The following is a 54951-nucleotide window of genomic DNA, read 5'->3' on the forward strand; positions in this document are numbered from 1 at the left end:
GCACGTGCGACACAAGGTCGCACGCTACAAAAATTATGATTGTAGCGGTCGAGCTTGCTCGACGTTCGTAGGAGCGACTCTTGCGGTCGCCCAAACAGGGCAGGCGCAAGACCTGCCCCTACATAAAACTTATTTTAGGTAGATTGCCTTGACGCGCACCGCCAAACTTAAATTGGGGGAATTAACAATGCACATCAAATTTTGTCCCGTCAGGTATTTAATCCTCACCGCAATAATGGCCGTTATCCTAACGTGCCCCCTCACAGCCCGCGCAGACAGCGCTGTAGAATGGCTGAACAAGGGCGGAAAATTAGGCAGTGCAGGTAGGTATCAGGAGGCTATTGAATGCCTTGATAGGGCGATAGATATTAACCCCAAATATGCCCTAGCATGGTACAACAAGGGTGTTGTCCTGACGCGGCTGGGCAGGTATCAGGAGGCCATTAACTGCTACGACAGGGCGCTGGAGCTTGACCCAGAGTACGTCGATGCATGGTACAACAAGGGTGTTGCCCTGGGCAAGCTGGGCAGGTATCAGGAGGCCATAAACTGCTACGACAGGGCGCTGGAGCTTGATCCAAAGTTCAGCTATGCATGGAGCGGCAAGGGTGTTGCCCTGCGCAACATGGGCAGGTATCAGGAGGCGATTGACTGCTACGACAGGGTGCTGGAGATTGACCCAAAGGACGCACATGCATGGTACAACAAGGGTGCTGCCCTGGACGACCTGGCCAGGTATCAGGAGGCCATTAACTGCTACGACAGGGCGCTGGAGCTTAACCCAAAGCTGGCCTATGCATGGAGCGGCAAGGGTGAGGCCCTGGACGGCTTGGGCAGGTATCAGGAGGCCATAAACTGTTACGACAGGGCGCTGGAGCTTGACCCAAAGTTCAGCTATGCATGGAGCGGCAAGGGGTTGACTCTAAGTAAACTTGGAAGAAACCAGGAGGCTATTTCCCACATTAATAAGTCGCTGGAACTTGATTCAAAAAACAAATATGCCTATGCAAACAAGGGCTGGATTCTAAATAAGATGGGCATGACGCCCATTGAGGTGCTGGAATGCTACGAGAAGGCCCTCGCGATAGACCCGAAGCACGTGCCAGACTGGAGTAAGGACAAGACACCGCTGGCAGAGACACCCGAATATAAACAGGCGAAGGGTGCGGTAGACGGCAGGTAGGAATAGGGCGTCCGTCGGATTGTAGCGTCCGAGTTTATCTCGCACGTGCGACACAAGGTCGCACGCTACAAAAATTATGATTGTAGCGGTCGAGCTTGCTCGACGTTCGTAGGAGCGATTCTTGCGGTCGCCCAAACAGGGCAGGCGCAAGACCTGCCCCCACTACACAAACGGGTTGTTTTCCTTCTCTTCTTCTATGGTGGTGGTATCACCGTGGCCGGGGTATACGGCCGTGTCGCCGTCAAGGACGAGAAGCTTGTCCTGTATGGACCTGATAAGGGCTGCGTGGTCGCCTCCGGGAAAGTCTGTTCTGCCTATGCCACCCTGGAACAGGGTGTCACCTGAGAAAAGGACGTCGGGTTTCTTGCCAGAGCCTGAGCCGGAGCCTGAGCCTGAGTCTGAGGACGACCTGCCGAGGAGGCAGATACCTCCCGGGGTGTGGCCCGGCGTGTGGATTACCTCAAGCTCTATGCCGTCTATCCCCACCTTGTCCCCTTCTTTGAGCACTATATCTGCGGGCGGTGATTTCAGCAAAAAGCCTCCGAGGAAAGAGAGGTTCTTTTTGGGTTGAGTCAGACATTCCACATCGTCCTTGTGGATAGCAATTTTTATCTCGGGGAAGGTCTCTTTGACCTCTTTATTCGCCCCCATATGGTCGCCGTGGCCGTGTGTGTTTATTATAAGCCTTGGGGCAAGGCCGTTTTTCTCAATAAGGTCTATGATGTCCTGGTGGCTTCCGCCGGGGTCTATGATTATCGCCTGTTTTGTATCTTCATTTATGACGATGTAGCAGCAGGCTCCAAGCGGTCCGACGTTTAATTTCTCTATCTTCACCTAAAAGGGCCTTCCCGCCAGATACGCCTCAATCAAATCCTTTTCTTCGCACTGACTGTCTTCGCCCCAGAAGCCTACAATCTTTCGTTCTCTTTCGGCGTTTTCTGACGAGTCGGAGGCGTGCGCGGCGTTTCTCATCAGGTTGTAGCCGTATATGCTCCTGACCGTCGCGTCAGCGGCCTTTAGCGGGTCGGTAACACCCAGTATCGCGCGTATCTTCTCTATCGCATTTATTCCGCGATACAGGAGTGCAAGGCATTTAGCTTTTCCCGGTTTCTTTTTGTCCTCCGGGTCCTTTATGGTTGAAGGGTTTATCGCGGTCATGTATTCAACAATGCAGTCGAACTCATGCTGGGCGTTCAATTCCTTCAGATTATCCGCAAACTTCTCCAGCATCTTATCTTCTACGGTAAATGCTAATGCGGGTGAAAGTGCTTCACCAATTCTTTTTGCCAGGCTCGGTTTGAGTTTCTCCCGCAACATCTCCTTAACGGGCAAATAGAACGTCTCGGCACGCGCCACGTCCATGCGCAGGAGTTTTGCCCCCACTATAAACAGCCCCGCGCGGGAGAAAAGGTCTATTATGTTGCCCGGACGGGCGCTGTGTTTCAGGAAATTTTCCGGTTTTATGATTACCAGCGTGGTCTCCGGCTTCTCGCCTTTCGGGAATTTAACAATGTGTTCCAGTACCCCGCCGTCAGACGTTGCATACTCTGCCAGCAGGGCAAGCTGCTTCTTACTGGTCTCTTTATCCGCGGTGGTAAGCACAGCCGGTTCAAAGTATTCTACCTCTTTGTCTACCCCCTCAAGATAATCTCCGTAGGTGCCTCTTACCGTATCGCCCCTCATATGGTCGACGGACCCCACAACGTCTTCCTTCAAGGTCCTCACGGCATCAGGGCCCTTAAAGAGCATCAGCATTGTACGGTTGAGGATGCCAAAGCGGTTATCCCTGCGAAAGTAGTCATTTAAATATTTCAGAAAGGCCTTTTTAAGGTGTGGCTCTATATCCTGGGCCTCGATGATGGCACAGTAGCGGTCAACAAACTCATCGCTGGGCGCATACATCCTGGCCCCTACAATCTCCAGCTTCCCCATGGACAGGAGCCGTCCGATTATACCGCCTGTCCTGCTCTTGATAAGGCTGTAAGGCGTTATCAGCACATAGGCCAACTCATCTTTCATTGCCGTCCTTTGTAAGTGTAAATGTAAACAGTTTCGCTCACTCGCAACGTCTCAGGTTTAAATGAATCTTAACACACTTAAGAGTGGGCATCAACAGCTTATAGGAATGTCGAAGAGATTAGACGGAAGCTTTTTTACGGGCGTGGGGGTTCGGGGTCCTGGTTGATGAATGCAGATAACGTATCCGGCCGGGGCCCAGGAGGTCTTCCATGGCCAGTTTGAACTCGTTTGTAAGGGATACGAAGAATCTCTTGTTAACCTTTACCTTTGTCTTTTCCCCCTTCTGGTCCAAAACCTCAAGAACGACGGGGCAGTTACCACGGTAGCTCGAAATAACGTCCCTCAGACGGGAGAGCATCGAGTCGCTTATGGAAGAATAATCCAAACTTATAGCCGCGCCCGCTCTTTGTGTGCCGGGTTTCTTCTTCTCCGTGTTTGACGCCTTCTTGTCCGCCGTCCCCGCCTTAACGCCTTCCCCTCCGTCTTCTAACGAAATCAATGACGAGACCTTTATGGAGGGCCTGCCATTGCGTACAATAACCCTTCCTTCCACCAACACCACTTCGTCCTTTTTCAGTATGCCTTCAGCTTTCTCCAATTGCTTCTGGAAGAGAAGGGCGTCTGTCTGGCCTTCCAAGTCTTCCAGGACGATGTAGGCCATGGGGTCGCCTTTTCGCGTCGTGGCGAGCTTTAACTCCGCAATTACACCGGCAACCTTGACCACGTTACCTTCAGCCGATTCAAGAAGGCTTGAAGTGGTGACCGTGGAATGCTCGCCAAGTATTCCCTTCAGCTTGAGCAGAGGGTGGGAACTGACATAAAAACCAAGAACGCTTTTTTCCTGCTGAAGAGACTCCTTTTCCGTCCACTCCGGCGCGTCGCGCGAGGTAGACCCGCAGGCGGGACACACGACGGTGAGCCTTGCCGCAGGAGAAGTCTTCAAATCGGCCGTGTCACTGTTTTGTTCGGCGGAGGGTCGTCCTTTCGGCCCCGTTCCAGCGCTGTTGCCGAAAAGACCGAGCTGGCCGCTGAGGCGCTGTCGCCTCTGGTCCTCCGCGAACAGCAACTCGTGGTCCAGGATGCCTGAGTCAAGGTGCCCGGCACGGTGTCCGGGAAGACAGTCAAAACAGCCAGCCTTTATCAGGCTCTCTATAACCTGTCTGTTAACCAGTCTGGAGTCAATCCTCTGGTAGAAATCGTGCCGGCAGGAAAACCGCCCATCATCGTTCCTCGAACTCAAAATGGACTCTATGGCCTTGCTCCCCACGTTCTTGATGGCCCCCAGGCCAAAACGTATCTTCCCCTCCGCAATCATGGTAAAATTTTCCTGGCTTTCGTTTACACAGGGCGGCAACACCTCGATGCCCATCCGCCGGCAGTCTTCTATGTAGCTTACGATCTTTTCAGTATTCTGCATCTCACAGCTCATCAGAGCCGTCATGTACTGGGTCGGGTAGTTGGCCTTCAGATAGGCGGTCTGGCAGGTAATGACGGCATAGGCGGCAGAGTGGGACTTATTGAACCCGTAGCCTGCAAAATGCTCCATCAGGTCGAAGACCGCAACGGCGGTCTTTTCGGGTATCCCGTTTTTCATGGCCCCCTTGACGAACTGGGTGCGGTACCCCTTCATTACCTCAGGCTTCTTCTTTCCCATGGCCTTTCTGAGGTTGTCGGCCTCGTTCAGGCTGAAGTTACCTAGTTTATTGGCTATCCGCATTACCTGCTCCTGATAGAGAATTATCCCGTACGTCTCCTTCAAAAGCGGTTCAAGACTGGGATGGAGGTAGTTGGGGCGTTCTCTTCCGCGACGGCAGCTTATGAAGGAATCGACCATGCCACTCTGCAAGGGGCCGGGCCTGTAAAGTGCCATCATCGACATTATGTCGGTAAATTTGTCGGGCTTCAGTTTATTCAACAACTCCTTGAAACCACGGCTGGTCTCTACCTGAAACACCCCTTTAACGTCGCCTCGCGCGAGCAGCTTAAAGGTCTTTTTGTCGTGCATCGGCGCCTTTGCCAGGTCAACGTCCTCGCCGGTAATCTCCTTTATCAGCTTTACGGCCCTATCAATAACCGTAAATTTCCTCACACCCAGGAAATCGGCCTTAAGCAGGCCGATCTGCTCCACCAGCGTCACATCATCAAACTGGGTTGTTACCACGGTACCATTCTTTGCAAGGGGCACGTAGTTGGTAAGCGGTTCTTCCGATATGACCACGCCCGCGGCATGGACGGAGGCATGCCTGGCCAGTCCCTCCAGTTTGAACGAAATGTCGAACAGATGCCGTATCTTTTTGTCTGAGTTATATAGTTTCTCCAATTCGGGTTCCTGCTCCAGGGCCTGGACGAGCTTTATCCCCGGGGCGGGAGGTATAAGCTTCGCAACCCGGTCTACCTCGGCAAACGGTATGTTCATCACCCTTCCCACGTCCCTTATCGCCGCCTTGGCCTTCATCGTCCCGAAGGTTATAATCTGTGCCACATGGTGGTCGCCCCCGTACTTCTTCCGGGCGTAGTCAATTACCTTCTCCCTGCCCTCCGCGCAGAAGTCTATGTCAAGGTCGGGCATTGAAACCCTCTCTGCGTTCAGGAACCTCTCAAACAGCAGGTCGTGTTCAAGAGGGTCTACGTTCGTGATCTCTAAGACATACGCAACCAGGCTCCCCGCGCCCGAGCCCCGTCCGCTGGTCATAATTCCGTCTTTGTGGGCGAAGTAGACGAAATCCCACACTATCAGAAAATAGTCTACAAACCCCGTCTCCTCAATAACCTTCAGCTCATGGTCAAGCCTCTTGAGGACGTTATCGCTGATGGCCCCGTATCTTTTGACGGCGCCTTTCTCACACAGGGACCGGAGGTACTGCGGGTTCGCTATGCCTTCAGGCGAATGGAATCTGGGCAGGTGTAACCGGCCTAATTCCAGCGATAGGTCGCACGCCTCCGCAACGGCGAGTGTATTTTCCACCGCCTCCGGAACGTCGCCAAAGCGTTCAAGCATCTCTTCATACGACTTGAAATAGAACTCTCTTGTGGCAAACCTCATGCGTTCAGTATCTTCCACCAACTTCCCGGTGTTTATACACAGCAGTACGTCGTGGGCCTCGTGGTCGTCCTGCGACATGTAGTGTATGTCGTTGGTGGCTACCAGGGGTATGTCCAGCCGGTTTCCTATGTTTATCGCCCCCTCGAGAAGTTTCTTTTGCTCCGGCATGCCATTGTTTTGGGCCTCTATGAAAAAATTTCCCCTGCCGAAGAGCTCCCTGTACGCCGACGCGACACGTTCGGCGTCCCCGGGACGATTCTGCAACAGGTGGGAGTTTAACTCAGACTTCATGCAACCGCTAAGGGCTATCAGCCCCTCGGCGTGGTCTTTGAGTAAGTCTTTGTCTATCCTGGGCTTATAGTAAAAGCCCTCGAGGTATGCGCTTGTCGCCAGCTTGAGGAGATTCTGGTAGCCTGCACGGTTCTTCGCCAGCAGGGTCAGGTGGAAGATGTTATCTTTGGACTGCGGGTTCCTCTCAAAACGCCCGTCACGGGCAATATAGGCCTCATAGCCGATTATAGGCCTTATACCCGCCTGCCTGGCCTTGTTGTAGAATTCTATGGCGCCGTACATATTGCCATGGTCTGTAAGGGCAACCGCGCCCATTCCCTGGTCTTTTGCCCTGCTGATGAGGTCGTCTAGCCGGCAGGCCCCGTCCAGGAGGCTGTATTCACTATGGACATGGAGGTGGACAAAACCAGTGCTCATTTGCTTTATATACCTTAACGTTTATATATATGGGGTTGGTCACTAAAAGTCAATCTACATTTTGTATGTTTGAAATATCATAAGGAAAGCCCATGACTTAGGAAGTTGAGATTGTTTTTGGCCGTTAATGTATCTTTAACCACTGCCGACGCACGGAATTGGCCGGTGCAGGCAGGCAATGTCTTTCACGAAGTTTTCTACTTGAAATTCAGCGTCTGAGTTGATATTATTTCGATTCTAATAACCTTCCGAACAGATAATCAAGTTATTGGCGGAAGGGCGGTTGTCATGACATTCGTGTTAGAGGAGAGGTATGTGAGATGCGATATTCTGAAAGGAGAAGACCATGCTTGTAGGCCCTAAGGGACTCACCATCATTTCAATATTAATGGGGCTGGTGGCCATATTCAGCCTTGGCCTTGGAGTTACCGCTACCTCCAAATATCGCACTCAAAAGCATCGAGTTACGGAGCTGGAAGAAAAGATACTCCTTGGAAAAGAGGCTATGCTAAAGGTTCCCCAGTCGCAGCTAAAGGCCCAGGAGGAGGCGACGGCAAGGCAGGATGTCGAGAATCAACTGACAGAGGCAACGGATGAATTTGAGGCCCTGAAAGAGGAATTCGAAGTACTGAGACACGAAAGTGAGCTGCTCGCCGTAGGCAACGCCGCGGGAGGCAGGTTACTGCAACAGAGCGAAGAGGCCGTCAAGATAGCAAAGACCGAACTGGTCGCAGCAGAAGAAACGGCTGCCACACTGGCGGAAGAAAATAAGCGCCTGAAGAAACAGGTCGCCGCGCTAGACCTGGACGTGCGCGCCGCGGAGACCAAGATTCGGAACCTTACCAAAGAGCTCGGAGGCGAAACATCTTCCCTTTATGAAGGCACACAGGAAGGTGGGGAAGTCTCTCATCTAGGGTTTGGGCTGGCGGTAACCGGACACGAAATTGGCTCTCCTTCGGAACTTCCCGAACTCAAGCAAAAGGTTTCGGACCTCACCAGTGAATTAATCACACTGACCAAGGCTAAGGTTTCTGCTGAAAAGGAAGTTGCAGCACTTCAGCAAAGGCTGGCCGCGAGATAACCCCCACAAAAAAAGAGCCCCCATCGTCTAGTGGCCCAGGATGCCAGATTCTCAGTCTGGAGACAGGGGTTCGACTCCCCTTGGGGGTACCAATTAGAATTCTTGCCACGTCTTTTTTGCCGTTGGAGTACAGGTATCCCGCTTTAATACCAACGTTTCCGCCGCTTTCGTTTCTTCTTCTTCTTTCTTTCCTCTGACGTCGCCCGGTAATAAACGTACCACCTGTACACTATAACGCCGACTATAACCGACCCCGCAATCTTTGCTACTGCCTTAGCTTCGCTCATGCTTATCATTTTGCCACCTTCTGTTGTGTAGCTTTACACCGCCATGAACCGGCGTATTATAACCCATTTCAGGGACAGTCAATCTATAATCGGCACGGGGTTTGTTTCAGGGTGACCGTCTCTCTCCCCATCCACTTGAGATCTTCCTTGTAAAGTGAATGTCAACCTCCAGCGGCCGGCCATGCATTATTTGACAATCTGGCGTCTTATGGTACACTTTCCGGCATGGACTGGCGTGAAACTCTAAAATCCCTGGGCCTCAGTGATGCACTTTCCGGCATGGATTGGCGTAAAATCCCAAAATCCCTGGGCCTCAGTGATGCATTTTCCGGTATGGATTGGCGTAAAATCCCAAAATCCCTGGGCCTCAATGATGCACTTTCCGGTATGGATTGGCGTAAAATCCCAAAATCCCTGGGCCTCAATGATGCACTTTCCGGCATTAACCAGCGTTTTATCCTCATACTCCTTGCTGTCTTATGGATTATATTTTCTGTTGCCCTTGTAATCTATTCAACTAAGTAATAAGTAACAATTGTCCCTCGCGCGAGAGGAGGTAGAATGAAAATGGCTGAAGACAAGCACGGCTTTTCTTGTAGTTCTAAAAAAATAGGAATGGTTCTGGTTGGAGGCAGCATGTTATGCAGCTATGCCGCTCTGTTGGCGTTAGGGGGCTCAGCCGGGATAACAATATGGTTTCTTAGCTGGATACCGTTCTCTATCGGCGTTTATCTGAGCGGGAAAACTGTTTGTCCACGATTGCAGACTTGCTGAACGGTCATTTGTCTTCATACAGGACGCTGTAGACCTATCTACTGATAGGCATTTCCCCAATCCGGCTCGCTTCCCTTCTTCAACTCCTCTAGAATCTTCTTTGCCTTTGCGATGGTACGTCTGTTTTCCAGGACTTTTGAAGGGAGAATATCGTCCGACTGTCTGGAAATGTGTTCCAAGGTTTTCCTGGCCTCTTCTTTATCATTCTTATTCCAAAGGATTTTGGCCAGTGCTAACTGGTTCTTCAGCAGCTCAGGCCCTGCCACGACGGCCTTCGCCACATTGCTTTCTGCCTCACCCAGTTTTCCCTTGGATAGCTCAAGATCCGCCAGTAGCATATTGGGCAGTCCATACTCGCAGTCCGGGTCGAGCTCCGCCGCCTTCTTAAACAGCTTCTTTATCCCTCCGCCGGTTAGTCCACCCCTAAAAGAGAGCTTATTCACCGTCCTCCACAGTCCCAGATTGGCACCCAGCCAATAATATGCCTCGGCGCTTTCCGGGTCTGCATCTTTGGCTTTCTTGGCCCAACGCTGCCCCTCGTCAGTTAAGTCCGACAACTCATCTTTACCATTTGAAAAGTATGCCCCAAGCGTAAAATAGGCCTGAGCGAGCTTAACGTATACCCCGGAGAGGCTTTTTTCATCCCCCTTCGGGATTCCCTTCAACGCCTCCTCATATTTCTTTATCGCCGCATCGATGTCTTCCTTACCATTAGCCCCGGCCCGTTTCCCATATAATTCATCTCCTTGCTTCACGGTCTCCTGCCAGTCTGCAGCAACGCTAATAAACGGGTGGGCCGTGCACGCGACAACAAACAATATCAGGCAAAGAGCCTTGCTAATCGAAATAATTTTGTCGTGTATCGGGTTCATGTCGGGATTCATTAGCGGATTCCTCACAATTCAAGGTGTAGAATAAATGATTAACCCTTTTCACTCTTCTCAGGGGATTAATAGAAATTCTCGCGTCAAAACGCAGCTAATTGGCAGCTATTCCAACTCTTCAAGTTCTGACCTGGGGGAGCGCATCATTAAATCGCTTACCGCGGCACGGGGGTCTTTGTCTTCGTACAGGACGTTGTAGACCTCTCTACTGATAGGCATCTCTACTTTATGTTTATCCGCCAGCAACTTGACCGAACGCGTCGTGAAGAAACCTTCGGCCACCTGCTCCATGCCCTCAAGCACCTCTTTTATCTTTTTCCCTCTTCCAATCTCAAGGCCGACGTGCCTGTTCCGTCCATAGGGACTGGCGCAGGTGGTAATCAGGTCGCCCAGTCCCGTGATTCCGCTGAACGTCGCCCTCTGCCCGCCCATCCTGACGCCCAGCCGGGTCATCTCCACCAGGCCCCTTGTGATGAGGGCCGCCTTGGTGTTATCTCCGAACCCCAGCCCCTCACATATCCCGGCGGCGATGGCTATAACGTTTTTCCCGGCCGCGCCTACCTCAACACCCACCATGTCGGGATTGGTATAGACCCGGAACCGGTCCGTAAAGAACGCCTCTTGTATCTCCTCACACATCTCTCCGCCGGAGACAACCACGGTGGTAGGTAGAGACCGCGCCACCTCTTCGGCGTGGCTGGGCCCCATCATAAGCGCAATCGGGACGTCGCCCAGGACGTCCCGTATAACCCCGCTTGCCAGTAAAAGCGTATCGTTCTCAATACCCTTGACCACACTCAACAACTTACCGCCGTTTACATAGTGGGGCTTAAATCTCTCCATGACAGACCTGAGGTAAGGCGAAGGAACCGCCACGACGATAAGTTCCCGGCCATCGGCTGCCCGGGCCAGGTCACTGGTAAGCGGGAGGTCGGGGGGGATGGGGATGCCGGGGAGATATTTCACGTTCTCCCTCTTTTCCCTTATGAATTCGACGTACTCCTCTGTGTTTCCCCACAGCAGGACGTCGTGGCCCTTCTTGTGAAGCAGGAGCGATAAGGCGGTACCCCAACCGCCGTTGCCCAGAACGCAAATCCTTCTAAAGGGCTTCATTTGCTATGACTCTTCGGTAGGCACACTTTCTAAAAGGGGCGCGGAGACTGCCTCGTTTTCGTAAATCGGGAAAGAGGCACAAAAATCTCTTACCTCTTTATTAACACATTTCTTGACCTCGTCATCCCTGGGGGCCGAAACCACACGGTCTATCCACGCCGCAATTGTCTGCATCTCTTGCTCCTTCATCCCCCGTGTGGTAGCGGCGGCGGCGCCTATTCTGATACCGCTGGTCTCAAAGGCTCCCCTCTCATCGAAGGGGATGAGGTTCTTGTTTACGTAGATACCCACGTCTGAGAGACAATCCTGCGCGTCCCTGCCGGATATATCCTTATTGGTCAAGTCAACCAGGAATAGGTGGTTATCCGTGCCCCCGGTCGGCACGTCAAATCCCCTGTTTATAAGTTCCTGTGCCAGGGCCCGGGCGTTTGCAACGGTCTGTTTCTGACGCTCACGGAACTCGTCGGTCATGGCCTCCTTAAAAGACACCGCCTTGGCCGCAATAATGTGCATAAGGGGCCCGCCCTGCATGCCGGGAAAGACCATCTGGTCAATCTTCGCCGCGTATTTCGACTTACAGAGCACGAAACCTCCACGCGGTCCGCCCAGCGTCTTGTGCGTGGTGGAGGTAACAAAGTCCGCATGCGGTACGGGGTCTGGATGCTGTTTGCCGGCTATGAGCCCGGCTATATGGGCCATGTCCACCATGAGAAGCGCGCCCACATCATCGGCAATCTCTCTGAACTTCGTGAAATCTATCACGCGGGAGTACGCGCTGGCCCCTGCAATGATAAGGTCCGGCTGGAAGCTCCGGGCCTTATCCATAATTACGTCGTAATCGAGAAGCTTCGTCTCCCTGTCAACACCATAGGTCGCGGCCTCGTATATCTGTCCCGAAAAGTTCTTCCTGAAACCATGCGTAAGGTGCCCGCCGTGATTTATATTCATCCCAAGTATCTTGTGTTCGGGCGTAAGGGCCGCAAAATAGACGGCCATATTGGCCTGCGAACCCGAGTGAGGCTGAACGTTGACATGCTCGGCGCCAAAGAGCTTCTTGGCCCTCTCTATCGCCAGCCTCTCCACCACGTCTACGTTGTCGCAACCACTGTAATACCTCTTATCCGGATAACCCTCGGCGTATTTATTGGTGAGGACAGAACCCTGGGCCTCAAGAACGGCAGGGGTGCAATAGTTCTCTGACGCTATAAGCTCAAGGTGAAACAGCTGCCGCTCTATCTCTCCCCTGATTGCCTGCCAGACCTCCTCGTCAACCCGTCTTAGCGCGTCCATTTACCCTCCTCTTTTCTCTTATTTGCGCCCCGTTTTACTCAAGAAACCCTGGCGGTCTAAGACCCCTGTTTCTCCAGTTTATGCCTGAGGTATGCGTCTATAAATTCGTCAATCTCACCGTCCAGCACAGCCTGCGTGTTACCGGTCTCTTTACCGGTGCGTAAATCCTTTACCAGATTATACGGATGGAGCACGTACGACCGTATCTGGCGGCCCCACGCAATCTCGCCCTTCTCATCGTACAGGGCCTCCCGCTCCTTCTCCCTTTCTTTCTCCTTCAACTGGTAAAGCCTTGCCATGAGCATACTCATGGCCGATTTCCTGTTCTTGTGCTGAGAGCGTTCGCTCTGACACTGTACGACTACGCCCGTAGGGAGGTGGGTAATCCTAACGGCGGAGGAGGTCTTGTTTACGTGCTGACCGCCCGCGCCGCTTGCCCGGAAGGTGTTTACCTTGACATCTTCCGGCCGTATCTCCACCTCTTCTTCCTTCGCCATTTCAGGAACAACGTCTACAGCCGCAAAGGACGTGTGGCGTCTCCGGTTTGTGTCGAAAGGCGATATCCTCACAAGCCTGTGCACACCGACCTCCGCACGGAGGTACCCGTTGGCCCATTCACCCTTCACGTGAACGACGGCCCTCTTGACACCCGCCTCTTCGCCCGGCTGTACGTCAACTACCTCATACGCGTAGTCGTTCCTCTCCATCCACCGGCAGTACATCCTGAGGAGCATCGCAGCCCAATCACATGACTCGGTGCCCCCTGCTCCGGCGTGTACGCTCAGATATGCGTTACTACGGTCGTGTGGATGACCAAGCAAGGCCCTTAGCTCAACCCTCTCCAGCTTCTTTTCGAAGGCGCGTACATCCCGCTCCAGCTCCGGCGCGATAGTTTTGTCCTCATCGGCCAATTGGGTAAGCACAACAAGGTCTTCCCAGGAACTCTCCATCTCTTTGAATGGTGCGGTTATCTCTTTGAGGTTTTTGAGCTTCTTCAGGGTTTCCTGCGCTTTTTGCTTATCTTTCCAGATGTCCCCGGAAGCTATCCTTTTCTCCAGCAGCCTTTGCTCCTTCTCTTTGGCTGCCAGGTCAAAGAGAGTCTCTCAGACTTAGGAGGCGTTCACGGAGGGGGGTTACATCTTTTTTCATACTGCTAAACCTTCAGAATTGTTAAGTTCTTTTATTCTCAAGACCAAATATTCTCAAGACCGGATTATATTTTGGGGCAGTATAAAAGTCAAACTGTTTTTAATGCATTCTCCCATACCATACTTGCACTAATAAATATTATGTAATAGAATCTAAAATACGCCTATGCGTGTGATAGCCGGCACAGCCAAAGGAAGACGTTTGTACTGCCCGAAAGGTCTGGGGATAAGGCCCGCACGGGACAGGGTCAAGGAGTCCCTTTTCAACATTCTGGGAGACCTTGTAACCGGACGTCCCGCGCTCGACCTCTTCGCCGGCACGGGGGCCGTGGGCATAGAGGCACTCAGCAGGGGCGCTCAGTCCTGCCTGTTCGTAGAGAACAACGCCCCGGCGATAACCTGCATGCAGAGGAACCTTCGCACGGCAGGGCTTGAGTCCAGTGGCAAAATACTGAAGGTGGACGTGTTCAGGGTCTTGCCGCACCTCGTAAAAAAAGGCATGTACTTTGAACTGGCCTTTGTGGACCCCCCTTACAAGATTATAGAAGATGACAGGGACAGAAAAAGGCTCCTCAAACTCCTCGAGGACCTCGCAGAGCAAGACATACTTAGAGACCCCGGCATCGTCGTTGTGGAATACAGGGCCAAGAAGACGGAGCTTCCCGATAAAATAGGCAGACTTGTACGTTTTGACGACAGGGGTTATGATATCACCCATCTCGGCTTCTGGCACCTTTCAGAAAAAGGCACGTAACCCGTGAACTCAAAGACCGTTACCTTAACCGCCCCGGCTAAGATAAACCTGTTCCTGGAGGTACTGGGCAAGAGGCCCGACGGCTACCATGAGCTGGAGACCGTCATGCAGCAGATAGACCTGGCAGACACCCTGACACTGGAGGAAACGGACGAGGGCATAGAACTGACCTGTACGGAACCAGACATCCCGTGCGATGAGACCAACCTTGTGTGGAAGGCCGCCCGCATCTTCCAGAGACAAGTCGCCGTAGATACAGGAGTTAGGGTGCATCTGACAAAGAGGATACCCGTTGCGGCGGGACTGGGCGGTGGAAGCTCCGACGCCGCCGCCATGCTGAAAGGCATGAACGCCTTGTGGGAGGCGGGCTTAAGCGAACCAAGCCTGATGGACATGGCCGCGGAGCTTGGTTCAGACGTCCCTTTTTTCATAAAAGGCGGCACCGCATTGTGCAGAGGAAGAGGTGAAATCGTGACACCTCTGGCGGTCAGGCACAGGTTCTTTTATGTCCTCCTCTATCCCGACATTAAGGTCTCCACCGCCGAAGTTTATGGCAAGCTGAAAATTGATTTGACAAGAGAAAAAAAAGATGTTAATTTCGTACTATCTGCGCTTCTGTCTGAGGATATTGACACCTTAAACAATTCGCTCTTTAATAGACTAGAAACAGTAGCTTTAGAGTTATATCCGGAACTCAAAGGGTTTAAAAAACTTCTTGAGGGCTTTCTCCAGGGCGGGGTATTGCTATCGGGAAGCGGCTCTGCAATCTACGGCTGCTGCAAGAACCAAAAGGAGGCCAAGAACGTTAAAGAAGAGCTAAATAAACGGGGGGTAGAGAAGGCTTTTGTGGTATCAAGTTTGTCGCCTGCTTCGCTTATGTAAGCTAATGATAAGGGGGTGCTAAAGTGGAGATTACAGAGATCAGAGTAAAACTAACCGAGGCCAAGAAGAATCGTTTGCAAGCCTTCTGCAGCATTACCATTGACAATGATTTTGTTGTAAGAGACCTTAAGGTCATTGAGGGCCAAAAAGGGGCATTCGTGGCGATGCCCAGCAGGAAATTAACGGACAGGTGTCAAAAATGCGGCGGGAAGAACCATGTTCGAGCGAGTTACTGTAATGAGTGCGGTACAAAACTGGACGAGAGGCACGAGCTGAAGGGTGAAAGCGACTCCGCGGGAAAAGTAAAACTTTACGCAGACACCGCACACCCGATAAATTCAAAATGCCGAGAATATATACAGGAACGCGTCCTGTCAATGTACAAGGAAGAATTGGAGAGGTCTACTCAACCGGGATATAAACCCCTGGACATGCCGGTTAATGTTGACTATGAAAACACGCACATTAAGAAGGACCAGGAGCAACGTTTTGGAGAGGGAATTTTACCCTAAAAATATTGTAAAGCCCACCGTACGCCGATGTCTGGTGGTAATTTTGTTAGCAGGTCTGGCCACCTAAGTCGCCTGCCCACAAGATAAGGCCTTCTATGCCCCCTTATTTTGCAGTTGTGACGGCGACCCCCCTTTTTCTTTCTCGTTAACGTATTTTTGGAACGAAGGATGTTTTGAAACATGACAAAGACTGGCGCACAAACGTTAATAGATACGCTGCTCGATAAAGGGATTGAATACGTCTTCGGCATCCCCGGTGGTGTCGTCCTACCGCTTTTCGATACCCTTTACGATTCACCCATAAAGTTCATACTGATGAGGCATGAGCAGGCCGCGGGACATGCCGCAGACGGCTTCGCCAGGGCGACCGGCAAGGTCGGGGTCTGCATGGTGACGTCCGGTCCCGGCGCGACCAATCTTACCACCGCCATCGCCACGGCTTTTATGGACTCGGTGCCCGTTGTCGCCATCACGGGACAGGTCAAGACCAACCTGATAGGCAGCGACGCCTTTCAGGAAGCCGACGTGATGGGCATAATGCGCCCCATTACAAAACACAGCTATCTTGTAAAGAACCTGAACGATCTACCGAGGGTGTTAAACGAGGCCTTCTACATCGCCAGTACGGGAAGGTGCGGCCCGGTCGTTATTGACCTTCCCGTTGACGTCACCATGCAGAGCATGAATAGCCCGGTGCCGGAAGACATCGACCTGCCCGGCTATAAGCCCAGATACGACGGCAATCCGAGGCAGATTAAGCTGGCGGCCGAGGCCATAAACGACTCCCAGCGGCCCGTGCTATATACCGGAGGCGGTATCATCCTCTCCGGATGCGCCAAAGAGCTTTTAGCTCTCGCGGAAAAGGCCAATATACCCGTCACCACTACTCTCATGGGTCTTGGAGGGTTCCCGGAGACAAACCCCCTTTCACTAGGGATGCTGGGAATGCACGGTACGTGCTACGCCAACCATGCCGTCCAGGAATCGGACCTGCTAATAGCAGTCGGCTCACGTTTTGACGACCGGGTTACCGGGAAGCTCGATGAGTTTGCGCCACACGCAAAGATCATCCACGTTGACATAGATCCCGCGTCTATCAGTAAGAACCTCAGGGTAGACATTCCCGTGGTGGGTGACGCCGGGAACATTCTTACCAAGCTTATAGAACTTGTGCGCTTCGTGGACAGGAAGCAATGGTTTGACAAAATCGGCGAGTGGAAGAAAAAGTTTCCTCTCACCTATGACAACAGCGGGGATGACGTCAAGCCACAGTACGTCGTCGAGCAGATATACGAGGCCACAAAGGGTGATGCCATAATAACTACTGAGGTGGGCCAAAACCAGATGTGGGCGGCACATTATTATACATTTACCAGGCCGCGGAGTTTCATCTCCTCGGGCGGGCTGGGGACCATGGGCTACGGATTCCCCGCCGCAATCGGCGCACAGTTAGGCTGCCCCGACAAGACAGTGATAGACATAGCCGGTGACGGAAGCATCCAGATGAACATCCAGGAGCTGGCCACCGTCGTGCATAACAAACTGCCCGTGAAGATAGCGATACTAAACAACGGCTATCTGGGTATGGTCCGTCAGTGGCAGGAACTTTTTTACAACAAGAGATACTCCCACACGACCCTGAACGGCAACCCGGACTTCGTCAAGGTGGCGGAAGCCTATGGCGCAAAGGGGTTCCGCGTGGACAAGAAGGAGGACGTAAGGCCCGTCATAGATAAGGCCCTCTCCATAAAAGGGCCCGTTGTGATGGACTTCAGAGTGACACAGGAAGAAAACGTCTTTCCCATGGTCCCTGCGGGCCAGGCTATTAACCGCATGATAGGCGGTATGGCGTAGAAAAAGAGATTCTTGTAACTAAACATGAAACACACGATAACGGCAATAGTTGAAAACAAGGTGGGTGTGCTGGTCAGGATAGTCGGCCTCTTCAGCAGCAGGGGTTTCAACATAGACAGCCTTAACGTTGGCGAGACCGATGACCCCAGGTTCTCCAGGCTTACTATCGTGGTCAAGGGGGACAACGCCGTGCTGGAACAGGTACGGAAACAGCTCGGCAAGGTCATAGACGTCATCAGGGTGTCAGACCTCACAAACAAGCCTTACGTGGAGAGAGACCTGATGCTGGTCAAGATTAACGTTCCGCCGGGGAAGAGAGGCGAGATACTGGAGGTCGTAAACATCTTTAGAGGGAAGATTGTTGACCTGGGGGGGAAAGACATGATCGTGGAACTCTCCGGTACGGAGGATAAGGTAGAGGCCATGCTGAAACTTCTTCGACCCTTCGGTATAAAAGAAACAGCCAGAACGGGCCAAATCGCTATGATAAGGGGAACAAAATAACATGGCAACGATGTACTACGATAAGGACGCGGACCTGAACCACCTGAAGGATAAGACCTTAGCCGTCATAGGCTACGGCAGTCAGGGTCACGCACAGACCCAGAACCTTAGGGACAGCGGCCTCAAAGTCATCGTAGGTCTTCGGCCCGGCGGAAGCAGCTATGAATCGGCCATGGCTCATGGCTTCAATACCGTAACCATCGAGGAGGCAGCGAAGGCAGGAGATGTTGTACACATACTGCTGCCCGATGAGGTCCAGGCAGACGTCTACGAATCACAGATAAAACCCCACATGAAGGAGGGAAAGACCCTTAACTTTTCCCACGGGTTCAACGTACATTTCCGCCAGATAGTGCCGCCCGCCGACGTTGACGTAATAATGGTGGCCCCGAAGGGGCCGGGACATCTCGTAAGGTCGGAGTATGAAAAGGGTGGCGGCGTCCCGTGTCTCATGGCAGTACACCAGGACCCGTCCGGCACGGCACAGGACACCGCCCTGGCCTTCGCCAAGGGTATAGGCGGTACCCGGGCCGGCGTCATTGTGACCACCTTCGCAGAGGAGACCGAGACCGACCTCTTCGGAGAACAAGCGGTACTCTGCGGCGGCGTGTCCGCCCTGATAAAGGCGGGCTTTGACACGCTCGTTGAGGCAGGCTACCAGCCGGAACTCGCATACTTTGAGTGCATGCACGAAATGAAACTTATCGTGGACCTGTTCTACGAAGGCGGTCTTGCGCACATGAGAGACTCCATAAGCAACACCGCAGAGTACGGGGACCTTACCAGGGGACCCATGATAATCGACAAAAGGACCCGCAAAGAGATGAAGAAGATACTCAAAGACATCCAGAGCGGGAAGTTCGCAAATGAATGGGTCGCGGAAAACAAAACCGGCGGAGAAAACTTCCATGCCCTTCGCCGGGAGGAAAAGCACCTGCTGATTGAAAAGGTGGGCAAAGAACTCCGGCAGAAGATGAGCTGGATAAAGGCAAAATAGTTGTACTCGTCCCAACCTTGACGTAAAATAATGTTTGAGGTAACACCCTCCCTTAAGGCAGCGACATAATGAGCCGAATCATCATACATGATACCACGCTGAGAGACGGCGAGCAGTCTCCGGGCGTCAGTCTCAACCTCCACGAGAAACTGCAGATAGCCCATCAGCTGGCGCGTCTGGGGGTGGACGTCATCGAGGCTGGTTTTCCCATCGCCTCCCCCGGTGACTTCGAGGCCGTTAAGGCCGTGGCAGGGGAGGTAGGAAACACCCGTATATCCGCGCTCGCCCGCACCCTGGAGAAGGATATTGACCGCGCCGCCGATGCCCTGAAACCAGCAAAAAGACCCATGATACACGTGTTTCTCGCCACCTCCGAAATACACAGGCAGCACAAGCTCAAGAAGGCAAAGGCAGAAATACTCAAGCTGGCCACACACGCCGTGCGTCACGCTAAGGGATTTACTGACGACGTAGAGTTCTCACCGGAGGACGCCTCAAGGACAGAGCCTGAATTCCTGCGCGAGGTAGTTGAGGCCGTAGTAGATGCAGGGGCCACGGTGGTCAACATCCCCGACACGGTGGGATACGCTACACCTGAGGAATTCGCCCGGCTAATCGAATATCTCCTGACGGAGACCGGCAACATAGAGAAGGCCATACTGAGCGTACACTGTCATAACGACCTGGGCCTGGCGGTAGCCAACACGCTTGCGGCCATAAAGGCCGGGGCCACTCAGGCAGAATGCACCGTCAACGGTATCGGCGAGAGGGCGGGCAATGCCGCGCTTGAGGAGATAGCAATGGCCCTCAACACACGCAAAGACTTCTATGACTACACCACGGGCATCGTCACCCAGGAGATAATGACCTCCAGCCGGCTGGTAAGCAGCCTGACCGGGCTCCGTGTACAAAAGAACAAGGCCGTCGTGGGTGAAAACGCCTTTGCGCACTCCTCGGGGGTGCACCAGGACGGCATAATAAAAGAACGCACCACCTATGAGATAATGCGCCCCGAAGACGTCGGTCGCGGAAAAACACGGCTTCCACTCGGAAAGCTCTCCGGACGAAATGCGTTCCTTCAGAGGATAAAAGAACTGGGTTACGGGCATCTGGACAAAAAAGAACTCGAAGAGGCGTTCAAGGAGTTTAAGATACTGGCCGACAGGAAAAAGACCATCCACGACGAAGACATAGAGGCTATTGTCATAAACATACTTGACGAGAGCCCTCCCGTCTACCGCCTTGAGCGCGTGAAAATAGACTGCGGCCCCGGCACCACGCCGCTGGCCGAGGTGCGCCTCAAGCTGCAAGACGACACTATCGTGGACAACGCCACCATGGGTGACGGCCCCATCGACGCGCTATTTAAGGCCATAGACCTGATAACGGACGTTCCCGGCAAGCTACTCGACTATCAGGTGCGCGCCCTCACCAGCGGCAAGGACGCCATGGGAGAGGTAAGCGTCGAGGTGGATTTCGGGGGACAGGTCCAGAGGGGACGGGTCGTAAGCTGCGACATCATCGAGGCCAGCGCCAAGGCATATCTGAACGCCGCCAATAAGGTCGCGCAAAAGACCACCCACAAGACGCCCAAAAAAAAGAAAGAGACGAGACAAAAACAAAGGGTCTGAAATAGATTCGAAGACCTGCAGCCGCGCTAACTGAACTTAAACTCAAACCCCTTCTCCCTGAAAAGCCTCACGCAGGCGTCTACGACGTCGGGGTCATAGAAGATGCCCCTCTTCTTAGATATTTCCTCAAGGGCGGCATCAATACCGAGGGCGGGACGGTAGGGACGGTGCGAGGACATGGCCTCCACGACATCGGCTACGCCCAGGATTCGCGCCTCCATAAAAATTCCTCCGACTTCCAGCGCGTCAGGGTACCCGGAGCCGTCCATCCTTTCGTGGTGTTGAAGCACTATCTTGGCAATTGGCCGTGGGAACTCTATACTCTTCAATATGTTGTAGCCCACCTCGGAGTGTCTTTTAATCATCTCAAATTCGGTCTTGGTTATCTTACCGGTCTTACTAAGTATCTCAGCAGGTACGGCTATCTTCCCGATATCGTGGACAGTCGCGGCCATGCGGATTCCGTCAATCTGTTCCGCTGGAAGCCCCATCTCCTCTGCCATGGCACAGGCGAGACTGGCCACACGCTGCTGATGGCCCGCAGTGTAAGGGTCCCTCGTCTCCACCGTTGCAGCCAGGGCCTCGATGGTCCCCCCTAGGGCCTTTCGCAACCTCTCCAGGCTCTGTTTACATTCCTCCTCCGTCCGTCTGCGCTCGGTGATGTCGCGAAAATAGACTGACAGACCATCTTTCGAGGGATAGGCGTGTACCTCAAACCACGTATTAAGCGGTGGATAAAACTCCTCAAAAGCAACGGTTACTTGTTCCGATATCGCCTTGTGATATTCATTGTAAAACGTTGAACCAACCGCCTCCGGAAACTCCTCCCACACGTTGTTGCCAATGAGCTCTTCCCGCTTTCTAAGCAAAAGCCTCTCCGCTTCCGAGTTAAGGTAGGCAAATCGCCACTTATGGTCTAATGTAAAAAAAGCATCGGTAATGCTTTCGAGAATCTGTATGGTACGCGTGCTGGACTCCTGCAGCTCTTCCTCCGCCCGCTTGCGCTGAATCGCCTCGGCAAGCACATTTGCCAAGGTCTGGAAGAAATTTATGTCGTGCTTGGTGAATGTTCGCTGCCTGGATGTGTGCGTGCCTAAGACTCCGAACGGACGGTCCTTACCGTGGATGACGACGCTCATGCCGCTGACTACGCCGTGCTCAAGAAGTAGTGGCGGGCCGCTAAATCGTGTCTCCTTGCGCAGGTCTTCAACGATTACAGGCTTACTTGAAAGCAGGGTGTAACCGGCCTGTGAATCTTTCTCTGTCCCTACTGTGGCGCGTCCCACGTATCCCTTCTTCCAGCCCACTCCTGCCTTCAGCAGCAGGGCCTTGCCATCCGGAAGGAGTTCCAGCACCTTGCAATACTCCACGTCAAGCGTCTTCGCAACCATAGAAACGGCTTCGTTCATGAGTTCTTGAAGGTCTATTTCTTTCAGTGCATACAGACCGAGTTTGGAGACAACTTCCTGCTGGCGAGCATGGGTCTTGAGTTCCTCTTCCGACTCCACAAGCGCCTTATGCTCCCTCTCTAATTCTCGCATTTTCTTGTCAAGCTCCCTTATCAGGGCGTCTTTATGCATCCGTTCTAGCTCTTCCTTATCCACAGTGGGTTGGCTTGGGACCTTGATGTGTCCTTCTTTATATTTTTTAAGTATCTCCTCAACTGTTTCAAGAAGTTCCACTATGTCCCCAGTCTTTACAAGGAACCGCTCCGCTCCCAACGCCACCGCCAGCTTTTCGTCTTCGCGAGTTATGTAGGATGCCGTAAGGAACACAAAGGGGATCGTTCTCAGCTTCTCATCGTCCTTGACCGCCTGGCAGAGTGCAAAGCCGTCCATCTCGGGCATCAAGATGTCCGAGATAATCAGGTCCGGCCGTGAACGCCTGGCCATTTCCAGGGCCTCCTTCCCCTTAGCGGCGCTCTCTACCGTGTATCCTTGGGCCGCCAGGACCCTCTCTTGCAGCGCCCGCGCGTCTTTGTCGTCGTCAACAATCAATATTTTCATTACTTCTCTCCGAGAATCTCCCTTATCTGGTCCACAAACTTATCCGGGTCGATAGGCTTTTCGATGTAGCTGTTGCAGCCCGCGGCCATCATCCTTTCCGAATCGCCTGACATGGCATAGGAAGTCACCGCAATAACTGGTATGCCGCCGTCAATCTCCGAGCTGCGTATCTTCTGTAGCACCTCCAGCCCGTCCATATCGGGGAGCTGGATGTCCAGAAGAATAAAGTCCGGCCGTGCCTCTAGCGCAACGTCTAATCCCTGCTGCCCCGTCTCTGCCTTCAGTATCTTGTAGCCGTCTTCCTCCAGAATCCGCCTCATAACCTCCATGTTGTCTACATTATCTTCAATGACCAATACTGTCTTTATCTTTCACCCCCTACTATCCATTACTCGTCAAGCCTGTTTCTGTTTTAGTTCTTTCGGCACTCTCAGTGTGAACGTGCTTCCCCTTCCTGGCTCACTCCACGCTGCGACCGTGCCTCCAAGCACTTCTCTTGCAAGCTTCCCTGTCAGATAAAGCCCCAGGCCCGTTCCCAGTATCTTGGTGCGCACTGCCGAGTCAAGACGCACGAAGGCGTTAAAGAGCTTAGGCAGGTCTTCCTTGGCGATGCCTATCCCGGTATCAGTGACTGTGATTTCCACCTCTCCATTGATTTCTTGCGCAGCAATGCTGATAGTCCCGGCCTCGGTGAATTTAACCGCGTTGCTCAGATAATTAAGGATGCACTGCAGCAGCCTCTTCCTGTCCGTCTTCAATCGTATCCCCGGCGAAACACTTTGCTCCAGAGCCAGCCCCTTTTCCTTTATCTGGGGCTGTACAGACTCGATTGCCTCGCTGATGACCTCATCGAGAGTAAACTCCTCCACAAAGGCCTCGGCCTTTCCCGCCTCGACCTTTGATATGTCTATTACGTCGTTAATCAGTGAGAGTAGATGCTTTGCCGACCTTTTGACCCTGCTCAGGTCGTCTTTCTGCTGTTCGTTGATTTCTCCTCCAATGCCCCGCAGGAGGATCCCGGTAAAGCCGATTATGGAATTCAGAGGCGTCCTGAGCTCATGGCTCATCGAGGCAACAAACATGCTCTTAAGCCGGTCGAGTTCCCTGAGGCGGACGTTTGCCTCGGCCAGCTCTGCGCTTCGTTTCACTATTTCCTCTTCCGTCTTCTTGTGCTTGATGCCCAGGGCTATCTCATCAGTCGCCGCTGCCAGCGCACCAAGGACGTGCCCCGGCATCGGTTTACGGGCAAACGTCGCTATCACCCCCACCGCACGCCCCTCAACCACAAGAGGATATCCGGCGAAAGCAACTATCCTCTCCCGCTCCACCCAGTCCCTGTCGCTTACCCAGGGCTCGTTGGCCAGGTCGTTCGTCAGGAACGGCCTCTTTTCCTGGGCGATTACGCCTATCTTGAGTCCACCACCGACTGCCACGCGGCTGTGGCGACCGTCGATGCGGGTGTACATCCCAGAGCTGGCCTGAAGCTCCAGCACATTCTCGTCTTTATTTAGCGTCCAGACACGGGTGAAGACGACATTGAGATGTAATACAATCGCTTCGGTACACTCCTGCAGCATATTCCGCAACGTTTCTTCCCTTGTCAGAGCAACACCCACAGCCTCACCCAACTTCGCAAGCTGCACCTGTTCTGCCAACCTGCCCTCGGCCTCTTTGCGCTCGGTGATTTCCCTGTCAAACCCTTCGGCCATCACATTGAAGCTGCTTGCCAGCTCGCCTATCTCGTCCCTGCGTCTAATTTTTACCCTGCTTCCGAGGTCTCCACCTGCAAATCTCCTGGTGGCATACGTTAGTTTCCTGATGGGCCTTGATGTTGAGAGGGCAAATATGAATCCAAGACACGTGACCACTGCAGCGCCTATGACCCCGACTGCCAGCGCAATAATGCCCTGCAGCCTTATGGGCGCAAAGGCCTCAGACTTGTCTACCTTGGCCACAAGGCCCCAGTCCATAGAAGGGATGCCCTGATACGCGGCTACAACGTCAACGCCTCTGTAATCCGGCGCTACCAGTGCCCCACTCTTTCCCTCCAACGCCAATCTCATCGGCTCAGCCCCTACAGACCCTACAGGGACAGACAGGCTGAGGGGCGCATCGTGTACGTATCGCAGGGAGCTAAGAAATACAATCCTGCTTCCCTGCGTCCGTCCCAGATACACCTCTCCCGTCCCACCCATCCCGGCCCGGCTGGACGTAATATCACTCAGGGAGGAGAGGCTATTGGCGTTCACAATGACACCTATCGTGTCTCCGTTGGTCGTGATGGCAATCGGTGCGGAGAAAAAGAGAACGTTTTTGCCCAGATAGGATAAGTATCGGGGCTGCCCTATATAGGCCTGACCGGAATTCAGGCCCCGGGCTTCTGTGAACACATTCAAGTCGCGGATGTCCTGTCCAAGCAACTTGGAATCCGAGGAAGCAAGAATCTCACCGTCCATGTCTGCAACCATTATTGCCAGGAGCTCGGGAGCTGATATCTTTTCCTCACTTGAGAGATAGCGGTTAAGGCTCTCCATGGCGTTCTCTCTATCAGGCCCCCCCCTCTCAATCATGGCGAGACTCTCCCTTATAAACCTATCCCGACTGAAGTGTACGGCGTGTTTCTTCTCTTTCTCTAAGTAAGATACAATGTGAAGCCTTCTCGATTCGGCAACTGCCGTCAGCCATTCAAGCGCCTGTTTCTTCAGCGCATGCCTGGCATTGAGGTAGTAAATCGTGGTCAGTAGAATAACAGGTATGAGAGAGATACAGAGGACGAACGTAAGTAATCTGGCCTTAATCGAGCGGAAGGGCCGTATTCCGCCGGTAGCCTCGCCGGTGGGCGCACCCGGCGCTTCAGCCGGTGTCTCGGTAAACATTAATCTTGAATAAGCGAAGATAACAACCGTACTGATGACCGCTGCGGCACTGAGCAGACCCACTATCAGCGCAACGATGCCTAACGTCCTTAACGGCGCAAGGGCCTCCGCCTCGTCTATCTTTGCCACAAGTCCCCAATCTAAAGAAGGAATATATTGATAAGCGGCCACAACCTTGACACCCCTGTAATCCGGGGCTATGAGCGCACCGCTCTTCCCCTCCAATGCCAGCCTCATAGGTTCTGCCTCTTTGGAAGTTAGTGGGATGGACAGGGTGAGGGGCGCATTGTCTGCATACCGCAGGAAGTTTAAGAACACAATATTATTATCTTCCTCCATTTGCCCCAGTACTATCTCACCAGTCTTACCCATACCAGCACGGTTGGCCGTAATCTCACTCAGGATAGCCAGGTCGTAGTGGTTGATAATGAGGCCAAGTGTCTCAACGCCGTCCCTGGAGGTAACGGGTGCAGAAAAATCCACTGCCGCCGTATTGATGTAATGACCGTTGTGGGGCGGGACAACGCCGGCTTCATTGTAGTTTTTGTCTCTGGCCTGCGTAAATATCTCCTGGTCGGATATATCCCGCCCAATCATCGCCTCGTTAGTAGATGCAACAACCTTGCCGTCCAGGTCCACAGCTTCTATTCCCCTAATATAGGGGCCTAGCAGCTTCTTGTTCGTTAAGAGGTGTCTATTCAGGGCAATAACGACATCGTCTTTATGAAATTCATTACGGTTGATTGTCTCAAGGCTGTCTTTTATATGCCCGTCGGAGGCGAAGTCTGTAACCCGTCCCTTTCTTCCCTCTATAAGTTCAATGACGTGCGCCTTTTTCGACTCTGCTATTGCCGTCAGACTCTGCATTATCTGTTGCTTCAAGGCCCTCCTGGCGTTGAAGTAGTATATAGTCGTGATTATGGCAATGGGGATGAGCGAGATGCAGAGCCCGAAGATAAGTAGTCTACTTCTTACTGAGAGGGAAGGCTTCCGCACCTGGTTTCTCCTAATGTGCCCTGAAAGAGGTCTTATTATTCATCACTGCCCTCTTTTTCGATATAGTCATACTCATAGAGTCTGTATTTTTTTGGGTTGGCAAGGATTTCTTCAACAATTCGCTTATCAAAGCTGTTTTGCACCTCACTCCAATCTGCAGTTGCCGGAATCTTGTCCAAGGCCTTCAGAAACTCGAACTCATAGTATAGCGAACCTATCAACTCTAAATCACCTTTCGGGATACGACAAGGTTGCTTCATCCCTATAATATCCTCTTTGGCCAGTCTCGCTACCTCCTCGTCAGAAATCTCAAGACTTTTTCCTATTAACTTCTCTCCCGATTTTCTGGACCAGAGAGAGGCCCTGCCGAGGTTCTCGTCACTGGCCTGCATCCAGCTAATGGCACGCATTGCCGCGGCAACAATGTGGTACATAGCGTCATGATGTTCTATCGCAAAGTCCTTTGGGAAATATAAGTAACCTGAATTTAATTTACTGTATATGATGATCGTGTCTTTATATTTTTTCAAGGTTATCGTTGGCGTCGGCTCCCAGGCAGAGAAGGCGTCTACCTTTCCTGAGTGCAAGGCTTCGGGCATTTCGCCGATATCCATGGGGATAAGATGTACATCTTCTTCGTTGAGCCCCACGGCAGAAAGGGCCTGCAGGAGTGAATAATGGGCATTAGAGCCAAAACCATAACCGATGTGCCTTCCGCGCATCCCCCCCAAAAGTACGTCCCGTCTGGCAACGATAGAAGTAAACCCCCGTTGCATCATATTGGTGATAACAACATCAAGAGTAGCGGCGATGGTCAAAGCCGGCATGTCCCCTACTATGCCGGCATCAATGTCACCTCGCCTGAGAAAGAAATTTACATCATCACCTTTTAAAAAATCATAAAACCTAATCTTCATCCCCATTTCCAACAGGGACGTCTTGAGAATAATGTCCCGTTTCATCGTCTCGGAGATAAGCCCGGTGGGCATATAAACGGACTGGGTACCAATATTTATAACGCCCTCTCCCCTCTCGAAGTCGTATGCGGCATAGGTGGGATGTTTTGATAAATCAGGCGTTGAAACTTGTGGATTACTCCCTGCCCATGCCATTGTTGTTGTGGTTATGGCAATGGGGATGAGGGAGACGCAGAGCGTGAGAAGGAATAATTTGCCTTTGATAGACCGGAAGGGATTCATCTTACGAGCCCATATGTAAGTCTCTTTATGGATATGACTTGCGTGGGGAGGGGGGGGGAAGGTAACAACCTGTTTAGAAATCTGCCCTCAGATGAAGTTCTTTTTTCCATATCCTGCTGACCCTCACACCACTTTTCATCGGGCTGTAGTATCGGCAGTGTGGCAGAAAACACGCTCCACCGGCAGCCAGACCACTAATAAGGAAATAGAACCACAGATACTATCAAAAAGTATATCGACCTTACAGACGTTTGCAACGGTAAATTTTGTAAAATTATAAGCAATTTCCGATGCTTGCAGAGAAATTCCTATATGCGTGGTTTTGTGAGACCAGTAGATACACACATTTGTTTGTGGTATATTACTCACATGCTCTGTATACCCATAACTGCTGCAACGACTGAAGATTTCTTGAAGGATATGCGCTCGGCCTCGGAGCAGGCCGACCTTTTGGAACTCCGTCTCGACTATATAAACGGCCTAAAAGACTCCGATATAGAAACTCTTATAGAGAGAAAGGCCAAACCCGTTATAGCAACCTGCAGACCTGAGAGAGAAGGCGGGAAGTTTACCGGGCCTTCGAACGACCGGATAACCCTGCTGGAGAAGGCCGCAGCCTCAGGGGCCGAGTATGTTGATGTTGAACACGATGTAGAACTTGATTCAATAAATAAGCTCATAAAAAAGACTAAGACAAAGGTAATCGTATCCTATCACAATTTCACTGAGACACCTGATGCCACAAAACTGCGGGAGATTCACAAGAGGCTGTCAGCCACGGGCGCTGATATAGTAAAAATAGTAACGTATGCACATGATATTACCGACAATCTGCGGATATTCAGTCTCCTTGAAGAGGCGCGTACACCCACCATAGCCCTATGCATGGGTGAGACGGGCCAGATTAGCCGCATCCTTGCACCCAAATACGGAGGCTTTTTGACCTTTGCGTCATTGGTCAAAGGTAAAGAATCCGCACCGGGACAGCTCTCCGCAAGAGAACTGCTTGAAGTCTACAACTTTCGTGGGATAAACCGCTCCACTGAGATATACGGGCTCATCGGAAATCCCGTTGCCCACAGTATGGGCCCGCTGCTCCATAACACCTGCTTCAGGGAGGCGGGGCTGAACGCCGTCTATCTGCCGTTTAAGGTGGAAAACCTTGCCTCATTCGTTAACGGGTTCAAGGCCCTGAACGTCCGGGGCTACAGTGTCACCATACCTCACAAGGAAGCCGTCATGGGACTGCTTGACGGGCTCGACCCGCTCGCTGAGTCTATCGGCGCGGTAAACACCGTGGTAAATAGAGACGGCAGGCTGACCGGTTACAATACCGATTCAACCGCGGCCACAAAAGTGATAGAGGACGGGCTGGCGGAACACGGCGAAACGCTAAGCGGGAAACGGGTTACCATCATCGGCGCGGGCGGCGCCGCGCGCGCTGTGGCATTCGGACTCAAGCAAAAAGACGCGGAGATAACAATCGTCAACCGCACACAGGCCCGCGCGGAGGCGCTGGCGGGGGAACTGGGGTGCGACTACAAGAAATTCAGCGAACTATCCGGGCTTGACACCGGGATGATATTGGTAAACTGTACCAGCATAGGCATGCATCCAAACGTGGACGACACTCCCGTACCGGCAGAGGCATTGAGACCGGGGATGTGGGTCTTCGACGCCGTCTATAATCCGCCGGAGACGCGGCTCCTCAGGGAAGCCGCCGCCGGGGGCTGCCATACCCTGGACGGGGTAAAGATGTTCGTGCTCCAGGCCGCACAACAATTCGAACTATGGACCGGCAGGCCGGCACCCGTTGAATCCATGGGAGAGACCATCAGGGCCAGACTTGCGGGAATGGGATAATACGTCCAAAAATTCATTGAGTCTTCAATAATATCGTGTAAGGTGTGGTTTCTATGGGCGCAGAAGACGACATTTCTGAAGAGATAAGGTCTTTCGCCATGACGCTTGTGTGGAGATGCACCCGGTGCGGTTATCAGGGCGAAACCGGCTGTACGGAGACGTGCATGTTGCCGCAAAAGTGTCCCGGCTGCGGAACAACGGTAGAGGACCTGGTGGTACTCACCGAGGACTAAGCTGCTCGGCCCTTCGTGTTGTACAGCTAGGGTTTGATTCCCACGATTGACAGGGTGGTCACGTTCCCGGACAGGTCCGCAACCCTGATGGCATGGTTATTGGTGTCGGCGATGTACAACTTGCCGCCGGCAAAATCAAGCCCGCCGGGTTCATAGAACTCAATCCCGCCATCGTCCTCATGTCCGGGCCTCCCGCTGCCGAGAAAGGTATTTGAGGTGCCTTCCGCGGGGTCAATGACCTTTATCTTGTGGTTATAGGTATCAGCTACGTAGACAAGACCGTCACGATATGCGACGCCAAGGGGATGTTGCAGCCGAGCCTCGTTACTATTGCCGTCCCTGTCGCCGAATATAAACAGGCCCCGGCCGATAACGGTGCGAACCCGCCCACTTTCCGTATCAATCTCACGGACTGAGCTCGTCTCGCTGTCAGCCACATACAGCTTTTTTCCGTCCGAGGCGATACCGCTGGGCTGTGCCATCTCGCTCTTATCTAACACACCGTCCCTGATACCCTCACGCCTGCTTCCTGCATACGGTTGCACAAGATTATTTCCAAGGTCCATCACCCATATCTGATGCAGTCCGGCCATGGCGATATACAGCTTATTACCCCCGACCAGTTCCAGGTCCCACGGCGAGCTGAGCGCGGCCTTTGTGCCGAGGCCGCCCACGCTGAGAAAATCGGCCTGCCGCCCGCTGCCGGCGATAGTGGTCACCGTCCTTGAAGTTAAGTCCAGACGACGAATCAGATGGTTCTCCGTGTCCGCCACGTAGAGGACATCCCCGTCAAGTGCCATACCCTGTGGGTGAGAAAAGCCCGCCTCCTCAAACCCACCGTCCTCCACGCCTTCCTCACCGCTCCCCGCGACGTCTAAAACCTGACCGTCACGGCGGGTAATGACGATGCGGTTGTGGCCTGAGTCCGCAATAAACAACCTGTCGTTATCGGGGTCGGCGAGTATCTTACCGGGGAAGGACAGGGGAGTGGGCTCCGTTTCCAGTCTGTCAAATATATCCACAGAGGGGGTTTCATTGAGCATGTCTTTTTGACGGTACCATTTGACGTATTGCTCTATCTGCCTGTCAATATCCTCAAAATTCCCCTCTCCACTGTATACAGACACGAAATTCCCCTCCGGGTCTATAAGCACCAGTGTTGGCCAGGCACGCACCCCGTACGCGTTCCAGATGCGAAACTCGCTGTCGTTCACCACCGGGTGCTCCAGCCCGTAGCGGAGCATGGCCTGCCGTATGTTCCCGGTGACCCGCTCGTTGGTGAACTTTGCCGAGTGCACGCCGATTACCACCAGGTTGTTCGGGTGCCTGGCCTCCAGCTTCTTAAGCTCCGGCATCACGTGCATACAGTTTATGCAGCAGTAGGTCCAGAAATCGAGCAGCACCATCTTCCCGCGCAACTCGGCCAGCCGGACGGGCCTGCCGCCCGTGTTCAGCCACTCCATACCCTCGGGAAATTCGGGGGCCTTTATCTTCATCGGCGATGCCTGTGTCTTATGCTCTCCCGGTCCGGAATCCGGCAGCAACGTGCGAACCGGAACCGCCAGGAAAAACAATAACAATAATAACGGTACCCAGTAACGTTTCATGATCATAATTTTGAGAAAGAACCCACCTTACCAGATTTTAAACCCATCCGCCCGGGGATTCAACCGAAGAAAACCCCCGAAGACGTCTGACATCCGGCAGCAAACACCGCCACCAGCATTCGCCGCCACTTAAATAAAGTATTTCTTAAAAAACATCCGTTCCAGTATAATACCCCGGATTACATTTTTTTCTTCTGTTTCGCCCCTCGCGGCGCGGTTTATTGAAGCCGTATGGGGCGCATAATTTTTCATTTTGTCACTCAAAGACCTTTTTTATGCCGCTGATAGAGATAATAGATGCTTAAACGCACACATACATGTGGAGAGCTGCGCAAGACCGACGTTGGCAAGGAGGTCGTGCTGAACGGCTGGGTGTCGAAACGCCGTGACCACGGTGGCCTGGTATTCATAGACCTGAGAGACCGCTACGGCGTCACACAGGTGGTCTTCAACCCCGAACAGGATGAGGAACTGCATAAGGCGTCCCGTGACCTGAGGCCCGAGTACGTGCTCGCCATAAAGGGCAATGTCTCTGAAAGACCGGAAGGTACGGTAAACCCCGGATTGGACACGGGCGAGGTAGAGGTCTACGCCTCTGAGCTCGACGTGTTGAGCAAGGCCGAGACCCCGCCCTTTGAGATAGAGGAGGCCGGCAACGTCTCTATGGACCTGAGGCTCAAATACAGGTATCTGGACCTGAGGCGTCCCGACATGCAGCGCTACTTCCGGTTCCGCCACAAACTCTCCCAGGTCATCAGGCAGTATTTTGACACTCAGGACTTCCTGGAGATAGAGACCCCCTTCCTCACCAGGAGCACCCCGGAGGGAGCGAGAGACTATCTGGTACCCAGCCGCATAAGTCCGGGCCACTTCTACGCCCTGCCCCAGTCGCCACAGTTGTTCAAGCAGATACTGATGATGTCCGGCTTTGACCGCTATTTCCAGATAGTAAAGTGCTTCAGGGACGAAGACCTGAGGGCGCAGCGCCAGCCTGAATTCACACAAATCGATGTCGAGATGTCATTTGTCGAAGAAGACGACGTGATGGGCACAATCGAGGGGCTGTTTGTGGAGATTTTTGAGAAACTGCTTGGTAAAAAGATAAAGACCCCCTTCCAGAGACTCGCCTACAGCGAGTCCGTCCGGCTGTACGGTTCGGACGCTCCCGACCTGCGCTACGACCTCAGCCTGAAGGATATCACGGACATATCCCGCACCTCCGAATTCAAGACGTTCCGCAACGTGGTGGAAAGGGGCGGGATTGTGCGGGGTATTAACGCCACGGGCTGCTGTAAGGATTTTTCCAGGAAGCATCTCGACGAGCTTACGGCCTTCGTGGGGGAATTCGGCGCAAAGGGTCTGGCGTGGTTCAAGGTAGAGAACGGCGGTTTCAGCTCGCCCATCGCAAAGTTCTTCCCCGCAGAACAGCAGGCCCGGATAAAGGAGTGCATGCAGGCGGCCACAGGCGATTTACTCATGTTCGTGGCCGACAGGGAGAAGGTGGTGTCGCAGTCCCTCTCACAACTGAGATCACGCCTGGCCGTGAGACTCGGACTCATAAAAAAAGAGGAGTACGCGTTCACATGGATAACCGACTTCCCGCTGCTGGAATTCGACGAGACCCTGGGGCGGAACGTCTCTATCCATCACCCCTTCACCTCACCGAGACCGGAGGACGTGCCGGCTATGGAGGAGAAACCGCTGGAGGTACGGGCACGGGCCTATGACATAGTGCTGAACGGGGTTGAACTGGGCGGCGGAAGTATAAGGATACACGACCCCGAACTCCAGCGCCGTATATTCAAACTCCTCAACATAGACGAGGCCACTGCACGAGAGCGGTTCGGGTTCCTGCTTGAGGCCCTTAAGTACGGCGCCCCGCCCCATGGCGGCATCGCGCTTGGCCTTGACAGGGTGGTGGCCATGTTGTTAGGACTCGATGACATAAAAGAAGTCATCGCCTTCCCGAAGACACAGCGGGCCACCTGCCTGCTTACCGATGCGCCCGCCGGCGTGGACGCAGAGCAGTTGAAGGAACTTGGCCTGAGAACTATTTAGAGAGGCGTGGCCTGGCGGCATCGGCGTCGTTCTGAATAGAGCGAACTCGTGCCGAAGACAGGCCGTGCCCCGTAAACGGCAAATGGCTAATATTAATTGGGACTACCCTGAACCGCGGGAGGGTATGGCCGGCTCCTACGACAGGCTGATAGGCCCCGGTGCCACGCGTGCGGAAATATATCTGCAGTTCACATTCGCCGCTGCGGCAGGGGTCGCGATGCCAACCTACGCCATCCTTAACCACCTGGGATGGAGTACCATACAACTCTTTGTCGCAACCGCTTTTGCCGTCGAGCTGACAGGCGGCATCTGTACAAACGCCACCTCATCCGCAAAACGCTGGTATCATCAGCCGGGTATGGAGTTCAGGCAGCATTTTGCCTTCGTTGCCATACACATACACCCACTTATCATAGCCTGGCTCTTCCGGTCTATGGACTGGATGTTTTTCGTCGTCGTGTACGGCTATCTTCTTGCCGCCACGGCCATTATCCTGCGAACGGAACTCTATCTCCGGCGTCCGGTAGCCTTTATACTCTTCAGCGGGGGTATACTGATTAACGGCTATCTGTTTACGCCCACGCACGGACTTGAATGGTTTGTGCCGTTCTTTTATCTGAAATTGCTTATGGGCCATATTCTGAGAGAAGAACCATATCGCCCGGAGGGCGAGAAAATTTGTCCTCATATGCCGACCGGCGAACATTCATAAAGGGAGGCGCGAGCGGGAACAATAATGCGATACAGCTTTAAGCAATTCTGCATCATCCAACGACAGGGGGAAAAGACATGCAAGGTGTCTTAGTCGCAGGCTCCACGGGGTATCTGGGGAAATACGTCACACGGGAATTTAAGAGACACGGGTACTGGGTGCGGGCGCTGGCCCGGAACCCGAAAAAACTTGAAGAGACCGGTCCGTTCCTCGAACCCGCGGTAAGGGACCAGATAGACGAGGTCTTCGTCGGAGAGGCCACAAGGCCCGAGACACTGACGGGACTCTGTAAAGGCGTGGAAGCGGTCTTCTCGTCACTCGGCATCACGCGCCAGAAGGAAGAGTACACCTTTACGGAAGTTGATTACCAGGCGAACAAGAACATCCTGGAGCTTGCGCTGGCCTCCGGCGTGAAGAAATTCATCTTCGTGTCCGTCGCCGGGGGTAAGCAGTTGAGGAATATTGACGTCATAGACGCGCGCGAAAGGCTGGTTGACGAACTTCACAATTCTAAGCTGGACTACACAATCATCCGCCCCACGGGTTATTTTTCGGATATGACGGAATTCCTGAATATGGCCGTCTCCGGAAGGGTTTATCTGATAGGACACGGCGAGTTCAGAATAAACCCCATCCACGGCGCGGACCTCGCCCGTGTCTGTATTGACGCCGTAAAAGGTTCAGAAAAGGAGATGGAGGCCGGAGGCCCCGAGACGTTCACCTATGAGGAGGTCGCAGAACTCGCGTTCTCTGTGCTTGGCAAGGAACCGAAGATCACCCACATACCCGCGCCGCCATACAGCCTCGCCGTTAAACTGATGTACCCGTTCGTGAGCAGCCGGACATATACAATTTCCAAATTCTACGCGACCGTAGCGCAGATGGATTGTGTCACGCCCCCGTACGGGACACATACTCTCGAGGATTACTTTAAAGAAATCGCCCCCGCGGTTGGAGGGGGAGGGCCCTAACTGTTCAAGATGCGGCGTGGGGGCTTGCTCCCACGTAGTAAATTACCCGCTGAGTCTCTCAATGCTTGGCGTTCTAATATCGTGTGAAAAGGAGCTGACTAAGAAATGTTCACATTTATCACCGGCAACCTGCGAAATATCATCCTGGGCCTTATCCTCGCCATCTTCGCCGGCGCCCTCGGCAGCGCCTTATGGCAGAGTGTCCGCAACCCCCTCTTCAGTCATTTCAGCGAACCGTCGGTCATAATAACGACGCTGGGCTCAAGCGCGCTCCTGGACGCAATGTATCAAGAAATAGGCCGGGGCTTCAGCCAGAACTACAGTATCTCGTCATATTACAGCCTCCACGAGACCGTGTTCGCGGTGTTTCTCGCGACTGTGTTAATTGCGTCAAGGATATTTATGGCCAAGGAGAGGAACATGACCAACGTTACGGCAGACGCCTCTGAGAAAACACACTATTTAGAGCATCGCATCAGAAGATTCTTGTACGCATTGACCGTCATGATACTGGCCCTGCTGGTCTTTTTCCAGATATGCCGCCTGTCGGATGAATACAAGAACAACGCAATCCTTCACATCCATCAGTCGATTACCATCTGTTCCCCCTTTGTCTCTGCAAATGAAATCGAGAAATTCTACAGCGAATTTTCCAGCATAAGGTCACGAGACGATTACATAAAACTGGACGAGAAACTAAGGACAATATCGGAGAAGAATGACCTCTACTTCCCCGAATTCAAGGTTTTTTGAAATTTTTAATTTAACCTGTAGTTGCCCCATTTATGGGGCGTTATAAATACGCTCGATAAATCGAGCAGCTACACAATATTCTTGTAAGGGCGGGGCAACCCCGCCCTACCGCCCACACCCCAAATTCCCCGGTAGACAACGACCTTTACGGTCGTTGATTGTATGATGTTATCAACGAGGTGAAACCTCGCTGTCCACCTCGTGGCACGGTTTGTCATTCTAATCTGTAGCGGTCGAGCTTGCTCGACAATACGCAGAGTAAACTCTGCCGCCGCAATAAGATCAAACCAAGCTCTGCCACTACAGTCTATTATGATAACGTCTGTATATTTTGCATCGGTTTCTGGATTCTTGTATACTAGCGGATGTGAAAACCGCTACTACGACTACGGCTACTACTAAAAACCCGGTATACGGCCCGGTGCAGTACCTTAAAGGTGTCGGGCCGTGGAGGGCGGAGGTGCTCGCGAGACTCGAAATCCATACAATCCGCGACCTGCTATACCATTTCCCCAGAGACTACCAGGACAGGAGCCGGATAAAGTCCATAAATGAGGTAGTGTTCAACGAGGCGACCACAATAAAAGGACAGATAAAAAGCGTAAGGGTCATACCCACAAGAAACAGGTGGGGGAGAAGACGGGGGGGCATACTTGAGGCGGTGGTGTCGGACGATACGGGCACCATAGCGGCCACATGGTTTAATATGGCGTTCCTGCGCGACAGGTTCAAGCCGGGCGACGAAGTATTACTCTTCGGCAAGATACACATGCACAAGTACCTGCAGATTATCAATCCCGAATTCGAGTTCCCCGGCAGGGATGATGACAATGAAACCGATAAAACCCCTGACCCGCTGGCGTCGGGGCGCATCGTACCCATGTACTCGCTTACAGAAGGGATTAAACAGAATTACCTGCGCCGTTTGATAAGACAAACGCTTGACGACTTCGCCCCGCGTCTGGAAGAACCCCTGCCGGAGCAACTGCTAAAATCAATAAAACTCGTGCCCGTACACAGGGCCATAGAGGACGCCCACTTCCCGGAGACTCATGATGTGCTGAAACAGGCCCGCAAACGGTTTGCCTACGAGGAAATCTTGTTATTTCAACTGGCACTGGCCATACGGAAACAGAAGATGACCACGGAGAAGGGCCACGCCTTCCGCATCGGGCAGACTATTGACAGCCATATACGGGACCGCTTTCCTTTTAAACTTACAGGCGCACAGGAGAGGGTTTTGGCGGAGATCCGGCGGGACATGGAGAGTCCGGGCCCCATGAACAGGCTGCTTCAGGGTGACGTGGGTTCGGGCAAGACTGTAATCGCCCTGTACGCGCTGCTTGCGGCGGTCGCGAACGGTTTTCAGGCGGCGTTTATGGTCCCGACCGAGGTGCTGGCGGCCCAGCATAACAGGACGGTGGGTAAATATCTGGCCGGGTCAAAGGTGAGGACACTGCTGCATGTGGGCGGCAAGGCCCCAAAGCAGAGGAAAAAGGATTTAGAAAAGATAAAAAACGGCGAGGTTGACCTGGTGATAGGCACCCATGCCCTTGTGTCAAAGGACGTGCAGTTCAAAAAACTCGGCGTGGTGGTGGTAGACGAGCAACACAAGTTCGGCGTGCTTCAGAGGGCACATCTGAAACAGAAAGGTATCAGCCCGGACGTGCTGGTCATGACCGCCACACCTATACCACGGAGCCTGTCCCTTACCCTGTTCGGAGACATGGATATATCGATAATAGACGAGCTTCCGCCCGGGCGCCCCCCTATCGAAACCAGATGGGTGACAAAAGGCAAGACACCCGGGGCATATGAGTTAATAGGAAAGGAATTGAATAAGGGCCGTCAGGTCTTTGTGGTATATCCGCTGGTAGAGGAGTCAGAAAAGCTCGACCTCAAGTCGGCTGTGGAGGGTGCCGAAACGTTCCGGCATAATTTCCCTGATTACACGATAGGGTTGCTGCACGGGCGCCTGAAACAGGACGCCAAGGACCGTATAATGGACGATTTCCGGCAGAAGAAGATAAACATACTGGTCTCCACCATAATAATAGAGGTAGGGATAGACATACCAAACGCCACGGTGATAGTAATCGAGCATGCCGAGAGGTTCGGGTTGGCCCAGCTCCACCAGCTCCGCGGGCGAACGGGTCGAAGCAGTGACCACTCATACTGCCTGCTCTTCGCGGACCCCAAAAGCGCCGACGCGCGCACGAGACTGCAGACCATCGTAACCAGCAACGACGGGTTCAGGATAGCAGAGGAAGACCTGAGGTTGAGAGGACCGGGAGCCTTCTTCGGCACACGGCAGCACGGCATGCCGGACTACCGGGTGGCCGACATGACAAAGGACCTGGCACTGCTCAAGACAGCCAGGGACGACGCCTTCAGCCTGGTCGAGAAGGACGGCTCACTCCGGGAATACCCCCTGCTCAGAAAGAACGTGCTGGAAAGGTACACCAGCAGGATAAGATTGGCGAGCGTTGTATAAAAAATAATGTGACCAATTCTCTTTTGTCGACTCAGACCATGAACAAGGTAATGATAATCGGCGGCTCAGACTCAGGTGGAGGGGCCGGAATCCAGGCAGACCTAAAGACCGTAACGGCCCTCGGTGTCTACGGCACCACCGTTATCACCGCAATCACGGCACAGAACACCCTTGGCGTGCAATCCGTCCATGCCACACCTTACAGTTCCGTAAGTGAACAGATAGATTCCATAATGAGTGACATGGGAACAGACGCGGTTAAGACCGGAATGCTCCTGAACGACGAGATAGTAGGGGCGGTCTCAAGGAAGATAAAAGAGTATCAACTTGACAGCGTGGTAGTCGACCCCGTCCTCTGCGCAAAGGATGGGAGTGCGCTCCTTGCGGGTGACGCCGCGGTTAAGAGGTTGGTATCGGAACTACTGCCGCTTGCCGCGATAGTCACGCCGAACATACATGAAGCCGGGGTGTTATCCGGCGTCTCCATTAACCGGCCGGAACACGTTAAAGAAGCGGCCCAGTCTCTGCGCGGAATGGGCGCGAAGAACGTGCTTATAAAAGGCGGCCACGCGCCCGAAGACTGGCCATCGGTGAAAAAAGGGGTGGTAGAGGATCTGTTTTATGACGGCAACAACTTCAGGCAGCTCGTCTCACCCAGGGTTGATACCGGCAACGCGGGCGGTGTGCACGGGAGCGGCTGCACACTGGCCTCAGCCATAGCGGCAGGACTCGCGCGCGGCAAAGGTGTTGAAGGGGCTATCCTCTTCGCAAAGAAATTCCTGAACGATATTATCGCAAACAACTTCAGGATTGGCCGCGGTAACAACGTTCTCGACCCATCGGGTTACAAAAAGGGATAACGACCTTAACTTTTCCCCCCTCAAATCCAAGGCTTCTTGCGGCCCCCGGACACGTTTCCGGTCCCTTTTCTACCATCTTATCTCGTTGTCCATGCACATGTTAGAATAAATGCGGCCCCGGTTTCTACTGGTTTTAGACCGTTCTCACGGGCGAGGAGGGGCAGAAAAGGGCCGCACACCCTATCTCCTTATACTACAACATGTTGTGTGTTCATCTAAAAAATATACAAAATATTGTGTTTCACGCTTGACATTTCAATATATAGACATATAATACTGCCCGTATACTACATGTGGCTTGGCAGGAAGTTAATCCGGTTTAAGTAAACACTCTTGTCCTTTTTTAAACGTTTAGATTGTTTTAATCCTAATACACTTTAGCGAAAGGAGGTAACTCGGAGATATGACCCCAGCATTACTCGAACAAGAAGTGTGTAATACCTCTGTGTTGGAAGAAAGACTTCAGGCCTTTTGCGACGCGGTTAATTTCCATGATTATCTGGAGATTGACGGTGTAATTCATGCAGGTGAAGAGAAGCACGGTATCAAGTTTGAAGAAGACGTCCTTAAGGTTCTGAACCACAAGATGCATACGGCTTACTATATCTCTCTTAAGGCCATAATGAAGCAGAAACTTGGCGACGTAATTGAGGCCTTGGAAACGGGCATAAGGGAGAAGCTCTATAGCGTAACCAGAATCGTGGGTTACTACAGCCGCGTGTCCAACTGGAACAAGTCAAAGCTCGGTGAGCTAAAAGACAGGCACAGAGGTGACTATTCAGTCAGGAAGGTCGCTTAGAGAAACAACGTAAAACAAGCAAAGGAAGTATTCTGAGAACCCGCGGGGCGAGCGAGATAAAATATCTTGCTCGCCCCTTGTTTTTCTGGAGTTTGTCGCTTTTAGCGTAACCCTGCGTATTAAAGCCCCCTGGTTCCTGGTTTAAGACACCCTGGCCGGATATTATTTCTTCTCCAGTGCTTCAAAGGCCATTGATACCGCCTCCTCGGCATTCCTGGCTATGACCGGGCCGGGCCGGTCAAGCCGGCTGGCGTTGAGGTCAAACCCCCATGTACTTATCCCGACTACGGGTTTATACTTCATCAGGGCATAAGCTATCTCTGAAAGGGTGCCTAGTTTTCCTCCTACGGCAATAACTGCGTCACCCGAGTAGGCAACCAGGGTGTTTCTCGCATAACCTAAGCCGGTGACAATAGGTATATCAATGTACGGGTTCATTTCTTCGGTATCCTCCCCCGGCAGTATGCCAACTGTCAGCCCGCCGGCCTCTCTCGCCCCTTTCGCCGCGGCCTCCATAACCCCACCCAGACCGCCGCATATCAACACCGCACCCCGTTTTGCCACCTCACGGCCGACTTCCTCCGCCGTCCTGAACTCTTCTTCCGTCGCGGAACTGGCGCCTATAACGGATATGCATCTTTTCTTGGCCATTGAAGTTCTTTCTCACAGTAAAAACGTAAGACAGGGATTATTGCCCGGCCAACGTTGGCTGTCAAGGTAAATTGCGCTTGCAATAAATCCAGACCTGCTATATGGTAACATTTCCCATAAACGGGGGAGATTTTAATAAAAAAATATTCCTACCGGGAGTGCAAGGGCATGGAATATCCCAAGTTACGGCCTGTGGAGGCCTTCCCTTATAATGAACCGGGGAAGGAGGGCATCTGCCTGAGAGATCCTTCCAACATCACTGACACGATTCTCGTCGTGCCTCATCATTTGTTTGAAATAATAAGACTGTTTGACGGGCGGCACTCCCTCCTTGACGTACAAACGGTATACGCAAAACGGCACGGCAATATACCGCTCAAGGAACAGATTGAAGGTGTCATAAACACGCTCGACAAGGCCATGCTGCTGGAGAGTGAGCGCTTTACTCAGTTCCTAAAAGACCTGAAGGAGGAGTTCAGGCGTTCGAGCATAAGGAAGGCCGCCTTTGCCGGCAAAGGATATGACAGCGACCCCGGGAAACTGAGACAACAGATAGACACCTTTTTCACCTCGGACGGCGGTCCATGTAAGCCGGGTGGAAAAAGGTCCGGGAAGAAATCTAAGAACGTCGTAAAGGGCGCCGTGCTACCGCACATAGACTTCGACAGGGGCGGCCCCTGCTTCGCATGGGGATACAAAGAGATAGAAAAGTCTTCCAATGCCAGATGTTTCATACTGTTAGGCACTTCCCATGGAGACATGAACGGGCTTTTTTCCGTCACGAAAAAGGATTTTGAGACGCCGTTTGGACTCCTTCGCACCGACAAGGAAATCGTTACCGCCATTGAGAAGGCCGGCGGGAAGGGATTCTTTAAGGGTGAGTTTGCCCACAAAAACGAACACTCGCTGGAATTTCAGGCCATATTCCTCCACTACCTGTATGACGGCAAGAGGGACGTCAGCATAGTACCCGTCCTCTGCTCGTCATTCCATGAGATGATAAAGGACGGTAAGAGCCCGTCTTCGGTACAGGAGGTGAATGATTTCATAGAGACACTAAAGGGCGTCATTAAGGGGAATGGGAAAGACGTCTTTTTAATAGCAAGCGCGGACCTGAGCCATGTCGGACCACGTTTCGGCGACCCCCTGCCCCTGACCAGCCAGGACCTCCAGAAAATAGCCGAAGAGGACATGGACATGATAAGGTTTATAGAAAACGTTGACGCAGAGGGATTCTTTCACAGTATCCAGAAAGACGGCGACAGGAGGAAGATATGCGGGCTTTCGCCGATATACGTACTCCTGAAGGTACTGGATGCCTCCAGAGGGAAATTGCTCAAATATGAACAGTGGCCGGACCCGAGGGGCATGGTCAGCTTCGCCAGTATCGGCCTCTATTAGTCCGCCCCGGAAAACCCGTCCAAACCATGGAAACTATGGTATAATTATTTAAGAGAGGGTTGTGAAAACAACCTCTATGACAACCGGCAGCACCGGCAGGAGGCAACGTGCACGTGCGTACTAAGAAATTCCATAAGAATTTCTCCTCCCTGAAGAGCTCTCAGAGAGACCCATAAAGAGTCACGCCCCCTTGCCGGCTGCCGCGGATTATGGATAAGGGTTCGGGGTGTAACCCTGGAGGATGGGCTGCCCCGGTTTTTTTAACAGCTTCCACGTCTTCAACTTAGGCCATCTGCCCCTGCTTTATTTTGTTATCCGACAAGCCATAATAGTAGGACTTCATACGTAGTGCGTCCTCGTCCTGGGCGTCCTTGCTCTCACAGATGACCGTAGGGCTAAGTCCATATTCCGCAACAAGTTCTAGAAACGGCTCAAACCTTGGCCCGTAGCCGCCCACCTTGTAGTTCTTGTGGCACTTCTCGCCTCTCTCGCCGTACTCTACCGGATAAAAATGGCAGTGCAGTCTTTTCATCTCCTCAAGGCCCAGCCTTTCAATAAAACGCTCAAATATCCTTTTAAAATCATCTTTTCCCGACAACATTCCTCCCTCGCGGGCGTATATGTGGGCAAAATCAAGACACGGTCTCAGGAAATCCAACTCGTTGCACATGTACAAGACCTCATCCAGTGAGCCCAGGTACGACTTCCCACCCGCGGTTTCAACGCAGATAAGCGCGTCCTTGTTGTCGGTGTTTCTACGTATTATCCTGAGGTTGCCCAGACACCGCATCATCGCGTCCCGCGCGTCTCCCCGGTAAGGCCCCGGGTGCAGCACTATCTTCCGAGTACCAAGATAAGAGGCAAATTCCAGACATCTGAGCATAAGCTCGATAGAGTTTTTCACCACCTCTTTATCTGTACTGGTCAGCACCACATAATACGGCGCGTGTATGGAGAGGGCTATCTCCTTCAGGTCTGCATTTTTTCTGAGTAACAGGGCCCTTTCCCGTGTCAGCCTGATTCCATGGGTAAACTGGACCTCGTAGGCGCCAAGGCCGATACCCGCCAGCCAGAGGGGATTATTGACACTATCCCGCTTGTATTTGGATTTCCAGAAATTCGGCGGACATCCTGCCACCCCGAATTTTGCACCTTCTGTCATGGTTATCATCAGTCCCACCCGGTACACGAACAATTGAATAAATACTTACTTCACCCCGGAGAGGTCGAACTTGAACTCTACGTCTTTCTGGCCGGGCAAGCTGACCACAAGGGTTGCCGCGCCGTCAGGGTCCACCTCCTTCGTGTCAAAATAATAGTAGCATATGGCCCTGTACGCCGGCGGGTTGGGCCAGGAGTCGGTAGGCTCGGCCTTCATGACGGTTTTGGATTCTATGGGTTTTATCGTCTTCTCTTTCTGTACGATGACGGCGCGTGCTCCTTGCGCAAAGTCCCGCGCCTCTCCGTACACCGACACACCGAAGGCCAATTTACCCCTGGATTTTTCCAAGATCTCGTCAATGACCTCGGAGTCAACGGCTTCGTCTCCGGCGGCGGCGTGTTTGGCCTCAAAGGCTATCTTCGAGAAGGGGGTGATAACCCTGGCAGAGCCCGTGCCGTAGCCCAGGTCTACCCTCCAGTCCTTGAAGAATTCAAGGTAGCCGGTGTCTTTGTTGTCCCTCCCATACCGGAGAGCCTCCTTCACGTCTTCCCCGGTGAGGTCTACAAGTACGGCGCCGGCCGGTGGCGATGCGAACGAGAATAAGAATGAAAAAATACCCCACATCAAAACTAACGTCGTGAGAACTCTCTTATTCATTTACGTTGTCCTCCGTATCCTCAATCTCCTCGGGCGTCGGCTTTTTTCCCCTCTTCCCTCTTTTATCCTTAAAGACCCGTTCCACGGGGCACTTCAGCCTGGGGAGTTTTGGTGTTTTCTTCTTTTTTGCCATTACGTAACCTTTGAAAAAGCTTACGGGTTCCCTTAGTTTTTCCACTCCCTTGACGGGAATGGGTGAAGGGCAGGGTGGTCGTTCACCTCCACCTTATCCTCCCCCTCGAGGCACCGGAAGCCCTGCGTTGACAAGCAAAAAGGAAGGTGAAAAAACCGGGAAGACGGTAGTTAATATAATGAGGGAAAGGGCTGCGGCCGAAGAAGAAGAAGTATGTCTTTTTACAACCATTACATAAGGAACTACTCTAACACTCCCAATTACTCTAAGGCCCTGCCTCCGGGTTTGCCGGTGAGACGAATTCTTCCGGATAAGTCGTGCTCTCGGGCACAATGCTTATTTTGTCCAGGATTTTGATCAAAAGTGTATTATAGTCGTCGATTTGTTCTCTCAATGTCTCAAATTCGAATTCCAGTCCCTCCCGCAGTTTTGCCCTGTCTTTAGATGACTCATCCTGGAAGAACTCCATAAGCGAGAGTTTTTCCTTAATCTGCTGGTAGTCCTCCTCCAGCACGATTATTCTGACGATGAGGTCTTCCTGAGCCTCTTTCATTCCCTGAGAGAACTGCCTGAAATGCTTATCCATCTCCCGGCGGTATGTCCTCAGTCGACGTTCCTGCCTTGTAGCTTCTTCTTCTTCATGCTTTTCCTGCGGCGTTGCCTGAGGCGCGGTCATAGTGGTCACGGGGTAGACCGGGGTTCTTTCTTTCTTCTTATTGCCTCCAAACAGGCAGCCATGGCAGCATAGCGTCAAAAAGGCGAGGCAAAGACACAATAAAGGACTATTCTTGTGTATCTCATTCATGGTCTGTGGGTCACGCACTTTCGAAAAATGACAACGTATTGTCTCCCTGCGCAGACAGACGAATAACCGGGGGCTAAAATACCCGTCACAGGATGGGTAGATTAATCAGGCTGTCATTTCTTATGTAGTTTTCTCCTCGCTCAAGGGCAAGCTTGTTTATTTCGTATAGAGCCGCCTTCTTGCCTCTCAAGGCCTTCTCCAGACAGTTCAGAAAGATATCGGCAGGTATAATGTTTTTTATATAGTTATACACCCCCATCATCACCATGTTCGACGCCACCACGTTCCCCAGTTCGTTGGCCATCTCAGTGGCGGGGATCCTGTAGACCTTTACGCCCGGCGGGTCCTCCACGTTTACCATGGAAGAGTTCAACAAAAGGAGGCTGTTCGGTTTCATGAAGTCCTTGAGCTTTATGTAGGAAGGCTGGTTCATGGCTATCAGGGTATCGGCCTCTTCCACCATTGGTGAGTATATTTCCTCTGTAGAGACAATCAGGTGGTAACACGCGGCTCCGCCTCTGACCTCTGTGCCATAGGAGGGGAAGAAAGTTACGTACTTGCCGTCAAGCATGGCGGCACGTGCCAGCAACCTTCCAAAAAGCATCATGCCCTGACCTCCATATCCCACCAGCATGACCTTTTCCGTCATGACCTCCCCCTTTCCCAGTCCTTAAAAGTGCCCAGCGGATATGTCTTGGTCATTTCTTCATCTATAAATTTCATCGAATCAAGGGAGTTCATTCTCCAGTAAACGGGGCATGGAGAAAGCACCTCTATAACGGAGAGACCCTTCTTCCTCATCTGTGTCCTGAAACCTTTTTTTATGGCCGCTTTTGTATTTTGCACGTTTTTGGGGTCCGTGATGGAAACCCTGGTCAGGTAGCCGCATCCGTCTACGGTTGCCAGGAGCTCGCAGATGCGTATAGGATAACCGTGGTCGTCGGCGTTCCTTCCGTCCGGACACGTTATTGTCCGCTGGTCCAGGAGGGTCGTCGGGGCCATCTGCCCGTTAGTCATTCCATATACGGAGTTGTTGACAAATATTACGGTTATGTTCTCCCCCCTGCTTGCCGTGTGGATTATTTCCGCCAGCCCTATGGCGGCCAGGTCTCCGTCGCCCTGGTAGGCAAATATCAGGCTGTCTGGATGGACCCTCTTTATGCCTGTGGCCACCGCTGGGGGCCTACCGTGGGCGGCCTCACTCATGTCAATATCGAGATAGTTATAGGCAAGCACAGCACACCCCACCGGGGCGACACCTATAGTCTTACCCCTCATATCCCACTCATCGATTATCTCCGCAATCAGGCGCTGTACGAGCCCATGGCCGCAACCCGGGCAGTAATGGGTGGCGACTTTGTGAAGCGTCTTAGGCGGTGCATAAAGTGTTTCCATAATGATTCAAATATCTCCCACAGAAAAATAAGGGAATACTCCTTGCTTCAGCCTTTGATCATTAAAAGGCAGGCTCAAATTTCTATCATCTCTACGGAGTCTGTGGCCCTGACCTTCGGCATCACTTCTAATATGCTGTTTAGAACATCCTTTGTAGAAGGCACACCACCCCCCGTACGTCCGTAGAAATACACCGGCCGCCGTCCCAATACGGACAGCTTAACGTCCTCTACCATCTGGCCGGCGCTCATCTCAATTACCATAAAGGCCTTTGCTTTTTGCGAGAGCCGTTTAAGGGCCTCCCCGGGAAAGGGCCACAGAGTTATAGGTCTCAGAAGCCCTACGCGGTATCCCTTTTCAGAAGTCTTTTTTATAACCTCTCTACATATCCTTGCGCACGTGCCATAGGCTACAAATACAAGCTCGGCGTCTTTTGTGTCTATTTCCTCGTAGCGAATCTCCGTGTCTTCGATCCTGCGGTATTTCTTCTGCAGCCGATGGTTAAACTCCTCCAACTCCCCTTTTACCGGATAGAAAGATTTTATGACGTTCTTCGGCCTCCCGTCAGCCCCCGTAAGGGCCCACTTCTTGGGCGGCAGGTACGTCTTCATCTGCTTATAGAACTCCACAGGTTCCATCATCTGTCCCAGCTGCGCGTCCCCCAATATCATAACCGGGTTACGGTACTTGTCGGCCAGGTCGAAGCCATCGTACACAAGGTCCGCAACCTCCTGCACCGAGCTTGGAGCAAGGACAATAATCCGGTAATCACCATGGCCACCGCCTTTAACCGCCTGGAAGTAATCGGACTGAGACGGGGAAATGTCTCCAAGGCCCGGCCCTCCCCTCTGTACGTTTACAATGACGCAGGGGAGCTCACTGCCAGCGAGGTAAGATATCCCCTCCTGCTTCAGGCTTATGCCCGGACCCGATGAAGAGGTCATGGCCCTGGCGCCGGCAGCGGCACTGCCGTAGAGCATGTTAATGGCGGCTATCTCACTTTCCGCCTGTATAAAGGTTCCGCCGACCTGAGGCATCCTTACGGCCAGATAGTTAATGATCTCGTTTTGTGGGGTGATCGGGTAGCCGTAATAGAACCTGCAGCCTGCCTGTACGGCGGCCTCAGCCGCGGCCTCGTTCCCCGTCATTAATTGTTTATTGTGCAGTGACGATTTCAATCGCTGCCTCCGGACACATTATCGCACAATGACGGCATCCACTACAAGCGGCGCCGTCCTTAAAATAAACGGGCGTAAGCCCGTAATCATTCAAAGTGTTGCACATTTCCAAAGAATCGTGATGGCAGACCGGTACACAGAGTTCGCAACCCTTGCAAAGATTCTTGTCTATTTTAACCATTACCATACTTAGGACTGCCTCCCCATGAAAGTTTCTCTCTTAACACTGCGTAAAAACTTCTTATCCCGGTATCAACAAGTTTCAGGCGGGTATCAGACCTCTTCACTCTTACTACGTCTCCCGGCAACAAGTCGTCGTAGACCTGACCGTCAACGGTCAACCCCGTTTCAACACCATCGCTTACGATTTCCATCATCACATCCGACTCCCCGGAGATTACCAGGGGCCTGTTCGTCAGCGTATGCGGACAAATAGGAGAGACGACAAGGGCGTCTATATCGGGTGAGAGAATCGGCCCTCCCGCCGAGAGGCAGTGGGCCGTCGACCCCAACGGTGTAGACACAATAAGGCCGTCGCTGCTATACGTGGTCACGTCTTCCCCGTCAATAAAGAGTTTTACCGATATCAGCCTAGAGAGGGACGTTCTCGACACCACGGCGTCGTTGACCCCCAATGATTCATTTATTACCTTCCCCTTGCGTTCTAATTGGCAGTTTAGCAGCATTCGCGTATTTACTTTGTACTTCCCTTTGAAAACGTTATCCAGGTGACTGTACATATCCTGCGGAGTCAGCTCCGCCAAAAAACCAAAGAGTCCCAGATGTATTCCTATGACGGGTATACCATATGGACTTACCATTCTCGAAACCCGCAGGAACGTCCCATCGCCACCCAGCGTGATAGCAAAATCGCCTTCCAGAGGACTCGTCTCCTCCGCCTGTACGATGTCCATGGGAGCAGTAAGTACCCTTTCCTTTAACCATGAATCAAGTTCCTTAAGGGTATTTCTAATCTTCTCTTTCCCGGTGTCTCCAATTATTAATACCTTCTTCATTAAACCGATTGGTGTCTGACCGGCCTCACCGGTGCATGGAGACCCGACTTCTCAAGCTCGTTCATAAAAGTCCCGAAAATACCCTCTTCATCAAGCCCCAGGTCCCTTAGAAGTTCACTTCTGGAACCATGTTCAATAAATCTGTCGGGGATTCCAAGTCTCCGTATCTTTCTCGTGTCCGCGCCCTCTTCGGAAAGCATCTCCAGCACGGCGGAACCAAATCCACCCGGTAAGGCGTGGTCTTCAACCGTGAAAACAACGGGGTGCGTTTCGACTGCCTCCAGAATGGTCTTCTTGTCAAGAGGTTTGACGAACCGCGCGTTTATAACGGTTACTTCAACCCCCTCCCTGCCAAGGGCCTCGGCTGCCTTAAAGGATGGGTAAACCATGGCGCCATAGGCGATTATGGCACCGTCGCGGCCCTCCTTTAAGACCTCCGCCTCGCCCCAGGAGAATTTACGGGCCGGGAGGTCGAGCTCGTCGTCGGGCACGTTTGCCCTGGGGTAACGGATGCCGCTGGGGCCCTCCCCGTCTATCGCCAGTTCAAGCATCAGCCTCAGCTCGCGGCTGTCCTTTGGGGCCATCAGCTTCATGCCCGGAAGGTGTCTGAGGTAAGCGATGTCGAACGTCCCGTGATGAGTGGGGCCGTCGTTCCCAACAAGTCCGCCCCTATCCATGGCAAACACTATGTTATTCTCTTGTTGCTGAAGACAGACGTCGTGGAATACTTGATCGAAGGCTCGCTGCAGGAAGGTTGAATATACGGCAATTACCGGCCTGAGGCCCGAGGCCGCCAACCCGTTTGCCAATCCTACGGCATGTTGTTCGCATATGCCTACGTCAAAATATCTGTCAGGGAATTTGTCCCTGAATGTAGTCAGCCCTGTACCGCTCGGCATGGCCGCAGTAAGGGCGATTACTTTTTCGTTCTTCCCTGCTATCTTTACCAGCGCCTCTCCGAAGACCGAGGTGTAGCTGGCCTTCTTTTTCTTAGAAGTCTTTACTATCCTGCCATTTTCCAGTTGGAAGGGACCTGCGCCATGAAATTCGGCCGGGTCCCGAAGGGCCGGTTCAAAACCCTTCCCTTTTTTCGTGATGACGTGCAGTAATTTAGGCCCCTTTATGGATTTAATCCGATTAATTGTGCCGATGAGAAGCGGAATATTGTGCCCGTCTACAGGACCATAGTATTGAAGTCCCAGGTCCTCAAATATCTGTCCGGGGGTCATGCCTCTCTTCATGGCCTCGGCAAGGTGCTCCAGGACGTTCTCTACGGGCTTGCCGAAGATGGGCAGTATGTTCAGGAGGTGGCGTACCTCCTTCTTAAAGTCCTTGTATAAGGGCAGTGTTCTCAGCTCAGTAAGATATTTCCCCACGGCCCCGACGGTTGGGGATATGGCCATTTCGTTATCATTTAATACCATAAACAGGTCCTTTTTTATGCCTCCGGCATGGTTAATGGCTTCAAAGGACATGCCGGCTCCCATGGCGCCGTCTCCCACTACTGCAACTATCTTTCTGTCCAGGCCCAGCAAGTCGTTGGCACAGGCCAGGCCCAGGGCGGAAGATATGGCGTCACCGCTGTGGCCGGAGGTGAACTGGTCGTAGACCGGGCTCTCTTTCCTGTCAGGGAAACCACTTAGGCCCTTATACTGACGCAGGGTCTCAAAGGCGGCCTTCCTTCCCGTAAGGATCTTGTGTACATAGCACTGATGACCTACGTCCCACACCAGCCTGTCCTTGCCAAAGTCAAAACAATAGTGCAGCGCTATGGTCAGCTCCACTACTCCCAGGTTGGACGAAAGATGGCCGGGATTCTTGGAAACTGCATTTATAATTAAGTCGCGTATCTCCTCGGCCAGTTGAGGCAGGGACTCTACAGGCACCTCCTTCAAATCCTTCGGACCGTTAATTGTATCCAGTACACTCAACATCTTGTCTTCCTTCAAAACATTATTCCTTGCTGTCGGCCTCGTCCGGGGGCCCTTCCGGCAGGTCTTTGACCAAGAGCCTCCCCTTTCCATCCCTGGCAAAAACCTTCAATCTCTCTTCTGCTTTCTCCAGGAGCTTCAGGCTCTTACGGTATATTCTAATGCCGTCTTCGTATTTTGCAAGAGATTCATCCAGGCTGAGCTCGCCTTGTTCCAATTCTACCACTATCTCCTCCAGCTGTTTCAAGGCCTCTTCAAACTTCATGGCCGCTCTCTTAGCGTTTTAGTTGCCGGGTTGTCTTTTCTATTACAGAAACCGCGGAGCCTTTATGGAAACGCGTCTCAATCCTGTCTCCGCGCCTCAAGCCTTTTGCGGCGGTAAGCACCTCGCCGTCCTTCGTGGTAATGGAATAACCCCTGGCCAGCACCTTCAATGGGCTCAGGCCTTCCAGCTTGTTGCCCGTACCTGCCAGGCGTTCCCTCTTTAATGTAAGCAAATGGCTCAGGCCTCGGCTAAACCCGCAGGATAACTCTTCCACCCTGGCCCTGTACCGGTGCACAGTTTCCAGAGGCTGACGAAAACCATATCTGCGCGGGAACTCCATCAGCCTGTTTCTCACGCCTTCCAGCCTGCCACGCGCGGCGTTGTGTATCCTCGATATCAGTGTGTCCATCCTTTCCAGAAGTTCATCTCTTACGGGAACAACCATCTGCGCGGCCGCGGTTGGAGTTGGGGCCCTCAGGTCGGCCACAAAGTCAGAGATGGTAAAATCTATCTCATGTCCCACCGCAGATATTACGGGAATTTCAGAGGCGTAAATGCTCCTCGCTACCACTTCCTCATTAAAGGCCCAAAGGTCCTCTATGCTCCCTCCGCCCCTGCCGACGATGATTACATCGACAGGAGTATTGGAGCGGTTATTATTGATGTCAGTTATGGCAAGGGCTATCTCCTCACCGGCCCCCTCTCCCTGAACCCTTACGGGGTAGATAATAACCTCAACCTGAGGTGACCTTGTGCGCAAAATCTTTAGCATGTCTCCCAAAGCCGCGCCACTGAGAGAACTAACAATAGTCACCCGCCGTGGCAAAAAGGGTAACGGCTTCTTGTGTGCAGGGTCAAAAAGACCCTCCTTTTCCAGGCGCTCCTTTAGCTGCAAAAACGCGAGCTGCAGCGGGCCAATTCCCCTGGGTTCAACCACCTCAATTACGAGTTGATACTGGCCCCTGGGGGCATAAACGGAGATAGAGCCAAAGGCTATTACCTCCATCCCGGTTTTCAACGTAAAGGGGACTCTGACAGCGACGTTACGAAACATCACGGCCTGGAGTTGAGCATACTTATCTTTTAACGTCATGTACACGTGGCCGGACCCCGGCCTGCTTATATTCGAGACCTCTCCTACCGTCCACACCTCCCAAAACTCTTCTTCGATAGAGTCTTTAATCCTTTGGGTTATCTCAGAGATTGTATGGACCTTTTGCTCTATGGAGCCCGGTTCTCTGGTCAGGGTCGATATGTCAAGGTTGTTGCTCATTGTTAGTGTCGGTGTCCGTATCCGTTGTTTTCGTGTACTACCAGTCTTTTGATCCCTTCCGCCTTGCCTGTGGAGGCGTCAACCGTTATGATAACGCCGCTCATTCTCACGTCCTCCTTTGCCACCTCGAAGCGGGTAGGCATCTGTGTCGTAATGAACTTCAGGACATGGTCCTTGTTCCTGCCCAAAACAGAGTGATAGGGACCCGTCATCCCCAGGTCGGTTATATAAGCGGTGCTTTCCGGTAAGACCCTCTCGTCCGCCGTTTGTATGTGAGTGTGGGTCCCTACCACGGCACTTACCCTTCCATCCAGATACCATCCCATGGCTACCTTTTCAGAAGTCGCCTCGGCGTGAATATCGACAATAATTATCTGCGCCCTTCCGGAGACCTCCTTAAGTATCCGGTCGACCGCCCGGAAGGGGCAGTCTATAGGAGACATGAACACCCGGCCCAAGAGGTTTATGATGGCTATATCAGGCCCCAGATGGGTTTTTACCACAACCCACCCTCTGCCCTTGGCCAGGGGTGAGTAGTTTGCGGGCCTTAGTATCCGGCTTTCCGTCTCCAGGACCGGAATTGCCTCCTTTTTCTTCCAGACATGGTCCCCTGTGGTAAGGACATTCAGTCCAGAGGCAAACAGTTGTCTGGCCGCATCCTGAGTTATGCCTGAACCGCCTGCGGCATTTTCCGCGTTGGCCACGGCGAAGTCTATTTTTTCTTCTTTTAAAAGAGCGGGCAGTCTATTTTCTATGATGTCCCTTCCCGGTTGCCCGACAACATCACCTAATACTAGAACGTTAAACTTCATTTTCCGGCCCATCTCGATGTTGGTACTGATTAGGCGTAAAGACGCCGATTGTGGATTTAACGGCTTTTTGCTTGAAGCCGTTTTTTTAACATCTCCTCGATATCTTGCGGGATGAAGGCGCTTACTTCTCCGCCAAGGCTAACCGCGTCTTTTATTAACGTGGAATTTAAAAAGGAATACTTTTCACTCGTCATTATGAAAACTGTCTCCACGTCTTTTCTCACGGTGCGGTTGGTAAGGGCCATCCGGAACTCATATTCAAAATCCGACAAGGTTCGTATGCCCCTAAGGATGATGTTTATGTCCTTTCTTTGAAGGTAGTCCACGAGCATACCGTCAAAGCTGTCAACCTGTATGTTCTTAAGGTGTCTGGTGTGGTCGGTAAGCATCCGTTTTCGTTCTTCAACACTGAACAAAGGTTCTTTATGCGGGTTGACTCCAATGGCGACTATTACTTCATCGAAGACCTTACTGCCTCTTTCGATTAGATCCAGGTGCCCGAAGGTGAGCGGGTCAAAGGTGCCGGGGTAGACCGCCTCCGTCATGGTTTTCTCCCGGTAAAGGTACGACTACGCCCGAAGGCCTGCGCCAAGCCCTTGGGCCGAAGCACAAAACTGAAACCTTTATTACGGTTTACGATATCATAATTCACAGAAAAACCTGCAATCCAGTCATGAGACTCTCGAGTAAAGGAGAAGTTACTGAAAAGGTTTTTTGAGGTTGTCCCGCCGCTTTTTGTTCTGGCCCCCAGGTCAAAACTTTCAGTAAAGTTCGCGCGCCATTTCTTGCTGACCAGGACGTTCGCACCAAGTGTCACAGTCTTGCTGGTATGTTGTATAAACCTGTAGCCTCCAAAGTATCTCCAGCTTTCCGATTTCTGAAATGAAAGGCCAATGTTAAAAACGTCGAGGTTCCTTTTGTTCAAATTAAACTCGTTACGTTCAGACGTCACGGCTAATCTGTTGGTAACCTGCGCCCGGAGGTCAGTTTGTAAGTAGCTGTCCCGCCTTGGAATAAAGGCGCCTTCCGGAGTCTCCACCGTACGGACTACTTCACCTCTCCCTTGTTTGCTCGGCCTGAAAAAATGTAATTCGGTATTTAACTCAAGCAGATCTACAACCGACATCTTCCATGGCGGGCCGCGGCGGGTCTGTATACGGTTCCTCACACCGATAGTTGCGGTGCGGTAATCCTCAAGCCCGTCCGACCTTTCATACTGAAGTATGTTTTCAGAGGTTTGCGTCGAGAGCGGCGCTAATAACACACGCCACTGGGGGATGATTATGTGGCGCAGCCCGTTGATTCTTAACAACCTGTTCTCATAGCTGTAGACCCTCCATAATTCCGTGCTGCCCTCAAAACCCAGACTCCCAATAAACCTCGCCGTGGCCGGACCCTTGGGTCCGCCGTCCTCCAGGCTCTTGCTGTATGCAGCCACCCGGCCTCCTACAAACGGGTTGGCCTTAAAGATCGACCACTTGAACGGCGCACCGAGCGTGCCATCCAGGTCCAATCGGAATGAGTCCCCGGTGGTCGCCTTGAGTCTATCGAACGTCTCCTTGTCCCTATCTTCCATTCCTTCATCTATCTGATACCGAAGGTAGCCCACATCGGCCCTGGAGGTCATGTTAAGTCTATTCTCCCACAGAGGTTGTCCTATCATGTCGTAGGTCAGTTCGGGAAACGCCTCAGGGCCTGTCTGAAAATCATTTAACTGGTCTTTTACGAGGAAGACCGCACCGCGATTATCCCTGAGCCACCTGAGATTGAGATACGTCTCCTGCTTCTTGCCTTCAAAAAACTCCCTTTCAAAAAATTCTCTCAAGAAATCTCTATCGCTCAGGTAAGAAAGCTCAATATCCGCACGCAGTTCCTCCGTGGCCTGCAGCCTGTTACGCAAGAGAATTCTACCTCTATTCCTGTTTTTGACCTCCTCCTGGGGCGTGGAAACGTCCCTCTTGAGTTTGTCGTTGAGGTAATATGTCAGGAAGAAGCCTTCCAGGCCATGCAGTACGTCTTCACGTTTATAATCGTACTCAGAGCCGAATCCCGGTCCCCTCTTATCAAAGTAGTCTGCGTTTATGAGCAACTTACTCCAACTGCTTAAGCTGTCCGGGACAAACGGAAGCACAAAGGGATTCCAATCTGTAGTTACATAAACACCGTAACGGTCAGTTTTTC

The 54951-nt window shown here is 52.5% G+C and carries 48 protein-coding genes and 1 tRNA gene; 21 read left to right on the forward strand and 28 right to left on the reverse strand.

The features are described 5' to 3' along the window. The first annotated feature begins 187 nt into the window (after window positions 1-187). Window positions 188-1183, forward strand: coding sequence for a tetratricopeptide repeat protein (locus NOU37_05665; protein MCQ4574717.1), 996 nt, complete (start codon window positions 188-190; stop codon window positions 1181-1183). 162 nt (window positions 1184-1345) lie between these two features. Here the strand turns inward: NOU37_05665 and NOU37_05670 are convergent, their stop codons facing one another. The 3 genes from NOU37_05670 to NOU37_05680 all read right to left on the reverse strand — a co-directional run bounded on the left by NOU37_05670 (window position 1346) and on the right by NOU37_05680 (window position 6953). Continuing rightward, a complete protein-coding gene (locus NOU37_05670; GenBank protein MCQ4574718.1) occupies window positions 1346-2017 on the reverse strand; it encodes an MBL fold metallo-hydrolase in 672 nt (223 codons plus the stop codon). Beyond that, window positions 2018-3202: a nucleoside-diphosphate kinase gene (locus NOU37_05675; GenBank protein ID MCQ4574719.1), complete on the reverse strand. Its 1185-nt coding sequence runs from the start codon at window positions 3200-3202 to the stop codon at window positions 2018-2020. 118 nt (window positions 3203-3320) lie between these two features. Continuing rightward, entirely contained in the window at window positions 3321-6953 is a 3633-nt protein-coding gene (locus NOU37_05680) for a DNA polymerase III subunit alpha (protein MCQ4574720.1), read from the reverse strand. A 346-nt stretch (window positions 6954-7299) separates the two neighbouring features. Here NOU37_05680 and NOU37_05685 point away from each other — a divergent pair, with 346 nt between their 5' ends. Both NOU37_05685 and NOU37_05690 read left to right on the forward strand, forming a co-directional pair. Further along, window positions 7300-8034, forward strand: a complete 735-nt coding sequence (locus NOU37_05685; protein ID MCQ4574721.1) for a hypothetical protein — start codon at window positions 7300-7302, stop codon at window positions 8032-8034. A gap of 16 nt (window positions 8035-8050) precedes the next feature. After that, window positions 8051-8126, forward strand: a tRNA-Glu gene (locus tag NOU37_05690). Window positions 8127-8177: 51 nt separating this feature from the next. Here the strand turns inward: NOU37_05690 and NOU37_05695 are convergent. Continuing rightward, complete coding sequence (locus NOU37_05695; protein ID MCQ4574722.1) at window positions 8178-8330, reverse strand: hypothetical protein; 153 nt, start codon at window positions 8328-8330, stop codon at window positions 8178-8180. 216 nt (window positions 8331-8546) lie between these two features. Here NOU37_05695 and NOU37_05700 point away from each other — a divergent pair, with 216 nt between their 5' ends. Continuing rightward, complete coding sequence (locus NOU37_05700) at window positions 8547-8846, forward strand: hypothetical protein (GenBank protein MCQ4574723.1); 300 nt, start codon at window positions 8547-8549, stop codon at window positions 8844-8846. A 287-nt stretch (window positions 8847-9133) separates the two neighbouring features. Here the strand turns inward: NOU37_05700 and NOU37_05705 are convergent, their stop codons facing one another. From NOU37_05705 to prfB, 4 genes are all read right to left on the reverse strand, one after another. After that, on the reverse strand, window positions 9134-9979 hold the full coding sequence (locus tag NOU37_05705) for a TRAP transporter TatT component family protein (protein ID MCQ4574724.1): 846 nt from the start codon (window positions 9977-9979) through the stop codon (window positions 9134-9136). 105 nt (window positions 9980-10084) lie between these two features. Next, on the reverse strand, window positions 10085-11092 hold the full coding sequence (locus NOU37_05710) for an NAD(P)-dependent glycerol-3-phosphate dehydrogenase (GenBank protein ID MCQ4574725.1): 1008 nt from the start codon (window positions 11090-11092) through the stop codon (window positions 10085-10087). Between the two features lie 3 nt (window positions 11093-11095). Then, window positions 11096-12382: a serine hydroxymethyltransferase gene (locus NOU37_05715; protein ID MCQ4574726.1), complete on the reverse strand. Its 1287-nt coding sequence runs from the start codon at window positions 12380-12382 to the stop codon at window positions 11096-11098. 56 nt (window positions 12383-12438) lie between these two features. Further along, window positions 12439-13531 (reverse strand): peptide chain release factor 2 gene (prfB, locus tag NOU37_05720; protein ID MCQ4574727.1). Its coding sequence is split into 2 segments (ribosomal slippage): window positions 12439-13485 and window positions 13487-13531, totalling 1092 coding nucleotides; the frame shifts between segments, so codons are not numbered across the junction. A gap of 165 nt (window positions 13532-13696) precedes the next feature. Here prfB and rsmD point away from each other — a divergent pair. The 7 genes from rsmD to NOU37_05755 all read left to right on the forward strand — a co-directional run bounded on the left by rsmD (window position 13697) and on the right by NOU37_05755 (window position 20664). Beyond that, entirely contained in the window at window positions 13697-14284 is a 588-nt protein-coding gene (rsmD, locus tag NOU37_05725; GenBank protein ID MCQ4574728.1) for a 16S rRNA (guanine(966)-N(2))-methyltransferase RsmD, read from the forward strand. Between the two features lie 3 nt (window positions 14285-14287). Further along, complete coding sequence (gene ispE / locus NOU37_05730; GenBank protein MCQ4574729.1) at window positions 14288-15166, forward strand: 4-(cytidine 5'-diphospho)-2-C-methyl-D-erythritol kinase; 879 nt, start codon at window positions 14288-14290, stop codon at window positions 15164-15166. 23 nt (window positions 15167-15189) lie between these two features. Further along, entirely contained in the window at window positions 15190-15678 is a 489-nt protein-coding gene (locus NOU37_05735; protein ID MCQ4574730.1) for a SpoVG family protein, read from the forward strand. A gap of 180 nt (window positions 15679-15858) precedes the next feature. Next, window positions 15859-17532, forward strand: coding sequence for a biosynthetic-type acetolactate synthase large subunit (gene ilvB / locus NOU37_05740; protein ID MCQ4574731.1), 1674 nt, complete (start codon window positions 15859-15861; stop codon window positions 17530-17532). 24 nt (window positions 17533-17556) lie between these two features. Beyond that, window positions 17557-18036, forward strand: a complete 480-nt coding sequence (gene ilvN, locus NOU37_05745) for an acetolactate synthase small subunit (protein ID MCQ4574732.1) — start codon at window positions 17557-17559, stop codon at window positions 18034-18036. Between the two features lies 1 nt (window position 18037). After that, on the forward strand, window positions 18038-19033 hold the full coding sequence (ilvC, locus tag NOU37_05750) for a ketol-acid reductoisomerase (protein ID MCQ4574733.1): 996 nt from the start codon (window positions 18038-18040) through the stop codon (window positions 19031-19033). A 68-nt stretch (window positions 19034-19101) separates the two neighbouring features. Continuing rightward, window positions 19102-20664, forward strand: a complete 1563-nt coding sequence (locus NOU37_05755; GenBank protein ID MCQ4574734.1) for a 2-isopropylmalate synthase — start codon at window positions 19102-19104, stop codon at window positions 20662-20664. Window positions 20665-20690: 26 nt separating this feature from the next. On the opposite strand, the gene NOU37_05760 is transcribed toward NOU37_05755, so the two are convergent. The 4 genes from NOU37_05760 to NOU37_05775 are packed head-to-tail and all read right to left on the reverse strand — an operon-like array spanning window position 20691 to window position 27741. Beyond that, complete coding sequence (locus tag NOU37_05760) at window positions 20691-22670, reverse strand: response regulator (protein MCQ4574735.1); 1980 nt, start codon at window positions 22668-22670, stop codon at window positions 20691-20693. Continuing rightward, entirely contained in the window at window positions 22670-23026 is a 357-nt protein-coding gene (locus tag NOU37_05765) for a response regulator (protein ID MCQ4574736.1), read from the reverse strand. The genes NOU37_05760 and NOU37_05765 overlap by 1 nt, the downstream gene beginning before the upstream one ends. Before the next feature lie 39 nt (window positions 23027-23065). After that, window positions 23066-26542, reverse strand: coding sequence for an ATP-binding protein (locus tag NOU37_05770; protein ID MCQ4574737.1), 3477 nt, complete (start codon window positions 26540-26542; stop codon window positions 23066-23068). 35 nt (window positions 26543-26577) lie between these two features. Then, complete coding sequence (locus NOU37_05775; protein ID MCQ4574738.1) at window positions 26578-27741, reverse strand: ABC transporter substrate-binding protein; 1164 nt, start codon at window positions 27739-27741, stop codon at window positions 26578-26580. Between the two features lie 369 nt (window positions 27742-28110). Between NOU37_05775 and NOU37_05780 the strand changes: the two genes are divergently transcribed. Then, complete coding sequence (locus NOU37_05780) at window positions 28111-29604, forward strand: shikimate dehydrogenase (GenBank protein ID MCQ4574739.1); 1494 nt, start codon at window positions 28111-28113, stop codon at window positions 29602-29604. Between the two features lie 53 nt (window positions 29605-29657). After that, complete coding sequence (locus NOU37_05785) at window positions 29658-29837, forward strand: hypothetical protein (GenBank protein ID MCQ4574740.1); 180 nt, start codon at window positions 29658-29660, stop codon at window positions 29835-29837. Between the two features lie 26 nt (window positions 29838-29863). On the opposite strand, the gene NOU37_05790 is transcribed toward NOU37_05785, so the two are convergent. Further along, window positions 29864-31444: a thioredoxin-like domain-containing protein gene (locus NOU37_05790; protein ID MCQ4574741.1), complete on the reverse strand. Its 1581-nt coding sequence runs from the start codon at window positions 31442-31444 to the stop codon at window positions 29864-29866. Window positions 31445-31741: 297 nt separating this feature from the next. Between NOU37_05790 and aspS the strand changes: the two genes are divergently transcribed. From aspS to NOU37_05825, 7 genes are all read left to right on the forward strand, one after another. Then, window positions 31742-33502: an aspartate--tRNA ligase gene (gene aspS, locus NOU37_05795; protein MCQ4574742.1), complete on the forward strand. Its 1761-nt coding sequence runs from the start codon at window positions 31742-31744 to the stop codon at window positions 33500-33502. An 82-nt stretch (window positions 33503-33584) separates the two neighbouring features. Continuing rightward, on the forward strand, window positions 33585-34214 hold the full coding sequence (locus NOU37_05800) for a hypothetical protein (protein ID MCQ4574743.1): 630 nt from the start codon (window positions 33585-33587) through the stop codon (window positions 34212-34214). Window positions 34215-34291: 77 nt separating this feature from the next. Continuing rightward, window positions 34292-35185, forward strand: coding sequence for an SDR family oxidoreductase (locus NOU37_05805; protein MCQ4574744.1), 894 nt, complete (start codon window positions 34292-34294; stop codon window positions 35183-35185). Window positions 35186-35290: 105 nt separating this feature from the next. Then, a complete protein-coding gene (locus NOU37_05810) occupies window positions 35291-35938 on the forward strand; it encodes a hypothetical protein (GenBank protein ID MCQ4574745.1) in 648 nt (215 codons plus the stop codon). 367 nt (window positions 35939-36305) lie between these two features. Further along, window positions 36306-38432, forward strand: a complete 2127-nt coding sequence (gene recG, locus NOU37_05815) for an ATP-dependent DNA helicase RecG (GenBank protein ID MCQ4574746.1) — start codon at window positions 36306-36308, stop codon at window positions 38430-38432. Window positions 38433-38470: 38 nt separating this feature from the next. Then, a complete protein-coding gene (thiD, locus tag NOU37_05820) occupies window positions 38471-39292 on the forward strand; it encodes a bifunctional hydroxymethylpyrimidine kinase/phosphomethylpyrimidine kinase (GenBank protein ID MCQ4574747.1) in 822 nt (273 codons plus the stop codon). A 403-nt stretch (window positions 39293-39695) separates the two neighbouring features. Beyond that, window positions 39696-40091: an anaerobic ribonucleoside-triphosphate reductase gene (locus NOU37_05825; GenBank protein MCQ4574748.1), complete on the forward strand. Its 396-nt coding sequence runs from the start codon at window positions 39696-39698 to the stop codon at window positions 40089-40091. A 162-nt stretch (window positions 40092-40253) separates the two neighbouring features. On the opposite strand, the gene NOU37_05830 is transcribed toward NOU37_05825, so the two are convergent. After that, window positions 40254-40742, reverse strand: coding sequence for a TIGR00725 family protein (locus NOU37_05830; GenBank protein MCQ4574749.1), 489 nt, complete (start codon window positions 40740-40742; stop codon window positions 40254-40256). 168 nt (window positions 40743-40910) lie between these two features. On the opposite strand from NOU37_05830, the gene amrB reads away from it, so the two are divergent. After that, complete coding sequence (gene amrB / locus NOU37_05835; GenBank protein ID MCQ4574750.1) at window positions 40911-42143, forward strand: AmmeMemoRadiSam system protein B; 1233 nt, start codon at window positions 40911-40913, stop codon at window positions 42141-42143. Window positions 42144-42426: 283 nt separating this feature from the next. Here amrB and NOU37_05840 read toward each other — a convergent pair whose 3' ends face one another. The 14 genes from NOU37_05840 to NOU37_05905 all read right to left on the reverse strand — a co-directional run. Continuing rightward, window positions 42427-43305: a TIM barrel protein gene (locus NOU37_05840; protein MCQ4574751.1), complete on the reverse strand. Its 879-nt coding sequence runs from the start codon at window positions 43303-43305 to the stop codon at window positions 42427-42429. A 45-nt stretch (window positions 43306-43350) separates the two neighbouring features. Next, window positions 43351-43962: a hypothetical protein gene (locus NOU37_05845; GenBank protein ID MCQ4574752.1), complete on the reverse strand. Its 612-nt coding sequence runs from the start codon at window positions 43960-43962 to the stop codon at window positions 43351-43353. Continuing rightward, the gene (locus NOU37_05850; protein MCQ4574753.1) at window positions 43955-44095 is read right to left on the reverse strand and encodes a hypothetical protein; all 141 of its coding nucleotides are present in this window, start codon (window positions 44093-44095) and stop codon (window positions 43955-43957) included. The genes NOU37_05845 and NOU37_05850 overlap by 8 nt, the downstream gene beginning before the upstream one ends. A gap of 265 nt (window positions 44096-44360) precedes the next feature. Continuing rightward, window positions 44361-44900, reverse strand: coding sequence for a hypothetical protein (locus NOU37_05855; protein MCQ4574754.1), 540 nt, complete (start codon window positions 44898-44900; stop codon window positions 44361-44363). 85 nt (window positions 44901-44985) lie between these two features. Next, window positions 44986-45549: a 2-oxoacid:acceptor oxidoreductase family protein gene (locus NOU37_05860; protein ID MCQ4574755.1), complete on the reverse strand. Its 564-nt coding sequence runs from the start codon at window positions 45547-45549 to the stop codon at window positions 44986-44988. Beyond that, window positions 45546-46295 (reverse strand): thiamine pyrophosphate-dependent enzyme, encoded by a 750-nt coding sequence (locus NOU37_05865; protein ID MCQ4574756.1) that lies wholly within the window; start codon window positions 46293-46295, stop codon window positions 45546-45548. Before NOU37_05865 ends, NOU37_05860 begins: the two co-directional genes overlap by 4 nt. Window positions 46296-46369: 74 nt before the next feature. Beyond that, entirely contained in the window at window positions 46370-47473 is a 1104-nt protein-coding gene (locus NOU37_05870; protein ID MCQ4574757.1) for a 3-methyl-2-oxobutanoate dehydrogenase subunit VorB, read from the reverse strand. Window positions 47474-47646: 173 nt separating this feature from the next. Continuing rightward, complete coding sequence (locus NOU37_05875) at window positions 47647-48489, reverse strand: NAD(+)/NADH kinase (GenBank protein ID MCQ4574758.1); 843 nt, start codon at window positions 48487-48489, stop codon at window positions 47647-47649. Beyond that, a complete protein-coding gene (gene dxs, locus NOU37_05880) occupies window positions 48489-50438 on the reverse strand; it encodes a 1-deoxy-D-xylulose-5-phosphate synthase (GenBank protein ID MCQ4574759.1) in 1950 nt (649 codons plus the stop codon). Before dxs ends, NOU37_05875 begins: the two co-directional genes overlap by 1 nt. 4 nt (window positions 50439-50442) lie before the next feature. After that, a complete protein-coding gene (xseB, locus tag NOU37_05885) occupies window positions 50443-50685 on the reverse strand; it encodes an exodeoxyribonuclease VII small subunit (protein ID MCQ4574760.1) in 243 nt (80 codons plus the stop codon). A 10-nt stretch (window positions 50686-50695) separates the two neighbouring features. Then, window positions 50696-51958 (reverse strand): exodeoxyribonuclease VII large subunit, encoded by a 1263-nt coding sequence (gene xseA, locus NOU37_05890; GenBank protein ID MCQ4574761.1) that lies wholly within the window; start codon window positions 51956-51958, stop codon window positions 50696-50698. 2 nt (window positions 51959-51960) lie between these two features. Further along, complete coding sequence (locus tag NOU37_05895) at window positions 51961-52770, reverse strand: TIGR00282 family metallophosphoesterase (GenBank protein ID MCQ4574762.1); 810 nt, start codon at window positions 52768-52770, stop codon at window positions 51961-51963. Between the two features lie 56 nt (window positions 52771-52826). Beyond that, the gene (gene coaD / locus NOU37_05900) at window positions 52827-53315 is read right to left on the reverse strand and encodes a pantetheine-phosphate adenylyltransferase (GenBank protein MCQ4574763.1); all 489 of its coding nucleotides are present in this window, start codon (window positions 53313-53315) and stop codon (window positions 52827-52829) included. Beyond that, a partial coding sequence (locus tag NOU37_05905) for an LPS-assembly protein LptD (protein ID MCQ4574764.1) occupies window positions 53312-54951 on the reverse strand: 1640 nt, incomplete at its 5' end. The genes NOU37_05905 and coaD, both read right to left, overlap by 4 nt.

The organism is Candidatus Bathyanammoxibius amoris, assembly GCA_024451685.1.
Lineage (GTDB): Bacteria > Planctomycetota > Brocadiia > Brocadiales > Bathyanammoxibiaceae > Bathyanammoxibius > Bathyanammoxibius amoris.

Excerpts from the sequence above, each read along its gene's own strand:
- thiD (MCQ4574747.1), top strand. The coding sequence starts at position 38,471 with ATGAACAAGGTAATGATAATCGGCGGCTCAGACTCAGGTGGAGGGGCC.
- NOU37_05845 (MCQ4574752.1), bottom strand. The coding sequence starts at position 43,962 with ATGAATAAGAGAGTTCTCACGACGTTAGTTTTGATGTGGGGTATTTTT.
- NOU37_05760 (MCQ4574735.1), bottom strand. The coding sequence starts at position 22,670 with ATGAAAATATTGATTGTTGACGACGACAAAGACGCGCGGGCGCTGCAA.
- NOU37_05695 (MCQ4574722.1), bottom strand. The coding sequence starts at position 8,330 with ATGATAAGCATGAGCGAAGCTAAGGCAGTAGCAAAGATTGCGGGGTCG.
- aspS (MCQ4574742.1), top strand. The coding sequence starts at position 31,742 with ATGCTTAAACGCACACATACATGTGGAGAGCTGCGCAAGACCGACGTT.
- NOU37_05825 (MCQ4574748.1), top strand. The coding sequence starts at position 39,696 with ATGACCCCAGCATTACTCGAACAAGAAGTGTGTAATACCTCTGTGTTG.
- NOU37_05840 (MCQ4574751.1), bottom strand. The coding sequence starts at position 43,305 with ATGACAGAAGGTGCAAAATTCGGGGTGGCAGGATGTCCGCCGAATTTC.
- ilvB (MCQ4574731.1), top strand. The coding sequence starts at position 15,859 with ATGACAAAGACTGGCGCACAAACGTTAATAGATACGCTGCTCGATAAA.
- NOU37_05685 (MCQ4574721.1), top strand. The coding sequence starts at position 7,300 with ATGCTTGTAGGCCCTAAGGGACTCACCATCATTTCAATATTAATGGGG.
- NOU37_05860 (MCQ4574755.1), bottom strand. The coding sequence starts at position 45,549 with ATGACGGAAAAGGTCATGCTGGTGGGATATGGAGGTCAGGGCATGATG.
- NOU37_05780 (MCQ4574739.1), top strand. The coding sequence starts at position 28,111 with ATGCTCTGTATACCCATAACTGCTGCAACGACTGAAGATTTCTTGAAG.
- ilvC (MCQ4574733.1), top strand. The coding sequence starts at position 18,038 with ATGGCAACGATGTACTACGATAAGGACGCGGACCTGAACCACCTGAAG.
- NOU37_05665 (MCQ4574717.1), top strand. The coding sequence starts at position 188 with ATGCACATCAAATTTTGTCCCGTCAGGTATTTAATCCTCACCGCAATA.
- NOU37_05895 (MCQ4574762.1), bottom strand. The coding sequence starts at position 52,770 with ATGAAGTTTAACGTTCTAGTATTAGGTGATGTTGTCGGGCAACCGGGA.
- NOU37_05850 (MCQ4574753.1), bottom strand. The coding sequence starts at position 44,095 with ATGGCAAAAAAGAAGAAAACACCAAAACTCCCCAGGCTGAAGTGCCCC.
- NOU37_05800 (MCQ4574743.1), top strand. The coding sequence starts at position 33,585 with ATGGCTAATATTAATTGGGACTACCCTGAACCGCGGGAGGGTATGGCC.
- NOU37_05810 (MCQ4574745.1), top strand. The coding sequence starts at position 35,291 with ATGTTCACATTTATCACCGGCAACCTGCGAAATATCATCCTGGGCCTT.
- xseA (MCQ4574761.1), bottom strand. The coding sequence starts at position 51,958 with ATGAGCAACAACCTTGACATATCGACCCTGACCAGAGAACCGGGCTCC.
- NOU37_05755 (MCQ4574734.1), top strand. The coding sequence starts at position 19,102 with ATGAGCCGAATCATCATACATGATACCACGCTGAGAGACGGCGAGCAG.
- coaD (MCQ4574763.1), bottom strand. The coding sequence starts at position 53,315 with ATGACGGAGGCGGTCTACCCCGGCACCTTTGACCCGCTCACCTTCGGG.
- NOU37_05855 (MCQ4574754.1), bottom strand. The coding sequence starts at position 44,900 with ATGAATGAGATACACAAGAATAGTCCTTTATTGTGTCTTTGCCTCGCC.
- NOU37_05830 (MCQ4574749.1), bottom strand. The coding sequence starts at position 40,742 with ATGGCCAAGAAAAGATGCATATCCGTTATAGGCGCCAGTTCCGCGACG.
- xseB (MCQ4574760.1), bottom strand. The coding sequence starts at position 50,685 with ATGAAGTTTGAAGAGGCCTTGAAACAGCTGGAGGAGATAGTGGTAGAA.
- ilvN (MCQ4574732.1), top strand. The coding sequence starts at position 17,557 with ATGAAACACACGATAACGGCAATAGTTGAAAACAAGGTGGGTGTGCTG.
- NOU37_05790 (MCQ4574741.1), bottom strand. The coding sequence starts at position 31,444 with ATGAAACGTTACTGGGTACCGTTATTATTGTTATTGTTTTTCCTGGCG.
- NOU37_05875 (MCQ4574758.1), bottom strand. The coding sequence starts at position 48,489 with ATGAAGAAGGTATTAATAATTGGAGACACCGGGAAAGAGAAGATTAGA.
- NOU37_05865 (MCQ4574756.1), bottom strand. The coding sequence starts at position 46,295 with ATGGAAACACTTTATGCACCGCCTAAGACGCTTCACAAAGTCGCCACC.
- NOU37_05715 (MCQ4574726.1), bottom strand. The coding sequence starts at position 12,382 with ATGGACGCGCTAAGACGGGTTGACGAGGAGGTCTGGCAGGCAATCAGG.
- NOU37_05710 (MCQ4574725.1), bottom strand. The coding sequence starts at position 11,092 with ATGAAGCCCTTTAGAAGGATTTGCGTTCTGGGCAACGGCGGTTGGGGT.
- rsmD (MCQ4574728.1), top strand. The coding sequence starts at position 13,697 with ATGCGTGTGATAGCCGGCACAGCCAAAGGAAGACGTTTGTACTGCCCG.
- NOU37_05705 (MCQ4574724.1), bottom strand. The coding sequence starts at position 9,979 with ATGAATCCCGACATGAACCCGATACACGACAAAATTATTTCGATTAGC.
- amrB (MCQ4574750.1), top strand. The coding sequence starts at position 40,911 with ATGGAATATCCCAAGTTACGGCCTGTGGAGGCCTTCCCTTATAATGAA.
- NOU37_05675 (MCQ4574719.1), bottom strand. The coding sequence starts at position 3,202 with ATGAAAGATGAGTTGGCCTATGTGCTGATAACGCCTTACAGCCTTATC.
- NOU37_05680 (MCQ4574720.1), bottom strand. The coding sequence starts at position 6,953 with ATGAGCACTGGTTTTGTCCACCTCCATGTCCATAGTGAATACAGCCTC.
- NOU37_05700 (MCQ4574723.1), top strand. The coding sequence starts at position 8,547 with ATGGACTGGCGTGAAACTCTAAAATCCCTGGGCCTCAGTGATGCACTT.
- NOU37_05805 (MCQ4574744.1), top strand. The coding sequence starts at position 34,292 with ATGCAAGGTGTCTTAGTCGCAGGCTCCACGGGGTATCTGGGGAAATAC.
- NOU37_05775 (MCQ4574738.1), bottom strand. The coding sequence starts at position 27,741 with ATGAATCCCTTCCGGTCTATCAAAGGCAAATTATTCCTTCTCACGCTC.
- NOU37_05785 (MCQ4574740.1), top strand. The coding sequence starts at position 29,658 with ATGGGCGCAGAAGACGACATTTCTGAAGAGATAAGGTCTTTCGCCATG.